The sequence below is a fragment of the Cellulomonas sp. S1-8 genome, assembly GCF_026184235.1.
In the GTDB taxonomy this organism is placed as follows: Bacteria; Actinomycetota; Actinomycetes; order Actinomycetales; family Cellulomonadaceae; genus Cellulomonas.
Map to the genome: position 1 here is coordinate 1,947,123 of NZ_CP110806.1, position 57,671 is coordinate 2,004,793.

The 57,671-nt window shown below is 73.7% G+C and carries 48 protein-coding genes, 3 rRNA genes and 1 riboswitch (2 of these 52 cut by a window edge); of the genes, 40 read left to right on the forward strand and 11 right to left on the reverse strand.

The features are described 5' to 3' along the window. A protein-coding gene (locus tag OKX07_RS08675) for a DEAD/DEAH box helicase (protein ID WP_265631422.1) crosses the window boundary here: on the reverse strand, positions 1-1,789 show its 5' portion. Its footprint begins 428 nt before the window's first position; 1,789 of the gene's 2,217 nt are visible here — the first part of the coding sequence; its start codon is at positions 1,787-1,789; the stop codon falls past the left edge of the window. An 88-nt stretch (positions 1,790-1,877) separates the two neighbouring features. On the opposite strand from OKX07_RS08675, the gene OKX07_RS08680 reads away from it, so the two are divergent. From OKX07_RS08680 to OKX07_RS08705, 6 genes are all read left to right on the forward strand, one after another. Beyond that, complete coding sequence (locus OKX07_RS08680; RefSeq protein WP_265631423.1) at positions 1,878-2,999, forward strand: histidinol-phosphate transaminase; 1,122 nt, start codon at positions 1,878-1,880, stop codon at positions 2,997-2,999. Beyond that, positions 2,996-3,619, forward strand: coding sequence for an imidazoleglycerol-phosphate dehydratase HisB (gene hisB, locus OKX07_RS08685; RefSeq protein ID WP_265631424.1), 624 nt, complete (start codon positions 2,996-2,998; stop codon positions 3,617-3,619). Before OKX07_RS08680 ends, hisB begins: the two co-directional genes overlap by 4 nt. Next, entirely contained in the window at positions 3,616-4,092 is a 477-nt protein-coding gene (locus OKX07_RS08690) for a hypothetical protein (protein ID WP_265631425.1), read from the forward strand. The genes hisB and OKX07_RS08690 overlap by 4 nt, the downstream gene beginning before the upstream one ends. Before the next feature lie 73 nt (positions 4,093-4,165). Next, entirely contained in the window at positions 4,166-4,813 is a 648-nt protein-coding gene (gene hisH, locus OKX07_RS08695) for an imidazole glycerol phosphate synthase subunit HisH (protein WP_265631426.1), read from the forward strand. A 53-nt stretch (positions 4,814-4,866) separates the two neighbouring features. Next, positions 4,867-5,619 carry a bifunctional 1-(5-phosphoribosyl)-5-((5-phosphoribosylamino)methylideneamino)imidazole-4-carboxamide isomerase/phosphoribosylanthranilate isomerase PriA gene (gene priA / locus OKX07_RS08700; RefSeq protein ID WP_265631428.1) on the forward strand — a complete coding sequence of 251 codons (753 nt, stop codon included), beginning with the start codon at positions 4,867-4,869 and terminating at the stop codon, positions 5,617-5,619. Next, positions 5,616-6,344, forward strand: a complete 729-nt coding sequence (locus OKX07_RS08705) for an SseB family protein (protein ID WP_265631429.1) — start codon at positions 5,616-5,618, stop codon at positions 6,342-6,344. The genes priA and OKX07_RS08705 overlap by 4 nt, the downstream gene beginning before the upstream one ends. A gap of 8 nt (positions 6,345-6,352) precedes the next feature. Here the strand turns inward: OKX07_RS08705 and OKX07_RS08710 are convergent, their stop codons facing one another. The 7 genes from OKX07_RS08710 to OKX07_RS08740 all read right to left on the reverse strand — a co-directional run bounded on the left by OKX07_RS08710 (position 6,353) and on the right by OKX07_RS08740 (position 11,016). Beyond that, a complete protein-coding gene (locus tag OKX07_RS08710; RefSeq protein ID WP_265631430.1) occupies positions 6,353-6,775 on the reverse strand; it encodes a spore germination protein GerW family protein in 423 nt (140 codons plus the stop codon). Between the two features lie 39 nt (positions 6,776-6,814). Next, entirely contained in the window at positions 6,815-7,549 is a 735-nt protein-coding gene (locus OKX07_RS08715) for a S1C family serine protease (protein ID WP_265631431.1), read from the reverse strand. After that, on the reverse strand, positions 7,546-8,220 hold the full coding sequence (locus OKX07_RS08720) for a hypothetical protein (protein WP_265631432.1): 675 nt from the start codon (positions 8,218-8,220) through the stop codon (positions 7,546-7,548). Before OKX07_RS08720 ends, OKX07_RS08715 begins: the two co-directional genes overlap by 4 nt. A 51-nt stretch (positions 8,221-8,271) precedes the next feature. Beyond that, on the reverse strand, positions 8,272-8,517 hold the full coding sequence (locus OKX07_RS08725; RefSeq protein ID WP_265631865.1) for an FBP domain-containing protein: 246 nt from the start codon (positions 8,515-8,517) through the stop codon (positions 8,272-8,274). Next, positions 8,514-8,888, reverse strand: a complete 375-nt coding sequence (locus OKX07_RS08730) for a DUF1844 domain-containing protein (RefSeq protein ID WP_265631433.1) — start codon at positions 8,886-8,888, stop codon at positions 8,514-8,516. Before OKX07_RS08730 ends, OKX07_RS08725 begins: the two co-directional genes overlap by 4 nt. A 139-nt stretch (positions 8,889-9,027) precedes the next feature. Then, entirely contained in the window at positions 9,028-10,467 is a 1,440-nt protein-coding gene (locus OKX07_RS08735; protein ID WP_265631866.1) for a catalase, read from the reverse strand. Positions 10,468-10,602: 135 nt separating this feature from the next. Next, positions 10,603-11,016, reverse strand: a complete 414-nt coding sequence (locus OKX07_RS08740; protein ID WP_265631434.1) for a Fur family transcriptional regulator — start codon at positions 11,014-11,016, stop codon at positions 10,603-10,605. Between the two features lie 373 nt (positions 11,017-11,389). On the opposite strand from OKX07_RS08740, the gene infC reads away from it, so the two are divergent. The 8 genes from infC to OKX07_RS08780 all read left to right on the forward strand — a co-directional run bounded on the left by infC (position 11,390) and on the right by OKX07_RS08780 (position 24,277). Next, positions 11,390-12,580, forward strand: coding sequence for a translation initiation factor IF-3 (infC, locus tag OKX07_RS08745; protein WP_416220851.1), 1,191 nt, complete (start codon positions 11,390-11,392; stop codon positions 12,578-12,580). Positions 12,581-12,667: 87 nt separating this feature from the next. Continuing rightward, positions 12,668-12,862 carry a 50S ribosomal protein L35 gene (gene rpmI / locus OKX07_RS08750; RefSeq protein WP_046528208.1) on the forward strand — a complete coding sequence of 65 codons (195 nt, stop codon included), beginning with the start codon at positions 12,668-12,670 and terminating at the stop codon, positions 12,860-12,862. A 66-nt stretch (positions 12,863-12,928) separates the two neighbouring features. Beyond that, positions 12,929-13,312 carry a 50S ribosomal protein L20 gene (rplT, locus tag OKX07_RS08755; RefSeq protein WP_265631435.1) on the forward strand — a complete coding sequence of 128 codons (384 nt, stop codon included), beginning with the start codon at positions 12,929-12,931 and terminating at the stop codon, positions 13,310-13,312. 299 nt (positions 13,313-13,611) lie between these two features. After that, positions 13,612-14,442: a TrmH family RNA methyltransferase gene (locus OKX07_RS08760; RefSeq protein WP_265631436.1), complete on the forward strand. Its 831-nt coding sequence runs from the start codon at positions 13,612-13,614 to the stop codon at positions 14,440-14,442. Positions 14,443-14,469: 27 nt separating this feature from the next. Continuing rightward, on the forward strand, positions 14,470-15,132 hold the full coding sequence (thpR, locus tag OKX07_RS08765; RefSeq protein ID WP_265631437.1) for an RNA 2',3'-cyclic phosphodiesterase: 663 nt from the start codon (positions 14,470-14,472) through the stop codon (positions 15,130-15,132). Between the two features lie 259 nt (positions 15,133-15,391). After that, positions 15,392-16,462, forward strand: coding sequence for a phenylalanine--tRNA ligase subunit alpha (gene pheS, locus OKX07_RS08770; protein WP_265631438.1), 1,071 nt, complete (start codon positions 15,392-15,394; stop codon positions 16,460-16,462). A gap of 1 nt (position 16,463) precedes the next feature. Then, positions 16,464-19,040, forward strand: a complete 2,577-nt coding sequence (gene pheT / locus OKX07_RS08775; protein ID WP_265631439.1) for a phenylalanine--tRNA ligase subunit beta — start codon at positions 16,464-16,466, stop codon at positions 19,038-19,040. Between the two features lie 257 nt (positions 19,041-19,297). Continuing rightward, complete coding sequence (locus OKX07_RS08780; protein WP_265631441.1) at positions 19,298-24,277, forward strand: ExeM/NucH family extracellular endonuclease; 4,980 nt, start codon at positions 19,298-19,300, stop codon at positions 24,275-24,277. A 182-nt stretch (positions 24,278-24,459) separates the two neighbouring features. On the opposite strand, the gene OKX07_RS08785 is transcribed toward OKX07_RS08780, so the two are convergent. Further along, a complete protein-coding gene (locus OKX07_RS08785; protein ID WP_265631442.1) occupies positions 24,460-25,770 on the reverse strand; it encodes a TrpB-like pyridoxal phosphate-dependent enzyme in 1,311 nt (436 codons plus the stop codon). 227 nt (positions 25,771-25,997) lie between these two features. Between OKX07_RS08785 and OKX07_RS08790 the strand changes: the two genes are divergently transcribed. From OKX07_RS08790 to OKX07_RS08815, 6 genes are all read left to right on the forward strand, one after another. Next, the gene (locus OKX07_RS08790; RefSeq protein ID WP_265631444.1) at positions 25,998-27,035 is read left to right on the forward strand and encodes a DUF6544 family protein; all 1,038 of its coding nucleotides are present in this window, start codon (positions 25,998-26,000) and stop codon (positions 27,033-27,035) included. After that, positions 26,998-27,096: riboswitch (TPP riboswitch) on the forward strand. Its footprint overlaps the gene before it by 38 nt. Further along, positions 27,088-27,924 carry a hydroxyethylthiazole kinase gene (gene thiM / locus OKX07_RS08795; protein WP_265631446.1) on the forward strand — a complete coding sequence of 279 codons (837 nt, stop codon included), beginning with the start codon at positions 27,088-27,090 and terminating at the stop codon, positions 27,922-27,924. Its footprint overlaps the riboswitch before it by 9 nt. Further along, positions 27,921-28,592, forward strand: coding sequence for a thiamine phosphate synthase (gene thiE / locus OKX07_RS08800; protein WP_265631447.1), 672 nt, complete (start codon positions 27,921-27,923; stop codon positions 28,590-28,592). Before thiM ends, thiE begins: the two co-directional genes overlap by 4 nt. Before the next feature lie 59 nt (positions 28,593-28,651). Then, entirely contained in the window at positions 28,652-30,097 is a 1,446-nt protein-coding gene (thiD, locus tag OKX07_RS08805) for a bifunctional hydroxymethylpyrimidine kinase/phosphomethylpyrimidine kinase (RefSeq protein WP_265631449.1), read from the forward strand. Between the two features lie 65 nt (positions 30,098-30,162). Continuing rightward, the gene (locus OKX07_RS08810; protein ID WP_265631450.1) at positions 30,163-30,798 is read left to right on the forward strand and encodes an HAD family hydrolase; all 636 of its coding nucleotides are present in this window, start codon (positions 30,163-30,165) and stop codon (positions 30,796-30,798) included. 148 nt (positions 30,799-30,946) lie between these two features. Beyond that, positions 30,947-31,591: an HAD family hydrolase gene (locus OKX07_RS08815; protein ID WP_265631451.1), complete on the forward strand. Its 645-nt coding sequence runs from the start codon at positions 30,947-30,949 to the stop codon at positions 31,589-31,591. 64 nt (positions 31,592-31,655) lie between these two features. On the opposite strand, the gene OKX07_RS08820 is transcribed toward OKX07_RS08815, so the two are convergent. Both OKX07_RS08820 and OKX07_RS08825 read right to left on the reverse strand, forming a co-directional pair. After that, positions 31,656-32,408 carry a DsbA family oxidoreductase gene (locus tag OKX07_RS08820; RefSeq protein WP_265631452.1) on the reverse strand — a complete coding sequence of 251 codons (753 nt, stop codon included), beginning with the start codon at positions 32,406-32,408 and terminating at the stop codon, positions 31,656-31,658. Beyond that, entirely contained in the window at positions 32,405-33,388 is a 984-nt protein-coding gene (locus OKX07_RS08825) for a quinone oxidoreductase family protein (RefSeq protein WP_265631454.1), read from the reverse strand. The genes OKX07_RS08820 and OKX07_RS08825 overlap by 4 nt, the downstream gene beginning before the upstream one ends. 76 nt (positions 33,389-33,464) lie before the next feature. On the opposite strand from OKX07_RS08825, the gene argC reads away from it, so the two are divergent. The 20 genes from argC to recN form a co-directional block, all read left to right on the forward strand. Beyond that, positions 33,465-34,535, forward strand: a complete 1,071-nt coding sequence (gene argC / locus OKX07_RS08830; RefSeq protein ID WP_265631868.1) for an N-acetyl-gamma-glutamyl-phosphate reductase — start codon at positions 33,465-33,467, stop codon at positions 34,533-34,535. Further along, positions 34,532-35,758, forward strand: a complete 1,227-nt coding sequence (argJ, locus tag OKX07_RS08835; RefSeq protein WP_265631455.1) for a bifunctional glutamate N-acetyltransferase/amino-acid acetyltransferase ArgJ — start codon at positions 34,532-34,534, stop codon at positions 35,756-35,758. The genes argC and argJ overlap by 4 nt, the downstream gene beginning before the upstream one ends. Further along, on the forward strand, positions 35,755-36,774 hold the full coding sequence (gene argB / locus OKX07_RS08840) for an acetylglutamate kinase (RefSeq protein ID WP_265631457.1): 1,020 nt from the start codon (positions 35,755-35,757) through the stop codon (positions 36,772-36,774). The genes argJ and argB overlap by 4 nt, the downstream gene beginning before the upstream one ends. After that, the gene (locus tag OKX07_RS08845; RefSeq protein ID WP_265631459.1) at positions 36,771-38,117 is read left to right on the forward strand and encodes an acetylornithine transaminase; all 1,347 of its coding nucleotides are present in this window, start codon (positions 36,771-36,773) and stop codon (positions 38,115-38,117) included. Before argB ends, OKX07_RS08845 begins: the two co-directional genes overlap by 4 nt. After that, positions 38,114-39,046 (forward strand): ornithine carbamoyltransferase, encoded by a 933-nt coding sequence (gene argF, locus OKX07_RS08850; RefSeq protein WP_265631460.1) that lies wholly within the window; start codon positions 38,114-38,116, stop codon positions 39,044-39,046. Before OKX07_RS08845 ends, argF begins: the two co-directional genes overlap by 4 nt. After that, positions 39,043-39,564, forward strand: a complete 522-nt coding sequence (locus OKX07_RS08855) for an arginine repressor (RefSeq protein ID WP_265631461.1) — start codon at positions 39,043-39,045, stop codon at positions 39,562-39,564. The genes argF and OKX07_RS08855 overlap by 4 nt, the downstream gene beginning before the upstream one ends. Before the next feature lie 54 nt (positions 39,565-39,618). After that, entirely contained in the window at positions 39,619-40,857 is a 1,239-nt protein-coding gene (locus tag OKX07_RS08860) for an argininosuccinate synthase (protein WP_265631462.1), read from the forward strand. Next, on the forward strand, positions 40,854-42,269 hold the full coding sequence (gene argH / locus OKX07_RS08865; RefSeq protein WP_265631463.1) for an argininosuccinate lyase: 1,416 nt from the start codon (positions 40,854-40,856) through the stop codon (positions 42,267-42,269). Before OKX07_RS08860 ends, argH begins: the two co-directional genes overlap by 4 nt. A 28-nt stretch (positions 42,270-42,297) precedes the next feature. Next, the gene (locus OKX07_RS08870) at positions 42,298-42,957 is read left to right on the forward strand and encodes a uridine kinase family protein (RefSeq protein ID WP_265631464.1); all 660 of its coding nucleotides are present in this window, start codon (positions 42,298-42,300) and stop codon (positions 42,955-42,957) included. Between the two features lie 7 nt (positions 42,958-42,964). Next, positions 42,965-43,693, forward strand: coding sequence for a DNA-3-methyladenine glycosylase (locus OKX07_RS08875; protein ID WP_265631465.1), 729 nt, complete (start codon positions 42,965-42,967; stop codon positions 43,691-43,693). 110 nt (positions 43,694-43,803) lie between these two features. Then, positions 43,804-45,081: a tyrosine--tRNA ligase gene (tyrS, locus tag OKX07_RS08880; protein WP_265631466.1), complete on the forward strand. Its 1,278-nt coding sequence runs from the start codon at positions 43,804-43,806 to the stop codon at positions 45,079-45,081. Between the two features lie 486 nt (positions 45,082-45,567). Further along, positions 45,568-47,087: ribosomal RNA gene (locus tag OKX07_RS08885) — 16S ribosomal RNA — on the forward strand. A 423-nt stretch (positions 47,088-47,510) separates the two neighbouring features. Further along, a 23S ribosomal RNA gene (locus OKX07_RS08890) occupies positions 47,511-50,620 on the forward strand. 78 nt (positions 50,621-50,698) lie between these two features. Next, positions 50,699-50,815, forward strand: a 5S ribosomal RNA gene (rrf, locus tag OKX07_RS08895). Together the 16S, 23S and 5S rRNA genes form the textbook arrangement of a ribosomal RNA operon. 2,099 nt (positions 50,816-52,914) lie before the next feature. Beyond that, a complete protein-coding gene (locus OKX07_RS08900) occupies positions 52,915-53,889 on the forward strand; it encodes a hypothetical protein (RefSeq protein WP_265631467.1) in 975 nt (324 codons plus the stop codon). Beyond that, on the forward strand, positions 53,886-54,899 hold the full coding sequence (locus OKX07_RS08905; protein ID WP_265631469.1) for an HAD-IIA family hydrolase: 1,014 nt from the start codon (positions 53,886-53,888) through the stop codon (positions 54,897-54,899). The genes OKX07_RS08900 and OKX07_RS08905 overlap by 4 nt, the downstream gene beginning before the upstream one ends. A gap of 142 nt (positions 54,900-55,041) precedes the next feature. Then, positions 55,042-55,242, forward strand: coding sequence for a hypothetical protein (locus OKX07_RS08910; protein WP_265631470.1), 201 nt, complete (start codon positions 55,042-55,044; stop codon positions 55,240-55,242). Between the two features lie 8 nt (positions 55,243-55,250). Beyond that, positions 55,251-56,084 (forward strand): TlyA family RNA methyltransferase, encoded by an 834-nt coding sequence (locus OKX07_RS08915; RefSeq protein ID WP_265631471.1) that lies wholly within the window; start codon positions 55,251-55,253, stop codon positions 56,082-56,084. Further along, on the forward strand, positions 56,081-56,953 hold the full coding sequence (locus OKX07_RS08920; protein ID WP_265631472.1) for an NAD kinase: 873 nt from the start codon (positions 56,081-56,083) through the stop codon (positions 56,951-56,953). Before OKX07_RS08915 ends, OKX07_RS08920 begins: the two co-directional genes overlap by 4 nt. After that, positions 56,950-57,671, forward strand: the beginning of a protein-coding gene (gene recN / locus OKX07_RS08925; RefSeq protein WP_265631474.1) for a DNA repair protein RecN. 1,015 nt of this gene lie beyond the right edge of the window; the window shows 722 of its 1,737 coding nt (coding positions 1-722); its start codon is at positions 56,950-56,952; the stop codon falls past the right edge of the window. The genes OKX07_RS08920 and recN overlap by 4 nt, the downstream gene beginning before the upstream one ends.

Sequence of the window (57,671 nt, forward strand, 5' to 3'; positions counted from 1 at the left end):
GCCCACCCCAGCCGAGGGCGTCGAGGCGCCCCACGGCACGCCCCTCGCCGGTCTGCTCGTCGGCAGCGATCTTCCCCTTGAGGTCCAGGCCGAGGGCCGACAGGCCGCTGGGCCACTGCCGCCGCGCCGTGACGGGCTCACCGGGCACGGCGAGCAGGTCGCGCGCGTGGTCCACCGCCGTCGCGTCCGGCACTGCGCCGACCGCGGTGCCGGTGCACCGGTCGCACCGGTCGCACCGCCACCCGTCGGGCAGGTCCGGGTCGTCGAGCGCGGCGCGCAGGAAGGCCATGCGGCACCCCTCGGTCGCCTGGTAGTCGAGCATCGTGCGCTGCTCGGCACGGCGGGCGGCCGTCACGCGGGCGTACCGCTCACCGTCGTACGCCCACGGCTGCCCGGTGGACTCCCACCCGCCGCGCACGCGCCGCACCGCGCCGTCGACGTCGAGCACCTTGAGCATGCCCTCGAGCCGGCTGCGGCGCAGGCTCACGAACGTCTCGAGCCCGGCCGTCGAGAGGGTGCCGTGCGCGTCGAGCGCGGCGAGCGTGGCCCGGACCTGGTCCTCCGGTGGGAACGCCGTGGAGGCGAACCACTCCCAGATCGCCTGGTCGTCGTGACCCGGCAGCAGCACGACGTCGGCGCGCGCCGTCGCACGCCCGGCGCGGCCGACCTGCTGGTAGTACGCGATGGGGGAGGACGGCGCGCCGACGTGCACGACGAACCCGAGGTCGGGCTTGTCGTAACCCATGCCGAGCGCCGACGTCGCGACCAGCGCCTTGACGCGGTTGGCGAGCAGGTCGGCCTCGGCGTGCTCGCGCTCGGTCGGGTCGGTCTGCCCGGTGTACGCCCGCACGTCGAGGCCCGCGGCCCGCAGGTGCGCGGTGACCTGCTCGACCGCGGCGACCGTCAGGCAGTACACGATGCCCGAGCCCTCGAACGTCCGGAGCGTCGCGGCGAGCCACGCGAGCCGGGTCGCGACGTCCGGCAGCGTCGTGACCTGCAGCCGCAGGCTGGGGCGGTCGAGCGTGCCGCGCAGCACGAGCGTGCCGTCCGCGCTCGTGCCGTCGGTCCTCGTCCCGTCCGTGCTCGTCCCGTCCGTCGACGGATCGCCGTCGTGCGCCGGGTCGTGGGTGACGGCGAGCTGCTCGGCGACGTCCGCGGTCACGCGCGCGTTCGCCGTCGCGGTCGTCGCCAGCACGGGGACGCCGGGCGGCAGGTCCGCGAGCAGCGTGCCGATGCGCCGGTAGTCGGGCCGGAAGTCGTGCCCCCAGTCCGACACGCAGTGCGCCTCGTCGACCACGACGAGTCCGGCGTCGCTCGCGAGCCGCGGCAGCACCTCGTCGCGGAACCCCGGGTTGTTGAGGCGCTCGGGGGAGACCAGCAGGACGTCGACCTCGCCGGCGGCGATGCGCGCGTGCACGCCGTCCCAGTCCTGCTGGTTGGCGGAGTTCAGCGTCTCGGCCGCGATGCCGGCCCGGCGCGCGGCGTCGACCTGGTTGCGCATGAGCGCGAGCAGGGGCGAGACGATGATGGTCGCGCCGCGCGGGGGACCGGCCGCCCCGCGGCGCAGCAGCGCGGTGGCGACGAAGTACACGGCCGACTTGCCCCAGCCCGTGCGCTGCACGACGAGCACCCGGCGCCGGTCGGCGACCAGCGCCTCCACGGCCTGCCACTGGTCGTCGTGCAGGCGCGCGTCGTCGCGGCCGACGAGGGCGCGCAGCACCTCCTCGGCCTGCTCGCGCAGCGCGGTGCGATCGACGACGGTCGCGGGAGCGGCGGTGTCCGGGGGCATGTCCGGCAGCGTACGTCGGCACGCCGACACGGACCGGCGGGCGGGAGGCGCGGCCGGCTGCGGCGTCGCTGAACCTAGACTCAGGGGCGTGACCGCCGCCCCTGACCTGTCGTCCGGCACGCTGCCGCTGCGTCCCGAGCTCGTCGGCCTCGAGCCGTACGGTGCGCCGCAGCTCGACGTCCCGGTGCTGCTCAACGTCAACGAGAACCCGTACGCGCCGTCCGAGGAGGTCGTCGCGGACGTCGCGGCCTCGGTCGCCCAGGCCGCCCGCGGGCTCAACCGGTACCCGGACCGCGACTTCGCGGACCTGCGCGCGGACCTCGCGGCGTACCTCGAGGTCGAGTCCGGCGTGCACCGCGAGCCCGAGCAGATGTGGGCCGCGAACGGCTCGAACGAGATCATGCTGCACGTGCTCCAGGCGTTCGGCGGGCCGGGTCGCACGGCCCTGTCGTTCGCCCCGACGTACTCGATGTACCCGGAGTACGCACGTGACACGTCGACCGGCTGGGTCGTCGGGCAGCGTGCCGAGGACTTCTCGCTCGACCCCGACGTCGCCCGCGCCGCCATCGCGACGCACGCGCCGAGCGTCGTCCTGCTCGCCAGCCCCAACAACCCGACGGGCACGGCGCTGCCGCCCGCGACCGTGCGTGCCGTGCTCGACGCGGCCGCTCGCGTTCCCGGCGGGTGCGTCGTCGTCGTCGACGAGGCGTACGGCGAGTTCCGGCGCGCCGGCACCCCCTCGGCGCTCGAGCTGCTCGACGCGCACCCGCACCTGGCCGTCAGCCGCACGATGTCGAAGGCCTTCGGGCTCGCGGGCGCCCGTGTGGGCTACCTGTCGGCCTCGCGCGAGCTCGTGGACGCGCTGCGCGTCGTCCGCCTGCCGTACCACCTGTCGGCCGTCACGCAGGCCGTCGCGCGCGCCGCGCTGCGCCACGCGCCGGAGCTGATGGCGCAGGTCGGCGCGCTGCGCGCCGAGCGTGACGCCCTCGTCTCCTGGCTCCGGGGCCGGGGGTTCGAGGCCGCGGACTCGGACGCGAACTTCGTGCTGTTCGGCCGGTTCGACGATCGCGACGCGGTCTGGCAGGGTCTGCTCGACCGCGGCGTCCTCGTGCGCGTCACGGGTCCCGAGGGATGGCTCCGGGTGTCGATCGGCACCCCGGGGGAGACGGCGGCGTTCACGGACGCCCTGGTGGAGGTGACGGGACGATGAGCCCACAGGACGACGGGCCCGCCCGCCGCACGGCGCGCATCGAGCGCAGCACGAGCGAGTCGAGCGTCATGGTCGAGCTCGACCTCGACGGCAGCGGGCGCACGCAGATCGACACCAGCGTGCCGTTCTTCGACCACATGCTCACCGCGCTCGGCAAGCACTCGCTGATCGACCTGACCGTCCGGGCCACCGGCGACACCCACATCGACGTGCACCACACGGTCGAGGACACGGCGATCGTCCTGGGGCAGGCCCTGCGCCAGGCCCTGGGCGACAAGCGCGGCATCGCGCGCTACGGCGACGCGACGGTGCCGCTCGACGAGGCGCTCGCCCAGGCCGTCGTCGACGTGTCCGGGCGCCCGTACCTGGTGCACACCGGCGAGCCGGCGGGGCAGGAGTACCACCTCATCGGCGGGCACTTCACGGGCTCGCTCACGTCGCACGTGCTCGAGTCCATCGCGCACCACGCGGCGTTCACCGTGCACGTCCGCGTGCTCGCGGGCCGCGACCCGCACCACATCGTCGAGGCGCAGTTCAAGGCCCTGGCGCGCGCGCTGCGCGCGGCCGTGGCCCTCGACCCGCGCGTCGACGGCGTCCCCTCGACCAAGGGCGCCCTGTGAGCGAGGACGACCTCGGCGGCGTCGACGTCCCCGACGACCTGTCGGGCCTGGAGGCCGCCCGGCCGCCCAGCGTGGCCGTCGTCGTCACGCAGGTGGCCGTGGCCGACGCGCTCGCGGCCGCGTGCTCGCTCGCCAAGGTCGACGTCGACGTGGTGCCGTCGCCGGTCGGCGCGCTCGCGGTGCTGCGCGACGCGGCCGCCGGCACGGCCGCCGCGGGCGCGGTGTCGCGGCTGCTGCGCCAGGTGCCCGTGGTGCTGCTCGAGCGGCGCGAGGGGACGATCTCGGCGTCCCAGTGGATCGGCGGCGAGCACCAGAAGGACCTGCCCGCGGGGCTCGTGCTGTCCGGCGCGCCGCCCGTGCTGGAGGACCTGCTGCTCGGCGAGCTGCCGGCGGGCGAGGTCGAGGGCGTCGTGTCGTCGGTGGGGCTCTCGCGCTGGAAGGCCATGCGGCTGCTGGCGTCGCACCGCCGCTGAGCGGCCGGGTCCGCGCGGTCCGGACCTCGGACGGCCGTCCGGGTGCACCCGCGCCCGTGGTTACCCTGGGGTCGTGTCTCCCCGTGTCGTCGTTCTCGACTACGGCTTCGGCAACGTGCGGTCCGCGGTCCGCGCGCTCGCCCGGGTCGGTGCCGACGTCGAGCTGACCGCCGACAAGAAGGCGGCCCTCGACGCCGACGGTCTCGTCGTCCCCGGCGTCGGCGCGTTCGCCGCGTGCATGGCCGGGCTCCGCGCCGTCGGTGGCGACCAGATCGTCGACCGCCGCCTCGCGGGGGGACGTCCCGTGCTCGGCATCTGCGTGGGCATGCAGGTGATGTTCGCCCAGGGTGTCGAGCACGGCGTCGAGACCGACGGCCTGGGCGAGTGGCCCGGCGTGGTCGACCGCCTCGAGGCGGACGTCGTGCCGCACATGGGCTGGGCGCAGGTGGAGCCGCCGGCCGGCTCCGTCCTGTTCGACGGCCTCGCGGACGAGCGGTTCTACTTCGTCCACTCCTACGCCGCGCGGACCTTCCCGCTGCACGACGTGCCCACCGTTGGGGAGCACCCGCTGCCCGCCCCGCTGGTCACGTGGGCGGACCACGGAGGGCGCTTCGTCGCCGCGGTCGAGAACGGCCCGCTGACGGCTACCCAGTTCCACCCCGAGAAGTCCGGCGACGCCGGCGCGCAGCTGCTGTCCCACTGGGTCGGCTCGCTGCGCTGAGCACCGCCCCGCACCGGCCCCGGGCCGGTGCGGACCCCACCCGGAGAGGACCCATGACTTCCACGCGTGAGCCCAGGCTCGAGCTGCTGCCCGCCGTCGACGTCGCAGGCGGCCAGGCCGTGCGTCTCGTGCAGGGCGAGGCCGGCACCGAGACAGCCTACGGGGACCCGCTGGCCGCCGCGCTCGACTGGTACGCCGGGGGCGCGGAGTGGATCCACCTCGTCGACCTCGACGCGGCCTTCGGGCGTGGCACGAACGCGGTCCTGCTCGGCAAGGTCGCCGCGGACCTGGCGGCCAAGGGCGTCAAGGTCGAGCTGTCAGGCGGCATCCGTGACGACGAGTCGCTCGCGCGCGCCCTGGCGACCGGGGCGACGCGCGTCAACCTCGGCACGGCGGCCCTCGAGGACCCCGAGTGGACGGCCCGCGTCATCGCGTCGCACGGCGAGCAGGTCGCGGTGGGGCTCGACGTGCGCGGGACGACGCTCGCGGCGCGCGGCTGGACGCAGGAGGGCGGGGACCTGTGGGAGGTCCTCGCGCGCCTCGACGACGCGGGCTGCTCGCGCTACGTCGTCACCGACGTCACCAAGGACGGCACGCTGCGCGGACCCAACCTGGACCTGCTGCGCGAGGTGTGTGCGCGCACGTCGGCGCCCGTCGTCGCGTCCGGGGGCGTGTCCAGCCTGGACGACGTGCGCGCGCTGCGCACGCTCGTGGCCGTCGGCGTCGAGGGTGCGATCGTCGGCAAGGCCCTGTACGCGGGGGCGTTCACGCTGCCGCAGGCCCTGGACGTCGCCGGCCGCCCGTGACGGGCCGCGAGCTCCCGCCGTCGTCCCCGTTCGCCGGGGACGACGGCTCGGCCGACCCGGACCTTGCCGGCGTCCTCGCACGCTACGGGCAGGGTGCGGCCACGCTCGCCGACGTCGTCGTCGCGATCGCGCCCACGCGCGTCCTCGTCCCCGTCCTGGCCGAGCTCGAGGCCGCCGACGTCGTCGAGCACGACGGCCACGCGCACACCGTCGACAAGGAGGCGTCGGCGGGCATCGTCGCGCTGCGCACCCCCGACGGCCGGACGGCGCTGCCGGTGTTCACGGGCGTCGAGACCATGACGCGGTGGCGCGCCGACGCGCGACCCGTCCCGACGGCGGTGCCGCGCGCCGCGCTGTCGGCCGTCGCCGAGGGCTGGGAGGTCCTGGTCGTCGACGCCGCAGGCCCCACGACCGTCGTCCTGCCGCGGACGGCCGTCTACGCGCTCGCGCAGGGGCTCGCCTGGCGGCCGGCCGTGCAGGACGGTCACGTCGCCGACGACGTCCGGGCGGCGGTGCGCGCGGCGGTCGCCGACGTGCGCCTGGTCGCCCACGCGGACGCGGTGCCCGGTGCGCGTGCCGAGGTCGCCGTCGAGCTCGGGCTGCTCCCCGGCCTCGATCGCCCGACCCTGGACCGCGTCCTTCGGCAGGTGAACGAGGCGCTCGCGCACGACCCGGTCGTCGCCGCGCGCGTCGACTCCCTCGAGCTGCGGGTCCGGCCCGCCTGACCCGGGCGTCAGCGCCGGCGCACCGCCCAGGCCAGCGCACCCACGCAGCCGACCAGCGTCGCGACGACCTGCCAGCCGAGGACCACGCGGTTCACGTCCACCGCCGGCCGCCAGTGCGCACCGTCGTCGTCGACGACGAACACGCCGACGGGTGTGACGTGCGCGGCGAACCCACCACCGCCGCCGTCGCCCGTGCCGTGCGCCGCGCGCCCGCCGGGGCCACCCTCCCGCTGCTCGGTGCCGTGGTCGGCGCCGGGTGTCACGTCGCCGCCGCCGCTGCCCGCACCGGCACCCGTCAGGCCGGTCACACGCGCCACGGGCACGACGAGCTGCCCGTCACGCTCGTACGCCTCGCCGAACACGCGGCGGACGGTGAACGTGTCCTGTGCGACGCGGGTCAGGCCGGCCGGGTCGAAGCTGCGCTCGGTCATCTGACGGATCCCCTCGGTGGCGTGGGCGCGCTCGCGGGCTCAGCCGCAGGTCGGTGCCGGGGCGAACGCCTGGTCGTCACCCAGCATGGCCCGCAGCGTGCTCACGGGCACCAGGTAGCTCATGCCGTCCACGTTCTTGGCGTAGACGACCCCGATGACGCGGCCCTCGGCGTCGAGGGCGGCCGACCCCGAGCTGCCCGGTTCGACCGCCGCGTCGGTGATGAGCACCTCGCCGAGGTTCGCGTTCAACGGGTCGGTGACCGCGGCGTAGACGCGGCCGTCGGTGATGGTCAGCTGGCGGCCCAACGGGTAGCCGACGACGGTGACCGGGTCGCCGACCTGCGGGTCCGCGTCGGCGAGCAAGGGTGCCGCGGGCAGCGCGTCGACCGTGCGGACGACCGCGAGGTCCGCCAGGGCGGCGGTGCTGGCGGCCTCGGCGGCCACGTCGCGCCCGTCGTACGTGCTGAGCTGGAGCTCGGCCGAGTCCGCGACGACGTGCCGGTTGGTGATGAGCGTGTGCTCGTCGAGCGCGAAGCCCGACCCCGTCGACAGGCCGCCACAGCCGATGTTGCGGATCCGGACCGCCATGCGCTGCGCGGCGTCGAAGCCGTCGGGGGAGAGCTGCGAGCCCTCCGCCGCCGCGGTCGGCACCGGTGCCGCGCTCGGCACCACGCTGGACGGCACGGGCGCCGGCGGGTCGGGCAGGTACGCGCACCCTGCGAGGAGCGCGACGAGCGCGACGAGCGCGAGCGCGCCGACCCGGGTGGTCCTCATCGGGACAGCTCGTCCTGCAGCGCCGCGTTGGCGTCGCTCGCGGCGCCGCACACCCGCTCGACGTCGGCGCGGAAGCGTGCGAGGTCGGCCGCGTCGTAGTCGGCCACGTCCTGGAGGTACCCGATGAGGCGCTCCTGCCCGTCCACGCAGTTGGCCAGCGCGGTCGCGACCTGGCCGGCCGCCTGGGAGACGCGCTGCTGGTAGTCGGCGAGCTGTTGCTGCGCGGCCGTCGAGTCCCCGAGCTGCGCCTTCTCGTCGGCGAGCTCGGTGATGCGCGTCTGCGCGGTGGCGAGCTGGGCGCGGGTCGCCCCGAGCTCGCCCGTCGTCGCCTCGAGCTCGGCCTGCACCTGCGCGAGCTGCTCGCCGTGCGTCCGCGCCAGCTCCTCCCAGCCGGCGGCGGACCGCTGCCACGCGCTCGTCGTCGTCCACAGCCGCCAGCCGAGCACGCCGGCCGTCGCGAGCACGACGACCAGGACGAGCGCGAGCACCGTCGTCGCGCGCCCCCGGCGCCGCGGTGCGGGCTCGACGTACGGCCACGGCCCCGGCTGGTCGGACGCGTGAGTCGGGGCAGGGCCCGCCCAGCCCGGCGGCAGCGGTGCGGTCGGTGACGAGGTCGGCGGCGCGTCGCGCGGGTGCCCGGGGTCGGGGGTGGGGCCGCTCGGTCCGGTCATGGCCCCAGGATAGGTGGGCCCACCCCGCCTCGACGTGGCGCGGTGGTGGGCTCACGGCACGTGTCGCCGGGTCCTGAGCACCTCGCGGACGAACCGTTCCGACCGTGCGCGCAGCCCGGTGACGCGGCGCGCGAGGATCTGCTCGCGCACCGCGTCGGACGCCCGCAGGCGCACGCAGGTGGGCACGTCCTCGAGCTCGAGGACGACGTAGGCGGACAGGGGTGCGCGCCGGTCGCGCCACCCGAGCAGGTCGTCCTCGGCCGCGGCGGGTGAGCGGCCCGCGGTCCGTGCCGTCAGGACACGGGGCCGGTGAACTTCTCGCCCGGCCCCTCGCCGAGTGCGTCCGGGAAGGGCGAGGCCTCGCGGAACGCGAGCTGCAGCGAGCGCAGGCCGTCGCGCAGCGAGCGGGCGTGCTGGTTGCCGATGTCGGGCGCGGACGTCGTGACGAGCGCGGCGAGCGCCGTGATCAGCTTGCGGGCCTCGTCGAGGTCGCGGTGCCGGTCGCCCGGTCCGCCCGCGTCGTCCTCCGCGAGACCGCACTTGACCGCCGCCGCGCTCATGAGGTGCACGGCCGCCGCGGTGATGACCTCGACGGCGGCGACGTCGGCGATGTCGCGGGTGGCCTGCACGGCCGCGTCCGCTGCGGCGTCGTCGGTGGTGTGGCTCATGCCTCGATCCTCTCATCGCGCGGGCGTGGGACGGCGGACCCCGCGGGCGGCGGACGTCATCCGGCCGCACGCGCGAGCGGCCCCGCACCCTCGGGTGCGGGGCCGCCCTGGCCGGTGTGCGGCCCGTGCGGTGCCGGGGTCAGGCCACCGGCAGGCTCGCGGTCCCGGGCTCACCGGTCTCGACCGGGGCGTCGATCGCCGTGAGGCGCTCCCGCAGCGCGACGCCGAGCCCGGCGTCGACGGCCGTCCAGTACCCGATCGCGCGCTCACGGATGTCCGCGCTCATGACGCCGCCCACATGACCCGTGATCGTGTCGAGGAACCGTGCGCGTGCCGCGTCGTCGAAGACCTCGCGGTAGAGCGTGCCCGCCTGGCCGAAGTCGTCGTCCTGCGGGTGCAGCGTCGCCGCCGTGCGGACGAGCGCGCCGTCGGACTCCCACCCGCCGTCGCTGGTGCGCGACGGGTCCGCGGCAGGGCCGCCGACCGAGTTCGGTGCGTAGACAGGCGTCGCGGCCGACTCGAAGTGGTACCGCGCCGCGCCGTCCTTCGAGTAGGAGTGCACCGGTGCCACCGGCGCGTTCACCGGGAGCTGCGCGTGGTTCGTCCCGACGCGGTACCGGTGCGCGTCGGCGTAGGAGAAGATCCGCGCGAGCAGCATCCTGTCCGGGCTGGCCGCGATGCCGGGCACGAAGTTGCTCGGCGCGAACGTCGCCTGCTCGATCTGCGCGAAGTAGTTCTCCGGGTTGCGGTTGAGCTCCATCACGCCGACCTCGACGAGCGGGTAGTCCGCGTGCGGCCACACCTTCGTCAGGTCGAACGGGTTGAACCGGTACTCGGTGGCGTCCGAGTACGGCATGACCTGGACGCTGAGCGTCCAGCGCGGGAAGTCCCCGCCCTCGATGTGGTCGTGCAGGTCGCGGATGTGGTGGTCGGCGTCGGACCCGGCGAGCTGCGCGGCGTCCTGCGGGGACATGTTCTCGATGCCCTGCTGCGTCCGGAAGTGGTACTTGACCCAGAACCGCTCGCCGGCCGCGTTGATCCACTGGTAGGTGTGCGAGCCGAACCCGTCCATGTGGCGCCACGTGGCAGGGATGCCGCGGTCGCCCATGAGCCACGTCACCTGGTGCGCCGACTCCGGCGACAGCGTCCAGAAGTCCCACTGCATGTCGTTGTCACGCAGGTGCGAGCCCGGCAGGCGCTTCTGGGAGTGGATGAAGTCGGGGAACTTGATGCCGTCCCGGATGAAGAACACGGGGGTGTTGTTGCCCACGAGGTCGTAGTTGCCCTCGGACGTGTAGAACTTCAGCGCGAAGCCGCGCGGGTCGCGCCACGTGTCGGGGGAGCCCTGCTCACCGGCCACCGTGGAGAAGCGCGCGAGCAACTCGGTGGTGGCGCCCGGCTGGAAGAGCGCCGCACGGGTGTACGCCGACACGTCGTGCGTCACGGTGAACGTGCCGAACGCACCTCCGCCCTTGGCGTGCACGACGCGCTCCGGGACGCGCTCGCGGTTGAACTGCGCGAGCTTCTCGACGAGGTAGTGGTCGTGCAGGGCGATCGGGCCGTCGGCGCCGACGGTCATCGCGTGCGCGTCGGACGCGACCGGGGCGCCGGAGTTGGTGGTGGTGGCGGGGACGTGGGGCAAGGGGGTTCCTCTCGTCGTCCGGGCGGACGGGCCCGGGGGGTCGTGGTGCGGGTGCCGGCGACGCGGGGGGCGTCAGCCGGCGGTCCGGCAGGTGGGGCACAGGCCCCAGAACGTGACCTCGGCCGTCTCGACCGCGAAGCCGGAGGTCGAGCTCGGTGTGAGGCACGGCGCGTGCCCGACGGCGCAGTCCACGTCGTCGACGGCGCCGCAGCCCCGGCAGACGACGTGGTGATGGTTGTCGCCGGTGCGTCGCTCGTAGCGCGCCGGGTGGCCGGCCGGTTCGATCCGGCGCACCAGCCCGGCGTCCGACAGGGCGTGCAGCACGTCGTAGACGGCCTGCACGGACACCGTCGGCAGCGTGGTCCGTGCCTGCCGGAAGACCTCGTCGGCGTCGAGGTGGGCCCGCTCGTCGAGCGCGCCGAGGACGGCCAGCCGGGGAGCCGTGACGCGAAGCCCGTGCCGTCGCAGCAGGTCGGTGTCGGTCACAGGGCCGACCCCACCATGTTTTCTGGAATCATTCAAGTATCGACGCGCGAGGTGCGCGCAACCGACATGCGCCGTTCACGCAGAGGTGGGCTCGCGGAGCGGGGTCTGGTACCCTCAGGTTCGACTGATCCGCGCTGTCGCGCGCCCTCGTCCTGTCGCACGGCCTCTGGTGGTTCTCGAGTGAGCTTCGAGAGCTGCGGGTGACCGTGCCGGAGTCGGGGACACGCGGCGGTGTGGATGCACAAGTGGAGCTCCTCCCACCTGGCCCCGACCGATCGGCTCGTCCGACGACAGGGAACCAGGTCACAGTCCGCAGGTCGCCGGGTTCTCCCGTCGACCGGTCGAGGGTCGCCCTGCGCCCGTCGACGTGGACGTGGACGAGGCCTCCCCCTGTGCTCAGGGCGGGGGCCATCCTCGTTCCTGGGGTCGATCACGACGAACCCGAGGAGCACACATCAGCGAGCCCCGCATCAACGATCGGATCCGCGTCGCCGAGGTCCGACTCGTCGGACCCAACGGTGAGCAGGTCGGCATCGTGCGCCTGGAGGACGCTCTGCGTCTGGCCCAGGACGCGGACCTCGACCTGGTCGAGGTGGCCCCGACCGCACGTCCGCCCGTGTGCAAGATCATGGACTTCGGCAAGTTCAAGTACGAGGCCGACATGAAGGCGCGTGAGGCCCGGCGCAACCAGGCCAACACGATCCTCAAGGAGATCCGTTTCCGGCTGAAGATCGACCCGCACGACTACGGCACCAAGAAGGGCCATGTCGAGCGGTTCCTCAAGGCCGGCGACAAGGTCAAGGTCATGATCATGTTCCGCGGTCGCGAGCAGTCGCGCCCGGAGATGGGCGTGCGCCTGCTGCAGCGCCTGGCTGCCGACGTGGCCGAGCTCGGCTTCATCGAGAGCATGCCGAAGCAGGACGGCCGCAACATGATCATGGTGCTCGGGCCGACCAAGAAGAAGGCGGAGCAGCGCAACGAGCAGCGCCGCGCCGCCGCCGAGGCCAACGACGGCGAGCCGACGGGCAAGGAGTCTGCCGAGCAGGCGCCGCACATCCCGTGGCCGCCGGTCGCGAGCCAGATGCCCACCGTGATCGAGGAGCCGACGGCGGACGCCGAGGCGCCCGCCGCGCAGGCACCGGCGGCACAGGCGCCCGCAGCGCCGGCGTCCGCACCGCAGGCACCGGCAGCACAGGCACCGGCAGCACAGGCACCCGTCCGCTCGGGCGCGCCCACCGCACCGCGGCGTCCGTCGTCCCCGCGTCCGCCGTCGGGCCCGTCCGCACCTCGGACGTCGGCCCCGTCGTCGCGCCCGGCTCCCGCATCCCGGCCCGCGGCTCCGTCGTCGGCACCGTCGTCGGCACCGGCCTCCCGTCCGGCGCCCGCTGCCGGAGCGCCGCGTCCGCCGGCACCGCGTCCCGCGGCGGCACCCGCCGCCCCGCCCCGACCCTCGTCCCCGCCGAACCCCGCAGCCCGCCCGGGCCCGCGGACCGGCGCCGCCCCCAAGCCCGCCGCCCCGCGGCCGGCCCCGAGCGGACCGGCGGACGGCGAGAAGTCCGACTGACAGCCTCACGGGCGCGCCCACCGGCGTCCGGACGAACCCACGAGTCGCACGTCCGTGCGATGCGAACGACAAGGAGACACGGCAGCCATGCCGAAGAACAAGACGCACTCCGGTGCCAAGAAGCGGTTCCGGGTCACCGGTACCGGCAAGGTCATGCGCGAGCAGGCGGGCGGACGTCACCTCCTCGAGCACAAGTCGAGCCGCCGGACCCGCCGTATCGCCGGTGACGTCGTCGTCTCGCCCGCAGACACCCCCAAGATCAAGAAGCTGCTCGGTCGCTGACCCGCCCGGCGCGCACAGCGCCGTCGGCGGAGGCACGAGCCCCGGACACGAGGCAAGGAGCATCACGTGGCACGCGTGAAGCGGGCGGTCAACGCCCAGAAGAAGCGCCGGACGACCCTGGAGCGGGCGAGCGGCTACCGCGGGCAGCGCTCGCGGCTGTACCGCAAGGCCAAGGAGCAGGTCACCCACTCCATGGTCTACGCCTACCGCGACCGCAAGGCGCGCAAGGGCGACTTCCGTCGGCTGTGGATCCAGCGGATCAACGCGGCCGCGCGCGAGAACGGCCTGACCTACAACCGACTCATCCAGGGCCTCAAGGCCGCGGGTGTCGAGGTGGACCGTCGCGTCCTGGCTGACATGGCCGTGAACGACGCCGCCGCGTTCGCCACGCTGGTGAAGCTCGCCAAGACGGCCCTCCCCGAGGACGTCAACGCGCCTCGCGCCGCCTGACACGACGCGTCCCACCGCCGCCCCCACGGCGGCGGTGCACGCCTCCGATCGCCCCCGTCGTCCACGTGACGACGGGGGCGTCGTCGTCCCCGCCGCCGGCGGCACGACCCGACGTCCATCGGAACCGACGCCCACCGGAACCCGGCTCCCCGTTCGAGGCCCCATTCGGTGAGTGGTGGTGCGGTCGGCGGGGCCTGGGTGCGCCGACCGGAACCTGGCTCCCCGTCCCGACGACCCGTTCGGTGAGTGGTGCTCCGGTGGGTGGCTCGGGGTGCGTGGGGGGCAGGGATGATGGGGGTGTGCCTGACGAGCTCCTCACCAATCCCCGCGCCGACCGCGTGAAGGCGGTGCGTGCGCTTGCCGCCCGCACCGCGCGGCGTCGGGCGGGGACGTTCCTCGTCGAGGGCCCGCAGGCCGTGCGCGAGGCCGTGGCCCACGGGGGCCCGCGGGTCCACGACGTGTACACGACCGCCGAGGCGGCGCAGCGGTACCCCGAGATCGTCGACGCGGCCCGGGCGGTGGGCGCCCGCGTGCGCACCGGGACCACCGAGGTGCTCGACGCGATGAGCCCGGACGCGCAAGGACTCGTCGCCGTCGCGGACCAGGTCCACGCCGTGCTCGCGGACGTCCTGACGGCGGGGCCGCGGCTCGTCGCCGTCCTTGCGCACGTGCGTGACCCCGGCAACGCGGGCACCGTGCTGCGGGCTGCGGACGCCGCGGGCGCCGACGCCGTCGTCCTGACGGCCAGCAGCGTCGACGTGCACAACCCCAAGGCCGTGCGGTCGACCGCGGGCTCGCTGTTCCACCTGCCCGTCGTCAGCGGCCCCGAGCTCCCCGAGGTGGTCGCGGCCCTGCGCCGCGCGGGCCTGCAGGTCCTCGCCGCGGACGGGGGCGGCGCGCACGACCTCGACGACCTGCTCGACGCCGCGGGTGGCGCACCTGCCGGCGTGCCCGACCTCGCGGCGCCCACCGCCTGGGTGTTCGGCAACGAGGCGTGGGGCCTGCGGGACGAGGACCTGGCGCTCGCCGACGCCGCGGTCCGGGTCCCCCTGCGCGGACGTGCCGAGTCGCTCAACCTGGCGACGGCCGCCGCCGTGTGCCTGTACGCGTCGGGTCGCGCGCAGCGCTGAGGCGCCACGACTGGCAGGCTGGGCGCCATGCGACTGTTCGCGGCGGTGTGGCCGCCCGACGACGTCCTCGACCACCTCGACCTCGCGCTCGCCGTCGTGCGGCGCGGTTCACCGTCCCAGGACGACGGCGTGCGCTGGGCAGCGCGCGAGACCTGGCACCTGACCGCGGCCTTCTACGGCACCGTGCCCGACGCCGTGACCGACGCGCTGGGCGCCGACCTGGGACGTGCGGCGGCGGGTTTCGACCCGTTCGACCTGCAGCTCCGTGGCGCCGGCGTGTTCGCCCACCGCACGCTGTGGGTGGGCGCGGGCGGCGACGTCACGACCATGGTCGACCTCGCGGCGGCCGCGCGGGCGGTGGGCGAGGAGCACGACGCCCCGCCGGACCCGCGGGTGCGGCACCGGCCGCACCTCACGGTGGGGCGCGCACGGCCGGGCGCCCGGCCGCCGCGCCGCGGGTCCCGGGCGACGGCGTCCGGCGGTCGCGGTGGCGGCAACGGGCCGGGGCGGACCGCCGGCGCCGATCGCCGTGACCTCGACGCCGCGGAGGTCTTCGAGCAGGCGCTCGCCGTGTACGAGGGTCCGCGGTGGCAGGTGGACTCCCTCACGCTCGTCGCGTCGAGACCGGGGGAGGGGCGGGGCGGCGGACCGCTGTACTCGACGGTCGCGTCGTATCCCCTCGGTCGCTGAGTCGCGCGTGTGGCAGCATGACCGCATGCGCGTCCTGCTCCCGCTCCCGGCGGGTGGTCACCGATTTCGCCGGCCCGTCCCGGGCCGCGCGGACCGCGCACGCGCACGCTGAGCAGCGTGCCCCCACGTCGCCGTCCTCGCGGACGCCCCGACGGCCCCGGGACGGGCGCCACTAGACTGCCCAGCCGGCCGACGTGCACCACGTGAGCTGTCCGTGGGGTGCGGCCCGGCCGACGCCGAACCGCCCTGGAAGGTCCTGATGACCAGCGCCACACCGCTGTCCCCGCTCGACGCCGACGGCGTCGCCGCGGCCGTCGACGCCGCGCTCGCGGCGGTCGCCGCCGCCGGCGACCTCGACGCACTGAAGTCCGCGCGCCTCGCGCACACCGGTGACGCCAGCGCGCTCGCGCTGGCGAACCGCGCGATCGGCGCACTGCCCGGTCCCGACAAGGCGGTGGCCGGCAAGCTCCTCGGCCAGGCCCGCGGGCGGGTGAACGCGGCGGTCGCGGCGCGCACGGCGCAGCTCGAGGCCGAGCGTGACGCGCGCGTGCTCGTCGAGGAGTCCGTCGACGTCACGCTGCCCGCCGACGGGCTGCCGCTCGGTGCCCGTCACCCCCTGTCGACCCTCTCGGAGCGCATCGCGGACGTGTTCGTCGCGATGGGCTGGGAGATCGCCGAGGGCCCCGAGCTCGAGGCCGAGTGGTTCAACTTCGACGCGCTGAACTTCGGCGTCGACCACCCGGCGCGGCAGATGCAGGACACGTTCTTCGTCGCACCGCAGGACGCCGACGTGCCGGACGACGCGTCGGGCCTCGTGCTGCGCACGCACACGTCGCCCGTGCAGGCCCGCACGCTGCTCGAGCGGGGCGTTCCGGTGTACATCGCGTGCCCCGGCAAGGTGTTCCGCACCGACGCGCTGGACGCGACGCACACCCCGGTGTTCCACCAGGTCGAGGGCCTCGCGATCGACCAGGGCCTGACGATGGCGCACCTCAAGGGCACGCTCGACCACTTCGCTCGTGCGATGTTCGGTCCCGAGGCCCGCACGCGGCTGCGCCCGTCGTTCTTCCCCTTCACCGAGCCCTCGGCGGAGATGGACCTGTGGTTCCCGCAGAAGAAGGGCGGGCCCGGCTGGATCGAGTGGGGTGGGTGCGGCATGGTCAACCCGCACGTCCTGCGGGCGTGCGGGGTCGACCCCGACGTGTACTCCGGGTACGCGTTCGGCATGGGCATCGAGCGGACGCTCATGCTCCGGCACGGCATCGCCGACATGCGCGACATGGTCGAGGGCGACGTGCGCTTCTCCGAGCAGTTCCGGACGGTGATCTGACATGCCTCGTGTCCCGCTGACCTGGCTCGCCGAGCACGTCGAGCTCCCCGCCGGCCTCACGGCCGAGCAGCTGGCCGCCGACCTGGTGCGCGTCGGCCTCGAGGAGGAGGCGATCCACACCTCGGGCGTGACCGGCCCGCTCGTCGTCGGGCAGGTCGTCGAGCTGACGCCCGAGCCGCAGAAGAACGGCAAGACCATCAACTGGTGCCGCGTCGACGTGGGCGCGCACAACGACGTCGACGACGCCGGCGACCCGACCGTGCCGCGCGGCATCGTGTGCGGCGCGCACAACTTCGGTGTGGGCGACCGCGTCGTCGTCGCGCTGCCCGGAGCCGTGCTGCCCGGGCCGTTCCCGATCGCTGCGCGCAAGACCTACGGGCACGTGTCCGACGGCATGATCTGCTCGGCGCGCGAGCTGGGCCTCGGCGACGACCACGCGGGCATCATCGTGCTGTCGCGCCTGGGCTACGGCGAGGACGTCACCGCGCCCGGCACGGACGCGCTGCGCCTGCTCGGCCTGGCCGACGAGGTCCTCGAGATCAACGTCACGCCCGACCGCGGGTACTGCTTCTCGATGCGCGGCGTCGCCCGCGAGTACGGGCACGCGACCGGGGCGCGGTTCACCGACCCCGGGCTCGTGCCCGAGGTGGACCGCGACCGCCCCGGCGGGTTCGCCGTCGAGATCGACGGCGACGCGGGCATCCACGGCGTGCCGGGCTGCGACCGGTTCGTCGCGCAGGTCGTGCGCGGCGTGCGTGCGTCCGGCCCGTCGCCCGCGTGGCTGCAGCGCCGGCTCACGCAGGCCGGCATGCGGCCCATCTCGCTGGCGGTCGACGTGACGAACTACGTCATGCTCGACCTCGGTCAGCCCCTGCACGCCTACGACCTGGGCACGCTCACGGCGCCCGTCGTCGTGCGGCGTGCGCGGACGGGGGAGCGCGCCACGACGCTCGACGACGTCGAGCGCGCGCTGGACCCGCAGGACCTGCTCATCACCGACTCCACGGGCGGCCGCGCCGCGCGCGTCCTGGGCGTCGCGGGCGTCATGGGCGGCGCGGACTCCGAGGTCGCCGAGGCCACGACGGACCTGCTGCTGGAGGCCGCGCACTTCGACCCGGTGACGATCGCGCGCTCGTCGCGGCGGCACCGCCTGACGTCCGAGGCCTCCAAGCGGTTCGAGCGGGGCGTCGACCCGCGGCTGCCGCGCGTCGCGATCGCCCGGGCGGCAGCGCTGCTGGTCGAGCACGGCGGCGGCACGGTCGACGACGCCCTCACGGACGTCGACCGCACGTCGGCGTCCGCGCCCGTCGCGTTCGACCCGGCGCAGGCCGGCCGGCTCGTGGGCGTGCCGTACACGGACGAGGAGGTGCGCGCGACGCTCGTCGAGATCGGCTGCGAGGTCGACGACACCGACGCCGGCTGGCGGGTACACGCGCCGACCTGGCGGCCGGACCTCGTGGCAGGCGTCGACCTGGTCGAGGAGGTCGCGCGCCTGCGGGGGTACGACGCGATCCCGTCGATCGTGCCGCGTGCGCCCGCAGGCCGGGGGCTGACCCGCGGCCAGCGGGTGCGCCGGGCCGTCGCGGACACGCTCGCCGCCGGCGGGCTCGTCGAGGTGCTGAGCTACCCCTTCGTCGGCGCCGACCAGGTCGACGTGCTCGGGCTGCCCGCGGACGACGAGCGTCGTCGCGCGGTGCGCCTGGTCAACCCGCTCACCGACGGCCAGCCGCTGATGCGGACCGACCTGCTCGTGACGCTGCTCGACACCGCGCGACGCAACGTCGCGCGCGGGACGACCGACGTCGGGCTGTACGAGCTGGGACTGGTCACGCTGCCGGACGCGGGTGCGGCCCCGGCGCCGCGGTTGCCCGGCGGGGTGCGGCCGAGCGACGAGCAGCTGGCGGCGCTGGAGAAGGCCGTCCCGGCGCAGCCGCTGCACGTCGCGGGTGTGCTCGCCGGGCTCGTCGAGCCCGCCGGGCGGGGACGGGCGGGCCGACGGGCCGGCCTGGAGGACGCGCTCGCGCACGTGCGGCGCGTCCTGCAGGTCGTCGGCGTCGAGGCGTCGGTGGCCGCCGACCGGGAGCGGGCCCCGTTCCACCCGGGTCGGTGCGCGCGGCTGACGGCGCCCTCGGGTGCGCTGCTCGGGCACGCGGGCGAGCTGCACCCGCAGGTCGTCGCGGCGCTCGACCTGCCGGCGCGCACGGTCGCGTTCGAGCTCGACCTCACGGCCCTGCTGGCCGCCGCGCCGCTCGACCCGGTGGCCGCGGTCGCGGTCTCGACGTTCCCGGTCGCGAAGGAGGACGTCGCGCTCGTCGTCGCCGAGGACGTGCCGGCCGCTGACGTGCTCGCGGCCGTCCGCGCCGGCGCGTGCGCGGGTCCGGCCGGGGACGTCCTGGAGGACGTCCACCTGTTCGACGTCTACACCGGCGACCAGGTCGGCCCTGGGCGCAAGTCGCTGGCGTTCGCGCTGCGGCTGCGCGCCCCCGACCGGACGCTCACGGCCGCCGACACGGCCGCCGTGCGTGACGCGGTCGTCGCCGAGGCGCACGCCCGGGTGGGCGCCACGCTGCGCGCCTGACGCACGGTGACGCGGGCCCGGGGAGTCGTCCCCGCGGCCCGCGTCGTGCTGCGCCCCCTGCGGCACCGCCCGGACCCGGACGAACCGGGACGAACCGGCGCGCCGGGCGGACGAGTTCACCAGATAGTTACTGTCGGGTAGTTGCGGCGAATCGGGTGAACCGCGCAAGGTGAGGACGGTCGTCCAGGTGACGGCCCACTTGCTGCGCGCCGGAGCCTGACGTACCACTCCCGCCGCGCCCGACGGAGGGGACCCCCGTGCACGCACGACGACGAACGGCCACCGGAGCGCTCACCGCGCTCGCGCTGCTGCTCACCGGTGGCATCGCCACCGCGGGCGCGGCCCAGGGGGCCGTGTCCACCGACGCACCGCTGCTCCTCAACGAGGTGTACGGCGGTGGCGGCAACTCCGGGGCCCCGTTCGACCGGGACTTCGTCGAGCTGCACAACCCCGGTGACGCGCCCGTGGACCTCGCGGGGTACTCGCTGCAGTACGCCTCGGTCGCGGGTACCTCGTGGCAGGTCACGCCGCTGTCGGGCAGCGTGCCGGCGGGGTCCACGTTCGTCGTCGGGCAGGCGTTCGGCAGCAACACCGCGGCCCCGGACGTCCCGGTCGACCTCGAGGGCACGGGTGTGCCGATGAGCGGGACGAACGGGAAGGTCGCGCTCGTCGCGGGCGTCACCGCGCTGACCTGCGGCACCGGCTGCGCGGACGTCGACGTCGTCGTCGACCTCGTCGGGTGGGGACCGAACGCGTCGTCGTACGCGGGCACGGGCCCGGCGCCGGCCACGACCAACGCGACGTCCGTCGCGCGGGACGCCGCGCACACGCACACGGCCGACAACGCGGCCGACTTCACCGCGGGCGCGCCCTCGCCGGCCCCGGCGGGGACCGACCCGCAGGAGCCGGGTGACCCGCAGGCGGCGACGATCGCCGAGGTCCAGGGCACGGGTGCGGCGTCCCCGCTGGTCGGGGTCGTCGTGACGACGTCCGGCGTCGTCACGGCGGCGTACCCGACGGGCGGCCTCAGCGGCTACGTCCTGCAGACCGCCGGCTCGGGTGGCGGCGACGTCGCGTCGCGGACGTCGTCCGACGCGGTCTTCGTCTACTCGCCCGCGACTGCCGGGCAGGTCGAGGTGGGTCAGCACCTGCGCGTGACCGGTGAGGTCTCGGAGTTCAACGGCCTGACGGAGATCACGGTCTCCGCGGCCGACGCCGTCGAGGTGCTGCCCGCCGCGGACGCGCCGACGCCGGTGAGCGCGGCGTGGCCCGCCGACGCGGCGGCCCGCGAGGTGCTCGAGTCGATGCTGTTCCTGCCGACCGGTGACCTGACGGTCTCGAACACGTTCAGCACCAACCAGTACGGCGAGGTGGGCCTGGCATCGGGCACGACGCCGCTGCTGCAGCCGACCGAGGTCGGACGGCCGGGCTCGGCCGAGGCGGCGGCCGCCGTCGCGGACAACGCGGCCCGTGGGGTCGTCCTGGACGACGGCGCGTCGACCAACTTCCTCGGCGCGGGCAACGGCGGGCTGACCCCGCCGTACGTCTCGCTCGAGAACCCGGTGCGCGTGGGGGCCGCCGTGCAGGTCACCGAGCCCCTGGTGGTCGACTACCGCAACAACGCCTGGAAGCTCAACCCGACGACCCCGGTCGTCGCGGGCGGTCCGGCACCGGTGACGTTCGAGGACGACCGCACCGCGGCGCCCGAGGCGGTCGGCGGCGACCTGTCCGTCGCCTCGTTCAACGTCCTCAACTACTTCACGACGCTCGGCGACGCGACGCCGTCGTGCGTCGCGTACGCGGACCCCACGGGCGAGCCCGTCACGGTCCGCGAGGGCTGCGACCAGCGCGGGGCCTGGGACGCGGCGGACCTGGAGCGGCAGCAGACCAAGATCGTCGCCGCCATCGCCGCGCTCGACGCGGACGTCGTCGGCCTCATGGAGATCGAGAACTCGGCACGCGTCGACGGCGTCGCGGACGAGGCGCTCGCGACCCTGGTCGACGCGCTCAACGCCGCCGCCGGTTCCGAGGAGTGGGCGTTCGTGCCGTCGTCCGACGAGCTGCCGCCCGCGACGGAGCAGGACGTCATCACCAACGCGATCATCTACCGGACCGCGGCCGTGACCCCCACCGGGGCGTCGCGTGCGCTGGGCGACCAGAGCGAGGACGACCAGGCCTTCGGCAACGCGCGCGAGCCCATCGGCCAGGTCTTCACGCCGACCGGTGGCGGGGAGCCGTTCCTCGTCGTCGTCAACCACTTCAAGTCCAAGGGATCGCCCGGCCCGTGGCCCGGCGACGCCGACGCGGGCGACGGTCAGGGCGCGTCCAACGAGTCGCGCGTGCGGCAGGCGACAGCGCTGCGCGACTGGGTGCCGAGCGTCCAGGGTGACGCGGAGGCGGTCGCGCTCGTCGGCGACTTCAACTCCTACACGCTCGAGGACCCGCTGCAGGTGCTGTACGACGTCGGCTACGTCGACGCGGTCGCGGCGCTCGCACCCGGGCAGTACAGCTACTCGTTCGGTGGCCTGTCCGGCTCGCTGGACCACGTGCTGCTCAACGAGGCCGCTGCGGCCCGCGCCACCGGCGCGGACGTGTGGGAGATCAACGCCCCGGAGTCGATCGCGCTGGAGTACAGCCGGTACGCCTACCACGGCACGACGTTCTGGGCGCCCGACGCGTACCGGTCGTCGGACCACGACCCGGTGGTCGTGGGGCTGAGCGCGGGCGACGCGAACGAGGGTCCGGTCGACCTCACGTTCCTCAACATCAACGACTTCCACGGGCGCATCGACGCCAACACCGTGAAGTTCGCGGGTACGGTCGAGCAGCAGCGCGCAGCGGCCGACGGTCCGGTCGCGTTCCTGTCGGCCGGCGACAACATCGGCGCGTCCGTGTTCGCGTCTGCCGTCCAGCAGGACCAGCCGACGATCGACGTGCTCAACGCACTGGACCTCGCGGCCACGGCCGTCGGCAACCACGAGTTCGACCAGGGGTACGACGACCTGGTCGACCGCGTGGTCGCCGGCGGGGAGAACGCGCAGTTCCCGCACCTCGGCGCCAACGTGTACCTCGCGGGGACGACGACCCCGGCGCTCGACGAGTACGCGCTGATCGACATGGACGGTGTGACGGTCGGCGTCATCGGTGCGGTCACGGAGGAGACCCCGTCGTTGGTCACGCCCGGCGGCATCGCGGCCCTCGACTTCGGGGACCCGGTCGAGGCCGTGAACCGCGTCGCCGCGGAGCTCACCGACGGTGACGAGGCCAACGGCGAGGCCGACGTGCTCGTGGCCGAGTACCACGAGGGTGCGGGCGCCGGGACGCCCGACGGGGCGACCCTGGAGGAGGAGATCGCCGGCGGCGGCGCCTTCGCCGCGATCGTCACGGAGACCGACGCGGTCGTGGACGCGATCTTCACGGGCCACACGCACAAGCAGTACGCGTGGTTCGGGCCCGTGGGCGACGGCGACGCGACGCGTCCCGTCGTGCAGACCGGCTCGTACGGCGAGCTCATCGGCAAGGTCGTCCTGACCTACGACCCGGCGACCGACGAGGTCACCGCGGCCACGGCCGAGAACGTCGCCCGCACGACCACGCCGGACGCGGAGCTGGTCGCGGCGTACCCGCGGGTGGCCGAGGTCAGCGCGATCGTGGCCGCCGCGCTCGCGTACGCGAACGAGGTCGGCTCGCAGCCGGTCGGGTCCGTGACGGCGGACGTCACCACCGCGTTCAGCGGCGGCTCGTACGTCGACGGCGTGTACGTCGGCTCGGCGCCCGGCACGACGACGGGCCGCGACGACCGCAGCCGCGAGTCGACCCTCGGGTCGCTCGTGGCCGACGCCCTGGTCGACACCCTGTCGGCGCCGGAGCGCGGCGGTGCGCAGATCGGCGTCGTCAACCCCGGCGGCATGCGTGCCGAGCTGATCTACGCGCCCGACGGCACCATCACCTACGCCGAGGCGAACGGCGTCCTGCCGTTCGTCAACAACCTCTGGACGACCACGCTCACCGGCGCCCAGGTGGTCACGATGCTCGAGCAGCAGTGGCAGACCAACGCGGACGGCACGATCCCGAGCCGCCCGTACCTGCAGCTCGGCCTCTCGGACAACGTGGCGTACACGTACGACGTGTCGCGCGCGCTGGGCGACCGGATCACGTCGGTCACGGTCGACGGCGAGCCCATCGACCCCGACGCCCCGTACCGCATCGGCACGTTCTCGTTCCTCGCGCAGGGCGGGGACAACTTCCGGGTCTTCACGGAGGGCACGCAGACGGCCGACTCGGGTCTCATCGACCGTGACGCGTGGATCGCCTACCTGGAGACGAACCCGGGGATCGCCCCGGACTTCGCCGAGCGGGCGGTCGCCGTCCCCGCGCTCACTGATCCCGTCGCAGCGGGCGGGGAGCTGACGTTCACGGTCGGGGGGATCAACCTCACGAGCCTGGGCGCGCCGCTCAACACACAGGTCGAGGTGCGCCTCGGAGACGACGTGCTCGGCACGTTCCCGCTGGTCCAGGGCAACGGTCCGGACGCCTCGGCGCAGGTCACGGTCACCGTGCCGGCGGGCCTGGCGCCCGGTGCGCACACCCTGACGGTCGTCGCGGCGCCGAGCGGGACCACCGCGAGCGTGCCGTTCACGGTCGAGGAGTCCGCGACCGCGTCCACCACGACGCTGACGGCCTCACCGACCACGCAGGTGTTCGGGACGCGCGGCACGCGGGTCCGCCTGTCCGCGACGGTCACGTCGCAGGCGCCCGTCACGGGCTCGGTGCAGTTCGTCGCCGGCCAGGACGTGCTCGGCACGGCGACGCTGCGCGGCGGCCGGGCGGTCCTCACGCTGCCCGCCGACACCCCGGCCGGCACCTACCAGGTCGTCGCGCGCTACGCCGGGACCGACGGGGTCGCGGGGTCGGAGTCGGCGCCGGTCACGGTGACGGTCGCCAAGGCGACCAGCGGGACGACGCTGAGCGTCGTGCAGTCGCCGTTCCCGCGCCTCATCCCGTCGGTGTGGGTCGCGACGGTCGGGCTCGACACGTCACGCCTGCCCCAGGGGCGGGTCGAGCTGCGCGAGGGCAGCCGGGTGGTCGCGCGGGCGAACGTCGTCCTGGGGGTCGCGATCGGCACGGTGCCGCGTGACCTCGGCTCCGGGACGCACCGACTGACGGCGGTGTTCGTGCCCGACGCCCCAGCGGATGTCGCGGGCAGCACGAGCCGGACGGTCACCGTCCGCGGCTGACGCACCACGACGAGGGGCCCGGCCGGAGCGATCCGGCCGGGCCCTACGGCGTTCTGGGCGCGGTGCGGTCGGGCAGCGGCAGTTCCTCACCGCGGTGCTTGTCGGCAAGGCGCAGCCAGTCGGTGACGAAGGTCCCGTCGTCGTCCGTGTCATCTTTCCGGTCGGCCGTGTCCGTGCCTCCGTCAGACGTAGTCGTGGTACGCGGGCAGGTCCAGCACCCCGTTGCCCGACAGCCCGATGACGATCGTCTCGTCGGTCGTGGCCGCACGCGCGTGAGCGATCGCCCCGGCCACCGCGTGCGTCGACTCCGGCGCCGGGATGATGCCCTCGGCGCGCGCGAACGCGATGCCCGCCGCGAACGCCGCGTCCTGGTCCACCGCGATGGCGTCCATGAGCCCCAGCGCGTAGGCGTGCGACACCATCGGCGCCATGCCGTGGTACCGCAGCCCGCCCGCGTGGATCGGCGGCGGGACGAAGTCCTTGCCGAGGGTGTGCATCTTGAGCAGCGGCGTCAGCCCGGCCACGTCGCCGAAGTCGTACCGGTACTCGCCCTGGGTCAGCGACGGGCACGCGGCCGGCTCGCACGCGACGACGCGCGTCGTCGTCCCGTCACGCAGGTTGCGACCCAGGAACGGGAAGCTCAGGCCGGCCAGGTTGGACCCGCCACCCGCGCACCCGAACACCACGTCCGCGGTCTCGCCGATCTCGTCGAGCTGGACGAGCGCCTCCTGCCCGATGACGCTCTGGTGCAGCAGGACGTGGTTGAGCACCGAGCCGAGCGCGTAGTGCGCGTGCGGGTCCTTCGCCGCGGCCTCGACCGCCTCGCTGATGGCCATGCCGAGGGACCCCGTGGTCGTCGGGTCCGCCGCGAGCATGGCGCGGCCGGCGTCCGTGAGGTCCGACGGCGACGGGTGGCACGTCGCCCCGTACGTCTCCATCTGCATGCGCCGGTACGGCTTGGCGTCGTACGACGCGCGCACCTGCCACACCTCGCACCCCAGGCCCAGCAGCGAGCACGCCATCGACAGCGACGCGCCCCACTGCCCGGCCCCGGTCTCCGTCGTCAGGCGCGTGGTGCCCTCGATCGCGTTGTAGTACGCCTGCGCGACCGCCGTGTTCGGCTTGTGCGAGCCCGCGGGGGAGCCGCCCTCGTACTTGTAGTAGATCTTCGCGGGCGTGCCCAGCGCCCGCTCGAGACGTCGGGCCCGCAGCAGCGGCGACGGCCGCCACAGCGCGTAGATCTCCCGGACCGTCTGCGGGATCTCGACCCACCGCTCGGTCGAGACCTCCTGCGCGATGAGGGCCATCGGGAACAGCGGGGCCAGGTCGTCCGGCGTCAGCGGCTCCCGCGTGCCCGGGTGCAGCGCCGGCGGGCACGGCTCGGGCAGGTCGGCCGCGAGGTTGTACCAGTGGGTCGGCACGGCGGACGGCACCAGGGTGCCGACCGGGTCGGTCAGCGGTGCAGGTCGGGTCGTGTCGGGAGGGGTGGTCATCTCGCCTCGCAGGTTCGGGCGCGTGGGCGCGCGGCATCGGTGCCGGACCGCCCGCGAAGGTCCCGCCGTCGGCGACCCGCACCCGGGAGCCTAGCTGTCGTCGCCCGCGGGATCGGGACGCCGTTGGTCCCAGGGCGAGGGCGGGTCGCGGTCGTAGGGTCGCGAGAGCACCGCACCCCTTCGACGTCACGCGACACGCGCCACCCGCAGCTCGTCCAGGAGCACCCATGCCCGCAGGATCGTCCGGCTCCATGCGGACCGCGGTCGTCGGCGGCGCCGTGCTCGCCGTGCTCGCCGTGCTCGCCGGATACGCGTTCGCCTCCGCCGGTCCGACCAGCCTCCACGCCCGGTGGCGGCGTCAGGCCACCCGGGCGCTGCTCGAGGTCGACCCGGCACCGTCGCCCCTCACCGAGAAGGACCTCGTCGGCCTGCCGGGGCCGCTGGCCGCCTACGTGCGCCGATCCGGGGCGATCGGCCGGCCGCGGGTGGTGAGCGTCGACGTGACGTTCCACGGCCGCATCCGCGGCGCACCCGATCAGCCATGGATGTCCTTCACCGGCAGGCAGGTGAACACCTACGGTCCGCGACCCCAGCGCGCCTTCCTCCTGGACGCCACCCGGTCGGGTCTGCCGGTCACCGTCCTGCACCAGTACGCCGACGCGACGGCGACGATGCGCGCGAAGGTCCTCTCACTGGTCCCCGTCCTCGACGCGGCAGGCCCCGAGATGGACCAGGGGGAGACGGTCACGGTGCTCAACGACCTCGTGGTCCTCGCCCCGGGTGCCATCGCCGACGCACCCGTCCGGTGGACGGCCCTCGACGACACCCACGTGCGCGCCGAGTACACCGACGGGGACCGGTGCGTGTGCGCCGTGCTGACGTTCGACGCCGCGCACGACCTCGTCGACTTCACCTCGGAGGACCGGTTCCGCGCGTCCCCGGACGGCAGGTCCTTCACCCGCCAGCGGTGGTCCACCCCGCTGCGCGCGCACCGTGACACGGACGGTCGCCGCGTCCTCGCCTCCGGCGCCGGGCGGTGGCACCCGCCGCACCCCGGGCCGGCCTTCACCTACGTCGAGATCCACGTGGACGACGTCAGGGACAACCCGCGCGGGCTCGCCCCCCGGGCGCGCCCGGACGGCGCGGGCGCGCCCGGACGGCGCGGACGCGCGCGTCCGACGGTCGAGACCGGGTCGCGAGGGTCCCGTCGCCACGGACTAGGGTCGGAGTCGAGACACGGGGTGCCCTGTACCGAGCAGGGCTGAGATCACACCCGTCGAACCTGATCTCGTTCGTACGAGCGAAGGGATGTCCGTCATGACGTCTGCCCTGCCCACCCCGCACGACCTCGCCGCCGCGTGCGGCGCGGCCCTCGACGACCTGCGGGCCCGCACACCGCTGGTGCAGTGCCTGACCAACGAGGTGACCACCAACCTCGTCGCCAACGCCCTGCTCGCCGTGGGCGCCTCGCCCGCGATGGCGAGCGTCCCGGGCGAGGCCGAGGAGCTGGCGGGCGTCGCCGGCGCCGTGCTCGTCAACCTCGGCACCCCGGGCCCCGACCAGCGCGCGTGCGTCGGCTCGACCGTGGCCGCCGCGGCCGGCGCGGGCGTGCCGTGGGTGCTCGACCCCGTCGCCGTGGGCGTGCTGTCGGTCCGCACGCGTCTGGCGGCCCACCTGCTGACCGAGCGGCCCGCAGTGGTGCGGGGCAACGCGAGCGAGGTCCGCGCGCTCGCGGGCTTCGTGTCGGCCGGGCGCGGGGTCGACGCCCGCGACGGCGTCGAGGCGGCTGTCGACGCCGCGGACGCGCTCGCCCGCCTGACGGGCGGCGCGGTGGCGGTGTCCGGACCGGTGGACCTCGTCACCGACGGTGCGACGCGGGTGCGGCTGGCGGTGGGCGACCCGCTGCTCACCGCGATCACGGGCGCCGGGTGCGCGCTCGGCGGGCTGGTCGCGGCGTTCGCGGCGGTCGCCCCGCCGCTGACGGCCGCCGTGGCCGCGTCGACCGCCCTGGGCCGGGCCGCCGAGCGTGCCGCGGTCGGTGCGCGCGGTCCGGCGTCGTTCCAGGTCGGGCTCCTCGACGAGCTGTACCGGCTCACCCCCGACGACCTGGCGGCCCGCGTGGCGTCCGCGCAGCGGGTCGGGGTGCCGGCATGACCGCGCTCCCCGGCGGCGTCTACCTGGTGCTCGACGCCGACGTGTGTGCCACGGCGGGCCACCACCCCGCGCAGGTGGCCGGTGCCGCGGTCCGTGCCGGCGTCGGCACGGTGCAGGTCCGGGCCAAGCGCGCGACGGCCCGTGAGCTCGTCGCCCTCACGGTGACGGTGGCCGACGCCCTGCAGATCGCCGGGCCCGCGGTGCTCGTCGTGGACGACCGTGTGGACGTCGCGCTCGCGGCCCGGGCACGCGGCGCGCGGGTCGACGGGGTGCACGTCGGGCGCCGCGACCTCGAGGTCGAGGACGCCCGTGCCCTGCTCGGCCCGGACGCGGTGGTCGGCTCGTCGGCCGCCGACCCCGCGCACGTGCGCGCCGCCGCCGGCGCCGACTACCTCGGCAGCGGGCCCGTGCGGCTGACCCCGACCAAGCCCGAGGCGGGCCCTGCGATCGGGTTCGACGGCCTGCGTGCCGCCGTCGCGGCGGCCGACGGGCGACCCGTGGTCGCGATCGGCGGCCTGGGGGTCGCCGACGTCGCCGCGCTGCGCGCCGCCGGGGTGCACGCGATGGCGGTCGTGAGCGCGATCTGCGCCGCACCCGATCCGGCTGCGGCAGCAGCGGGCCTCGTCGCCGCGTGGGACCACGCCGACGTCGCGGGCGCGGCCCGGTGAGCGCCGCACCGACCGACCGCGGTGCTCCGCGGACGCACCCGGCAGGCAGCCGGGTCCGGGTGCTGTCGATCGCGGGCACGGACCCCACGGGCGGCGCCGGCATCCACGCCGACCTCAAGTCGTTCGCCGCGCACGGCGCGTACGGCATGGCCGTGGTCACCGCGCTGGTCGCGCAGAACACCCACGGCGTCCGGGCGGTGCACGTGCCGGACGTCGCCTTCCTGCGCGCGCAGCTCGACGCCGTGAGCGACGACGTCGCCGTGGACGCGGTGAAGATCGGGATGCTCGGCACGCGGGCCGTGGCCGACGAGGTCTCGGCGTGGCTGACCCGCGCGCGACCCCCTGTCGTCGTGCTCGACCCCGTCATGGTGGCGACCAGCGGCGACCGGCTGCTGGACGCCGACGCGGAGGACGCCGTGCGCCGGCTGGTCGCGCACGCCGACCTCGTGACGCCCAACCTGCCCGAGCTCGGCGTGCTGCTCGGCGAGCCCACCGCGACCACCTGGGCGGACGCGGTCGGCCAGGCCCGCCGCCTCGCGGTGGCGTCGCAGGTGACGGTGCTGCTCAAGGGTGGGCACCTGGGCGGCGACGCGAGCCCGGACGCGGTCGTGGACGCCGCGACGGTCGTCGAGGTCGACGCCGCACGGGTGAGCACGACGAGCACGCACGGCACCGGTTGCTCGTTGTCCGCGGCCGTCGCCGCGCTGCGCCCCCGCCGGGCCGACTGGGTGTCGGCGGTGCGGGAGGCGAAGGAGTGGCTCACGGGTGCCATCGCCGCCGGGGAGGCGCTCGCCGTCGGGTCGGGACGCGGGCCCGTCGATCACCTGCACCACGCGCCGACGCTCGGGATGCGACCGTTCAGCGCCGAGGCGTGGGACCGCGTCGCCGACCTGCGGGCCGCGTGCGACGACCTGCCGTTCGTGCGCGCCCTGGCGGACGGGACGCTGCCCGTCGCGGAGTTCGAGCAGTACCTGCACCAGGACGCGCTGTACCTGGAGCGGTACTCGCGTGTGCTGGCCCGGGCCGGCCAGCTCGCCCCCGACGCTGCCGCGCAGGCGTTCTTCACGCAGGGCGCGGCCCGCTGCCTCGAGGTCGAAAGGCGCCTGCACGACGACCGGCTGGCGCGCGCCGGCACCAGCCGAACGGTGGAGGCGAGCCCGGCGACCACCGGCTACACCGACCACCTGCTGGCCGTCGCCGCGACCGGCTCGTACGCCGAGGTCGTCGCCGCCGTCCTGCCCTGCTACACGCTCTACGCCGACATCGGCGCACGGGTCCTCGCGCGCGCCGGCGACCTCGCCGCGCACCCGTACGGCGACTGGGTCGGCACGTACGGCGACCCGGACTTCGCCGCGGCGGCGGCCCGGGCGTGCGACCTCGCCGACGCGGCGGCGCGTGACGTCGGCGCCGTGACCCGCGCGCGCATGCTCGCCGCGTTCGTCACGTCCTGCGCGCACGAGGTCGCGTTCTTCGACCAGGTCCGCACCCTCGCGGCGGCCCGGTGACGTCGCGAGAAGCGTTCGCGACGTCAGGTGACCCGAACGCTGCACGGCGCGGCAGAGTAGCGGGCGTGGAGACCACCGATGCACTCGTCGACATCCGCGCCGTCGTGCTCGACGTGGGGGAGACGCTCGTCGACGAGACGCGGGCGTGGACCCGGGTCGCCCAGGGCGTCGGGGTCACGCCGCTCGCGCTCATGGGGGTGCTGGGTGCGCTCGCCGAGCGCGGGGAGCCGCACACCCGCGTCTGGGAGGTGCTGGGGGTCGAGCCGCCCGCGAGGCCGCCGACGATCGATGCCGTCGACCTCTACCCTGACGCGCTGCCGACGCTCCGGGCCCTGCGCGCTGCCGGGTACGTCGTCGCGATCGCCGGCAACCAGCCGGCGGGTGCCGAGGATCAGCTGCGCGCCGCGGGCGTCGATCTGGACGTCGTCGCGTCGTCGGCGCGGTGGGGCGTCGCCAAGCCGTCGCCCGCGTTCTTCGCGCGTGTGCTCACGGAGGTCCGCCTGCCGCCGGACCAGGTGCTGTACGTCGGGGACCGGCTCGACAACGACGTCCTGCCGGCGCGGGCCGCGGGCATGCGCACGGCCTTCCTTCGTCGCGGGCCGTGGGGCCACGTGCACGCGCTCCGCCCGGATGTCGCGCTCGCGGACGTGCGCGTCGACTCGCTGACCGAGCTCGTCGACCTCCTCACCGCCGCACGCTGACACCCGCGGCGACGCCCTGCTCGACATGGGGCGGAGACAGCGTCTCCTCGGTCGCCTCGACGAGGGCGGTTCCGTCGGTGCGGGATTCAGGACGTCAAGACCGGGAACCCCGCACGCCGCGGCAGGTCGCCGTGGGAGGGTGGGCGCCGTGGACAGCCCGACTCCCCGGCCGCGGTGGGCGGACGTGCGCGCCGTCGTCTTCGACGTCGGCGAGACGCTCGTGGACGAGACGCGTCTGTGGGTCGAGGCCGCTCACGAGGTCGGCGTCACGCCACTCGCGCTCATGGCCGTGATCGGCGCGCTGACCGAGCGCGACGAGCCGCACCACCGCGTGTGGCAGGTCGTCGGCGTCGAGCCGCCCACGACACCCTCCGAGATCCGCGCCGAGGACCTGTACCCCGACGCCCTGCCCACGCTGGGCGCGCTGCGGGCGGCGGGCTACCTCGTCGCGGTGGCGGGGAACCAGCCGGCGCGGGCCGAGCACCAGCTGCGTGCCGCCGGCGTGGAGGCCGACCTCGTGGCGACGTCGGCCCGCTGGGGCGTCGCCAAGCCGTCCCGCGAGTTCTTCGCGCGCGTGGTGACGGACCTCGGCCTGCCGGCCGCCGATGTGCTGTACGTCGGGGACCGGCTCGACAACGACGTCCTGCCGGCGCGCGCCGCGGGCCTGCGCACCGCGTTCGTGCGTCGCGGACCGTGGGGCTACGTGCACGCCCGCCGGCCGGAGGCGGAGCTCGCGGACGTGCGCGTCGACTCGCTGCGCGAGCTCACCGCCCTCATGCTCGGCGTGCGATGACGCGCCCGGTCCCGCACGGGTGTCCTGCCCGCGGCGCGCGGGCCGACCGCGGGGGCCGACGGGTCTAGCAGGTCCCGTCGGTGCACACCTCACCCGTCGGCGCGGGGACCAGCGGGTTCGCCTCGCGCCACCCGGCGTCGAGCAGCTGCGTGAACACCTCGGCAGGCTGCGCGCCGGACACCGCGTACTTCCGGTCGACGACGAAGAACGGCACACCGGTCACCCCGATCGCCCGCGCCGTCGCGAGGTCCTCGCGCACCGCGGTCGCGCCGTCGTCACCGTCCAGGGCCGCGACGACGCGCGCGTCGTCCCACCCGTGCGCGGCGAACCCCGCCTGCGCCGCGACGCGCACGAGCGCACCGTCGGCGCCGAGGTCGACACCCTGCTCGAAGTGGGAGGAGAACAGCGTCTCCATCGTCGCCTCGACGAGCGCCGCGCCGCCGGCCTCGCGCGCCAGGTGCAGCAGCCGGTGGGCGTCGAACGTGTTGAACGCGAGCGTCCGCGCGAAGTCGTACCGCAGGCCGTCGCCGGCGGCCACGTCGGTGACGTGGGCGAACATCTGCTCGACGCGGTCGCGCGGCAGGCCCTTCATCTCGACGAGCGCGTCGACCTCGGGGCGGCCAGGGCCCGTGGGGGTGTCGGGGGAGAGCTGGTAGGAGCGCCACACGACGTCCACGTGGTCGCGGTGCTCGAACTCGCGGAGCGCGGCGGCGAACCGCCGCTTGCCGATGAAGCACCAGGGGCAGGCGACGTCGGACCAGACCTCGACGGTCAGGGTGCGCGGCGGGGCGGCGAACGTGGGCGTGTCGAGGGTCACGGGAGCAGCAGGACCTTTCCGGTGGTGGCGCGCGACTCGAGCGCGCGGTGGGCGTCGGCCGCGTCGGCCAGGGGGTAGGTCGCGCCGACGCGCACGTCGAGGGCGCCGGCGGCGACGGCGGTGAACAGCTCGGTCGCGCGCCACAGCAGCTCGTCGCGCGTCGCGGTGTGGTGGCCCAGGGTCGGGCGGGTGACGAAGAGCGAGCCGCCGGAGTTCAGCCGCTGCAGGTCCAGGGGCGGCACCTGACCGGACGAGCCGCCGAACAGCACGAGCATGCCCCGCGCGGCGAGGGAGCCGAGCGACGCGTCGAACGTGTCCTTGCCGACGCCGTCGTACGCGACGTGCACGCCGCGACCGCCGGTGAGGTCGCGCACGAGCGCGGGCAGCTCGGCCGTCAGGTCGGACAGCTCGCGGTAGCGCACGACGTGGGCGGCGCCCGCCGCGCGCGCGAGCCGCTCCTTGTCCGTGGACCCGACGGTCGAGATCACGCGTGCGCCGCGCGCGGCGGCGAGCTGCGTGAGCAGCAGCCCGACGCCCCCGGCGCCGGCGTGCAGCAGCACGTCGTGCCCGGGGGCGAGCGGGAACGTCGACGTCACCAGGTAGTGCGCCGTCAGACCCTGCAGCGGGAGCGCCGCGGCGGTCGCGTCGTCGACCCCCGGCGGCACGGGCAGCGCGTCGGCCTCGCGCACGGCCACGAGCTCGGCGTACGAGCCGGCCGCCGACGCCCACGCGACGCGGTCGCCGGGGGCGAGCGTCGTGACGTCGGCGCCGACCGCGACGACCTCGCCCGCGCCCTCGGACCCCACGACGTGCGGGAACGGCATACGGTAGACACCGCTGCGCCGGTAGGTGTCGATGAAGTTCAGGCCCGCGGCCGCGACGCGCACGAGCACCTCGTCGGGTGCCGGGGTCGGGTCGGGCACGTCGGTGACCTGGAGGACCTCGGGGCCACCGGCGCGGGTGGCGATGACGGCGCGCATGCCTGAGGCAACCACGTGCGACCCGCGGCGTGTTCCCCGAGATCGTTGGTATTTGTGTGCACTCGACTGTATGTTCATGCACATGACGTTCACGGTGGCGGTGGCCGGGGCCAGCGGGTACGCGGGCGGCGAGATGCTGCGACTGCTGCTCGACCACCCGCAGGCGCGCATCGGCACGCTCACGGCACACTCCAACGCCGGCACCCCGCTGGGGGCCCACCACCCGCACCTGCGCGACCTCGCCGACCGGGTGCTCGAGCCCACGACCCCGCAGGCGCTCGCAGGCCACGACGTCGTCGTGCTGGCCCTGCCCCACGGCGCGAGCGGCCAGGTCGCCGCCGAGCTCGAGGCGCTGGGGGAGGACCTGGTCGTCATCGACCTCGGTGCGGACCACCGCCTCGTCGACGCAGGCGACTGGGAGGCCTACTACGGCAGCCCGCACGCCGGGACATGGACCTACGGGCTGCCCGAGCTGGTCGTGGCCGACACGCTGACGTACCAGCGCGAGCGACTGGCCGGCGCCCGACGCATCGCCGTCCCGGGCTGCAACGTCACCGCCGTCACGCTCGGCCTGCAGCCGGGCGTCGCCGCGGGCCTGCTCGACACGACCGACCTCGTCGCCGTGCTCGCCGTCGGCTACTCCGGCGCCGGCAAGGCGCTCAAGCCGCACCTTCTGGCGTCCGAGGGGCTCGGCGCCGCCGCGCCCTACGCCGTCGGCGGCAGCCACCGGCACGTCCCGGAGATCGCGCAGAACCTGCGCAGCGCCGGCGCGACGGACGTGCGCACGTCCTTCACCCCCGTCCTGGTGCCGATGGCCCGCGGCATCCTCGCCACGGCCACCGCCCGCCTCGCGCCCGACGTCACTGTCGACGACGACGCGCTGCGCGAGGTCTGGCGCGCCGCGTACGCCGACGAGCCGTTCGTGCACGTCCTGCCCGCCGGGCAGTGGCCGACGACCGCCGCGACCACGGGCGCGAACACCGCGCTCGTGCAGGTCGCGTACGACGCCCGTGCCGGACGGGTCGTGACCGTCACGGCCATCGACAACCTCGTCAAGGGCACCGCCGGCGGCGCCGTCCAGTCCCTCAACCTCGCGCTCGGTCTGCCGGAGACCCTCGGCCTGCCGCGGAACGGAGTCGCCCCGTGACCGACCACCTCGGCCCTGCTCTCGAAGGCACGTCGCCCGGCACGTCCCCGGGGGTGACCGCCGCCGCGGGCTTCCGGGCGTCGGGCGTCACCGCCGGCCTGAAGACCTCCGGCACGCCCGACATGGCGCTCGTCGTCAACGACGGCCCCCGGCAGGCCGTCGCCGCGGTCTTCACGACCAACCGTGTCGTGGGCGCGCCCGTGATCTGGTCGCGCCAGGTGGTCGCCGACGGCGTCGCGTCCGCCGTCGTCCTCAACTCCGGCGGCGCGAACGTCAGCACCGGCCCGGAGGGCTTCCTCGACTCCCACATGACGGCCGAGCGCGTCGCGACCGCGCTGGGCGTCTCGGCGGGCGACATCGTCGTGTGCTCGACGGGCCTCATCGGTGAGCGCCTGCCGCGCGAGATCCTGCTCGGTGGTGTCGACCTGGCCGCCGCGGCGCTCACGGCGGACGCCGGGCTGGACGCGGCGCGCGCGATCATGACGACCGACTCCGTGCCCAAGACCGCGCACGTCACGGTCGAGACCGCGCAGGGGCCGTTCACCGTCGGCGGCATGGCCAAGGGTGCGGGCATGCTCGCACCGGCGATGGCGACCATGCTCTGCGTGATCACGACCGACGCCGACGTCGAGGCACCGATCCTGGACGGCGCGCTGCGCGCCGCGACCGCCGTGACGTTCGACCGCGTCGACTCCGACGGCTGCATGTCGACCTCGGACACGGTCGCGCTCCTGGCGTCGGGCGCGTCGGGCGTGACGCCGGCGGCGGACGTCCTCGCGGACGCCGTGCTGCGGGTGTGCGCGTCCCTGTCGCGCCAGCTCGTCGCCGACGCCGAGGGCGCGTCGCACGACATCGCCGTGCACGTGGTGCGCTCCGCCACCGAGGCCGGCGCCCTCGCGGTGGCCCGCGCGGTGACGCGGTCCAACCTGTTCAAGGCCGCGATGTTCGGCAACGACCCCAACTGGGGCCGCGTCCTGGCGCAGGCCGGGACGGTCCCCGAGGACGTCGCACCCTTCGACCCCGAGGCGATCGACGTCACGATGAACGGCGTCATGGTCTGCAAGGCCGCCCGCCCGCACGCCGACCGCACCGAGGTCGACCTCGCGGCCGCGCGCGAGGTGCACGTGGTGGTCGACCTGCACGCGGGCGACGCCTCCGCCACGGTCTGGTCCAACGACCTCACGCACGACTACGTCCACGAGAACAGCGCGTACTCCACATGAGCGGCACCGACGTGAACCAGCCACGCCCCGTCCGCGAGGACTTCGTCTTCGACACCCGCACGGACCTGCGTGCCGACCAGAAGGCCGAGGTCCTCGTCGAGGCGCTGCCGTGGCTGCAGCAGTTCGCGGGCGCGCTCGTCGTCGTCAAGTACGGCGGCAACGCGATGATCGACGACACGCTCAAGCGGGCCTTCGCGGAGGACATGGTCTTCCTGCGGCAGGTCGGGCTGCGGCCCGTCGTCGTGCACGGCGGTGGTCCGCAGATCAACGCGATGCTCGACCGGCTGAACATCGCCAGCGAGTTCCGCGGCGGGCTGCGCGTCACGACGCCCGAGGCGATGGACGTCGTGCGGATGGTGCTCACCGGGCAGGTGTCGCGCGAGCTCGTCGGCCTGATCAACGCGCACGCCCCGCACGCCGTCGGGCTGTCGGGGGAGGACGCGGGCCTGTTCCAGGCGCGCCGCCGCACGGTGGTGCTCGACGGGGAGGAGGTCGACGTCGGTCTCGTCGGCGACGTCGTCCAGGTGAACCCCGGTGCCGTCCTCGACCTGCTCGACGCCGGCCGCATCCCCGTCGTCTCGACCGTCGCCCCCGACATCGACGACCCGACGCAGGTGCTCAACGTCAACGCCGACACCGCGGCGGCCGCGCTCGCGGTCGCGCTGGGGGCGCGCAAGCTCATCGTCCTCACCGACGTCGAAGGGCTGTACACCGACTGGCCGGACCGCACGAGCCTCGTGCGGCGCATCCGCGCCTCGGCGCTGGCCGAGCTGCTGCCGGGCCTCGACGCCGGCATGCGGCCCAAGATGGAGGCGTGCTGGCGTGCCGTGGAGGGCGGGGTGCCGCGCGCCCACGTCATCGACGGGCGGGCCACCCACTCGATCCTCGTGGAGGTCTTCACGTCCGACGGCGTCGGCACGATGGTCCTGCCCGACGCCGACCCCGACGGTCACCCGTCGACCGTGCCGGTGCGCGCCGTGCGCCTGGCGAGCGAGGACCAGGAGGGGACGCCGTGAGCACCACACCGGACGCGCCTGCGACCGCGGGTACCACCAGCACGGCCCCCACCACCGGCGCGGGGCGGCACCGCGCCGCGGGGGCCGAGGCCGCGCTGCCGCTGCCGCCGGCCGCGGGCTCGGTGGCCGAGTGGACCGACCGCTACACGCACGCCGTCATGGACACGTTCGGCCCGCCGCAGCGGGTGCTCGTGCGCGGTGAGGGCCCGTACGTGTGGGACGCCGACGGCACGCGCTACCTCGACCTGCTCGGCGGCATCGCGGTGAACTCCCTGGGGCACGCGCACCCGACGCTGACGGCGGCGATCAGCGCGCAGCTCGGCACCCTGGGGCACGTCTCGAACTTCTTCACGAGCCCCGCGCAGGTGGCGCTCAGCGAGCGGTTGCTGCGCCTTGCCGACGCCCCCGCGGGGTCCCGCGTCTTCCTCACGAGCTCCGGCACCGAGGCCAACGAGGCCGCGCTCAAGCTCACGCGCCGCCACTCCGACGGCGCCCGCCCCCGCGTGCTGGCGCTCGAGGGCGCCTTCCACGGGCGGTCGATGGGCGCCCTGTCGCTCACGCACAAGCAGGCGTACCGGGAGCCGTTCGAGCCGCTGCCGCCGGGCGTGGAGTTCCTCCCGTTCGGGGACGTCGACGCGCTGCGGGCGGCGTTCGCGGACGGCGGCGACCTGGTCTCCGCGCTGTTCGTCGAGCCCGTCCAGGGCGAGGCCGGCGTGCGACCGCTGCCCCCGGGGTACCTCGCGCTGGCGCGTGAGCTGACCACCGCGCACGGTGCCCTGCTCGTGCTCGACGAGGTGCAGTCCGGCATGGGCCGCACGGGCCGGTGGTTCGCCCACCAGCACCCGCACATCGGCGGCGGCGTGCGACCCGACGTGGTCACCGTCGCCAAGGGGCTGGGCGGCGGGTTCCCCGTCGGCGGTCTGATCGCGTTCGGCCCCGACGTCGCGACGCTGCTCGGCCGCGGTCAGCACGGGACGACGTTCGGGGGCAACCCCGTGGCGTCGGTGGCCGGCCTGGCGACGATCGGGGTCATCGAGCGCGACGGCCTGCTCGCGCACGTCACAGCCCTGGGGGAGCGGCTGCGCGAGCGGCTGCGCTCCACGGGCAACCCGCTGGTCCGCGAGGTGCGCGGCGAGGGCCTGCTCATCGCCGTCGAGCTCGCGCGACCCGTCGCGGCCCAGGTGGCGGCCCGCGCGCTCGGCGCGGGCATCGTCGTCAACCCCTGCACGCCCACGACACTGCGCCTGGCACCGCCGTTCGTCCTGACCGACGAGCAGGTGCAGCCGTTCGTCGACCTGGTGGCCGCGCTGCCGGCCGACCTCGCCCCCGAGGAGACCGCGTGACCCGCCACTTCCTGCGTGACGACGACCTGAGCCCTCGCGAGCAGGCCGAGGTCGTCGAGCTCGCGCTCGCGTTCCGCGACGACCGCTTCATCCGCACCCCCCTGTCCGGTCCGCGCGCGGTCGCCGTGATCTTCGACAAGCCGACGCTGCGCACCCAGGTGAGCTTCCTGACGGGCATCGCCGAGCTCGGCGGGTTCCCGCTGCTGCTCGACGGGTCACTGGCCCGCATCGGGGTCCGCGAGTCGATCGCCGACACCGCGCGCGTCCTGGGCCGTCAGGTCTCCGGGATCGTGTGGCGCACGCACGCGCAGACCCGCATCGAGGAGATGGCCGCGATGGCGGGCGTGCCCGTCGTCAACGCCCTGACCGACGAGTTCCACCCGTGCCAGGTGCTGGCCGACCTGACGACGATCGCGCAGCACCGCGGCGGGGTCTCCGCGCTGCCCGGCATGACGCTCGCGTACGTCGGGGACGGCGCCAACAACATGGCGCACTCGTACCTGCTCGGCGGCGCGACCGCCGGCCTGCACGTGCGCGTGGGGACGCCCGGCGACGCACTGCCCGACGCCGCTGTCCTGGCGCGCGCGGAGGAGATCGCCGCGGTCACGGGCGGGTCGGTCGCGGTCGTCCACGACCTCGCGGCCGCGGTCGACGGCGCGGACGTCGTGGCGACCGACACGTGGACGTCGATGGGGCAGGAGTCCGAGGCGGACGACCGTGCGCAGCGGTTCGCGGCGTTCCGCGTCGACGGCGCCGCGCTCGCGCTCGCCGCGCCGGACGCGCTGGTGCTGCACTGCCTGCCCGCGTACCGCGGCAAGGAGATCACCGCCGAGGTCCTCGACGGTCCGCAGTCGGTCGTGTGGGACGAGGCCGAGAACCGGCTGCACGCCCAGAAGGCGCTGCTGGCGTTCCTCCTGGAGCGGTCATGAGCACGCCCACGGTCGCGGCCACGAAGGCCGCGCGCCACGCGCTCGTCGTGGCGCTCCTGCAGCGCGGCACGGTGCACTCGCAGGCCGAGCTCGCCGAGCTCCTCGCCGACGAGGGCGTGCACGTCACGCAGGCCACCCTCAGCCGCGACCTGGTGGAGCTCCGGGCCGTCAAGATCCGGACGGCGACCGGGTCGCTCGCGTACGCGGTGCCGGGGGAGGGGGGCGACCGCACCCCGACGATGACGGGCACCGAGCAGCTCGCGGCGCGGCTCGCGCGGCTGTGCACGGAGCTGCTGGTGACGGCGGAGGCGTCGGGCAACCTCGTCGTGCTGCGGACACCGCCCGGGGGCGCGCAGCTGCTGGCCTCGGCGATCGACCACTCGGTGCTGCCGACCGTGCTGGGCACGATCGCGGGCGACGACACGGTGCTCGTGATCTCGCGGGAGCCCGCGGGCGGCGAGGTGCTGGCGGCGCGGTTCCTCGCGCTCGCGGGCGAGGACCGCGCCGGTTATGCATAGGTCCGCGTGGGGATGTATGTTCATGCACGCGAACCTCGAGAAGGAGAAACTGACATGACCGAACGCGTCGTCCTCGCGTACTCCGGTGGCCTGGACACCTCCGTGGGCATCGGCTGGATCGCGGAGGCCACCGGTGCCGAGGTGATCGCCGTGGCCGTCGACGTCGGCCAGGGCGGCGAGGACCTCGAGGTCATCCGCCGCCGCGCGCTCGACTGCGGCGCGGTCGAGGCGTACGTCGCCGACGCGCGCGACGAGTTCGCCGAGGAGTACTGCATGCCGGCGCTCAAGGCCAACGGCCTGTACCTCGACCGGTACCCGCTGGTCTCGGCGCTGTCGCGCCCCGTCATCGTCAAGCACCTCGTGCGCGCTGCCCGCCAGTTCGGTGCCACGACGGTCGCGCACGGCTGCACCGGCAAGGGCAACGACCAGGTCCGCTTCGAGGTCGGCATCACGTCCCTCGCCCCCGACCTCAAGTGCCTCGCCCCCGTCCGTGACCTCGCGCTGACGCGCGACAAGGCGATCGAGTACGCGGAGAAGCACAAGCTCCCGATCGCGACCACCAAGCACAACCCGTTCTCCATCGACCAGAACGTGTGGGGTCGCGCGGTCGAGACCGGCTTCCTCGAGGACATCTGGAACGGCCCCACCAAGGACGTCTACACCTACACCGACGACCCGACGTTCCCGCCGGTCGCCGACGAGGTCGTCATCCGGTTCGAGCAGGGCGTGCCCGTCGCGCTCGACGAGGTCCCGGTGACGCCGCTGCAGGCGATCCAGGAGCTCAACCGCCGGGCCGGTGCGCAGGGCGTCGGCCGGATCGACATCGTCGAGGACCGCCTTGTCGGCATCAAGTCGCGCGAGGTCTACGAGGCGCCGGGCGCGATCGCGCTCATCGCCGCGCACCAGGAGCTCGAGAACGTCACGGTCGAGCGCGAGCAGGCCCGCTTCAAGCGGGGCGTCGAGCAGCGCTGGACCGAGCTGGTGTACGACGGCCAGTGGTTCTCGCCGCTGAAGAAGTCGCTCGACGTGTTCATCGAGGACACGCAGCGCTACGTCACCGGTGACGTCCGCGTCGTCCTGCACGGCGGCCGCGCCACCGTCACCGGCCGGCGCTCGGACTCGAGCCTGTACGACTTCAACCTGGCGACCTACGACTCGGGCGACACGTTCGACCAGTCGGCGGCCCGCGGGTTCATCGAGATCTACGGCCTGAGCTCCAAGCTCGCCGCGGCGCGTGACGTCAAGTTCGGCAACGCCCCCGACCTGGGGACGCAGGGAGGCATCGACGCGTGACCGAGCAGCCCGGCCCGCTCGCGCTGTGGGGCGGACGCTTCGCGTCCGGCCCCGCGGCGGCCCTCGCCGACCTGTCGCGCTCGACGCACTTCGACTGGCGACTCGCCGACGACGACATCACCGGATCCGTCGCGCACGCCCACGTGCTCCACGGCGCCGGTCTGCTGTCGGACATCGAGGTCGCCGGCATGGTCGACGCGCTCGAGCGGCTGCGGGCCGACGTCGCGTCGGGGGCGTTCGCACCCCTGCCGGACGACGAGGACGTGCACACCGCGCTGGAGCGTGGACTGATCGAGCGGGCCGGGACGGACCTGGGCGGCAAGCTGCGGGCCGGGCGCTCCCGCAACGACCAGATCGCCACGCTCGTGCGCATGTACCTGCGCCGGCAGTCGCGCGTGCTGTCGGGCCTCGTGCTCGACGTCGTCGACGCGCTCGTCGCGCAGGCGGAGGTGGCGGGCGACGCGCCCATGCCGGGCCGGACCCACCTGCAGCACGCCCAGCCCGTGCTGCTCGCCCACCACCTCCTGGCGCACGCGTGGCCGCTGCTGCGCGACGTCGAGCGGTGGGCCGACTGGGACGCGCGCGCCGCGCGCTCGCCGTACGGCTCCGGGGCGCTGGCGGGGTCGTCGCTGGGACTGGACCCGGCCGCCGTCGCGGCCGAGCTCGGGTTCGCCGGGCCGGTCGAGAACTCCATCGACGGCACCGCGTCGCGCGACGTCGTCGCGGAGTTCGCGTTCGTCGCGGCGATGACGGGGGTGGACCTCTCGCGCATCGCCGAGGACGTGATCCTCTGGGCCACCAAGGAGTTCGGGTTCGTGCGCCTCCACGACGCGTACTCCACGGGGTCGAGCATCATGCCCCAGAAGAAGAACCCCGACGTCGCCGAGCTCGCCCGCGGCAAGGCCGGACGCCTCGTCGGCGACCTCACGGGCCTGCTGACGACGCTCAAGGGCCTGCCGCTGGCGTACAACCGCGACCTGCAGGAGGACAAGGAGCCGGTCTTCGACCAGGTCGACCAGCTCACGGTGCTGCTGCCCGCGTTCGCCGGGATGATCGCCACGCTCACGTTCGACACCGCGCGCATGGCGGCGCTCGCCCCGCAGGGGTTCTCGCTGGCGACCGACATCGCCGAGTGGCTGGTCCGCGAGGGCGTGCCGTTCCGCGTCGCCCACGAGGTCGCCGGCACGTGCGTCCGGACGTGCGAGGAGCGCGGCATCGAGCTGTGGGACCTGTCGGACGACGACCTCGCCGCGATCAGCCCGCACCTGACGCCGGACGTGCGCGCGGTGCTGTCCGTCGAGGGCTCGCTGGCCTCCCGCGACGCGGTGGGCGGCACGGCCCCGGTGCGCGTGGCCGAGCAGCGCGCGGCCGCCCGTGACCGCGCCGCCCGGCTGCGCGCCGACCGCACCTGACGGACTCGCGGCCGGGCCGGAGGGCACGATGAGCGCCACCGACCGGGGGCCCCGGCCGAGCGACGTGACCCCCGGCGCCCGCGCCGTCGTCGAGCTCGCGCTCCGCTCCCCACGTCGGCTGGGGCGGGTCCGGCTCGTGTGCATCGACGGCCCGGCAGGTGCGGGCAAGACGACGACGGCGGAGCAGGTCGTCGCGCTGCTCACGCAGCAGGGTCGGACGGTCGCCGTCGTGCACCTCGACGACCTGTACGACGGCTGGCAGGGGCTCGAGGGGACCCTCTGGCCGCGGTTGTCGGCCCAGGTGCTGGAGCCGCTGCGCCGTGGCCTGCCGGGTCGGTTCCAGCGCTACGACTGGGCGGCCGGCACGTTCGCGGACTGGGTCGACGTGCCGCAGGCCGACCTGCTCGTGGTCGAGGGCTGCGGGTCGGCGCGGCGTGCGGCCGACGCCGTCGCCTCCGTGCGGGTGTGGGTGGGCGCCCCCGACGACCTGCGGCTGGCACGCGGGCTGGCGCGCGACGGCGCCGCGGCACGCGAGCACTGGACCGCGTGGATGGCCGACGAGCGCGAGCACTTCGCGCGCGAGCGCACCTGCGGACGGGCCGACGTGCGGCTCGACGAGGAGGGCCGGGTCGTCGTCGCGGGCCCGTCGCCGGACACGCCCGCGCCCGGGCGGTCCGGTTTGGCATGATGGCCGGGTGCCACCCTCCGAGCGCCCCGTGGACCGGTCGGACGACGACGTCGTCCCCGGTGCCGGCTCCGTGCTCGCACGCACCTGGTACGCCCGCGAGCCGCTCGCCGTGGCACGCGACCTGCTGGGTGCGTTCGTGACGTCGTGCAGCGACGAGGGCACCGTGACGGTCCGCCTCACCGAGGTCGAGGCCTACGGCGGCGACGACGACCCGGGGTCGCACGCGTTCCGCGGCCGCACCGCCCGCAACGCGGCGATGTTCGCCGAACCCGGCCGGTTGTACGTCTACCGGCACCTGGGGCTGCACCACTGCGTGAACGTCGTCACCGAGCCCGCGGGCCGCCCGTCCGCCGTGCTGCTGCGCGCGGGTGAGGTCGTCGAGGGCGTCGAGCTGGCGTGGGCGCGGCGTGCGCGTGCCGGCTCCGTCGACGACGAGCGGCAGCTCGCGCGCGGGCCCGCACGGATGGCCGTGTGCCTGGGGCTCGACCTCGAGGCCAACGGCGCGGACCTGACGGAGCGCAGCGGGCGCGTGCTCGTCCGCCGGCGCGACCTGTCGGCGACCCAGCCGGTCGCGGCCTCCGGTCCCCGCGTCGGGGTGAGCGGCGCCGGCGGCGACGCCACGCTGCACCCGTGGCGGTTGTGGCTGACGAACGAGCCGACCGTGTCGGCGTACCGGCGCGCGTATCGGTCGCCGACGTCGGACGACGCCCCGCCAGGGGCGGCGACGTCGGCCTGACCCCGACCTGTGCCTGCCCTGGTCGTGCCGTGCAGCCGCGCGGCGTCGACCCCGAAGTCCCGGCCGCCGCGCTCCGCGGACGCAGCGGCACCCGATCGACGGAGACGTCAGTGACCGACATCCTCGACGAGCTCGCCTGGCGCGGGCTCCTCTCCCAGCACACCGACCTCGACGCCCTGCGTCTCGAGCTGTCTGCCGGCCCCGTCGCGCTGTACTGCGGCTTCGACCCGACGGCGCCCAGCCTGCACATCGGCAACCTCGTCCAGATCCTCACCGTGCGCCGTCTGCAGGACGCGGGCCACCGCCCGTACGCGCTCGTCGGCGGCGCCACCGGCCTCATCGGCGACCCGAAGATGGCGGGGGAGCGCACGCTGAACGCGCCCGACGTCGTCGCGGCGTGGGTCGAGCGGATCCACGCGCAGATCGCACCGTTGCTGCGGTTCGACGGACCCAACGCCGCGACGATGGTGAACAACCTCGACTGGACCGCGGACCTGTCGGCGATCGACCTGCTGCGGGACATCGGGAAGCACTTCCGGCTCGGCACCATGCTCGCCAAGGACACCGTGGCGCGACGGCTGCACAGCGAGCAGGGCATCAGCTTCACCGAGTTCAGCTACCAGCTCCTGCAGGGCATGGACTACCTGGAGCTGTTCCGGCGGCACGACGTGCGCCTGCAGACCGGCGGCAACGACCAGTGGGGCAACCTGCTGTCGGGCGTCGAGCTGGTCCGCAAGGTCGAGGGGACGGGCGTGCACGCGCTCACCACGCCGCTGGTCACCAAGGCCGACGGCACCAAGTTCGGCAAGACGGAGTCCGGGGCCGTGTGGCTGGACCCGACCATGACGACGCCCTACGCCTTCTACCAGTTCTGGCTCAACGCGGACGACGCGGACGTGGCGGGCTACCTCAAGGTGTTCACCTTCCGCACGCGGGAGGAGATCGCCGCGCTCGAGGCGGCGGTCGCCGAGCGGCCGGCCGCCCGGGAGGCGCAGCGGGCGCTCGCGCACGACGTCACGTCGCTCGTCCACGGCGCGGCTGCTGCGGACGCGGTGGTCGCGGCGAGCCAGGCGCTCTTCGGCCGGGGCGCGTTGGACGCCCTCGACGAGGGGACGCTGGCCGCCGCGGTGGCCGAGCTGCCGACCGCGCCCGGGCAGCCGGGCGACCCGCTGGTCGACCTCTTCGCGGCCACCGGGATCGTCGCCAGCAAGGCGGCCGCCCGACGCGCGATCGCCGAGGGCGGCGCCTCCGTCAACAACGTCCGGGTCGCGGGCGAGGACGCCGCGCTGGCGCCCGGGGACCTGCTGCACGGTCGGTGGGCCGTGCTGCGGCGCGGCAAGCGGACCCTGGCAGTCGTCGACGCGCAGGCGGCGGCGACCTCCTCCTGAGGCGCACCCGGGGCGGGTGACCGGCGTCACCTGCCCCGGGATTTGCCCTCGGCGCAACACTCGCGTAACGTTCTCGAAGCCCGCCCAGCAGGGAGCAACGGACACCGAGCAACAGCTCGATGGTCGGTCCCGCGGAGCAGGGCACCACCCGGATGATCGAGATCGGCGCCCAGCGCGTCGTGTACGGTCGTGCGGCGGCGTTCGGAAGGTCCGGTCCACCACGGTGGTCAGGGACACGAAGAAAGCCTGCTAGATTACAGAACAACAAGCCTCCTGCCGAAGCGGAAACGCTGAAGAGGATGCGCGTCTGTTCCTTGAGAACTCAACAGTGTGCCAAGTAGTCGATGCCATATTTTTGGTGTCGAGCTCAGGTCAGGTCCACCCCGTGGGTCTGGTCTGGGATGATGCCAGATTGATGCCCCAATCTTGGGGTTCTTTGTTGTGTCTGTTGCTTACCGGCTTTGGTCGGTGGGTGGCTGTTTGACATTTACGGAGAGTTTGATTCTGGCTCAGGACGAACGCTGGCGGCGTGCTTAACACATGCAAGTCGAACGGTGACGACCAGCTTGCTGGTCTGATCAGTGGCGAACGGGTGAGTAACACGTGAGCAACCTACCCTTCACTCTGGGATAAGCCTTGGAAACGAGGTCTAATACCGGATATGAGACGCACGGGCATCTGTAGCGTCTGGAAAGATTTATCGGTGGAGGATGGGCTCGCGGCCTATCAGCTTGTTGGTGGGGTAAAGGCCCACCAAGGCGACGACGGGTAGCCGGCCTGAGAGGGCGACCGGCCACACTGGGACTGAGACACGGCCCAGACTCCTACGGGAGGCAGCAGTGGGGAATATTGCACAATGGGCGCAAGCCTGATGCAGCGACGCCGCGTGCGGGATGACGGCCTTCGGGTTGTAAACCGCTTTCAGCAGGGAAGAAGCGAAAGTGACGGTACCTGCAGAAGAAGCGCCGGCTAACTACGTGCCAGCAGCCGCGGTAATACGTAGGGCGCAAGCGTTGTCCGGAATTATTGGGCGTAAAGAGCTCGTAGGCGGTTTGTCACGTCTGCTGTGAAAACCTCAGGCTCAACCTGGGGCTTGCAGTGGGTACGGGCAGACTAGAGTGCGGTAGGGGTGACTGGAATTCCTGGTGTAGCGGTGGAATGCGCAGATATCAGGAGGAACACCGATGGCGAAGGCAGGTCACTGGGCCGCAACTGACGCTGAGGAGCGAAAGCATGGGGAGCGAACAGGATTAGATACCCTGGTAGTCCATGCCGTAAACGTTGGGCACTAGGTGTGGGGTCCATTCCACGGATTCCGTGCCGCAGCAAACGCATTAAGTGCCCCGCCTGGGGAGTACGGCCGCAAGGCTAAAACTCAAAGAAATTGACGGGGGCCCGCACAAGCGGCGGAGCATGCGGATTAATTCGATGCAACGCGAAGAACCTTACCAAGGCTTGACATACACCGGAAAAGTGCAGAGATGTGCTCCCCGCAAGGTCGGTGTACAGGTGGTGCATGGTTGTCGTCAGCTCGTGTCGTGAGATGTTGGGTTAAGTCCCGCAACGAGCGCAACCCTCGTCCCATGTTGCCAGCGGGTTATGCCGGGGACTCATGGGAGACTGCCGGGGTCAACTCGGAGGAAGGTGGGGATGACGTCAAATCATCATGCCCCTTATGTCTTGGGCTTCACGCATGCTACAATGGCCGGTACAAAGGGCTGCGATACCGCGAGGTGGAGCGAATCCCAAAAAGCCGGTCTCAGTTCGGATTGGGGTCTGCAACTCGACCCCATGAAGTCGGAGTCGCTAGTAATCGCAGATCAGCAACGCTGCGGTGAATACGTTCCCGGGCCTTGTACACACCGCCCGTCAAGTCATGAAAGTCGGTAACACCCGAAGCCGATGGCCCAACCTTTTGGGGGGAGTCGTCGAAGGTGGGACTGGCGATTAGGACTAAGTCGTAACAAGGTAGCCGTACCGGAAGGTGCGGCTGGATCACCTCCTTTCTAAGGAGCATCTGGCACCGGGTCGTCCTGTCATGGGGTGGCTTGCGGTGTCCAGGCCCACGCCCCCGCCGCATGTGTGGGGGGTGGTGCTCACGGGTGGAACATCGACTACTGGTCGGCTCGTCGAGTCGGTGGCTCCTAGTACGCCTGCAGCTTGCTGTGGGGAGGGAACGGAAGGTCATCGGTGAGGTTCGGGTCGGCTTGGCACGCTGTTGGGTCCTGAGGGAACAGCCCTGTTGGGGTGTTGCCTTGGTCGGGATCGTCTGGTCCGGTCGAACCGCCGGCTCATGGCCGGGTGTCCGTCTTCCTTCGGGGGGGTGGGCACCTTGCACTGTGAGCTGGTAGGCGCTGGGACATCAGGTGGTGACCGGTGGTTGCTTGAGAACTGCACAGTGGACGCGAGCATCTTTGAATGATCTATGTGGTCAAGTTTATAAGTGCACAGGGTGGATGCCTTGGCACCAGGAGCCGAAGAAGGACGTAGTAGCCTGCGATAAGCCTCGGGGAGTTGGCAAACGAACCGTGATCCGAGGATTTCCGAATGGGGAAACCCCGCACGAGTCATGTCGTGTGACCCGCACCTGAATATATAGGGTGCGTGGAGGGAACGCCGGGAAGTGAAACATCTCAGTACCGGCAGGAAGAGATATTCCGTGAGTAGTGGCGAGCGAAAGCGGATCAGGCCAAACCGAGCGCGTGTGATAGCCGGCAGGCGTTGCGCGTTCGGGGTTGTGGGACCTTTCAGTGAGGGCTGCCGCCTTCGCAGGGAGTCAGAAAGCCGCGTTATAGTCGAAGGGTCTTGAAAGGCCCGGCACAGAGGGTGTTACCCCCGTAGACGAAATGACGCGGCCTCCCGAAGGGGATCCCAAGTAGCTCCGGGCCCGAGAAACCCGGAGTGAATCCGCACAGACCACTGTGTAAGCCTAAATACTACCTGGTGACCGATAGCGGACAAGTACCGTGAGGGAAAGGTGAAAAGTACCCCGGGAGGGGAGTGAAATAGTACCTGAAACCGTGTGCATACAATCCGTCGGAGCCTCCCTAGCAGGGGTGACGGCGTGCCTTTTGAAGAATGAGCCTGCGAGTTAGTGGTACGTGGCGAGGTTAACCCGTGTGGGGAAGCCGTAGCGAAAGCGAGTCCGAATAGGGCGACCGTAGTCGCGTGCTCTAGACCCGAAGCGAAGTGATCTAGCCATGGGCAGGGTGAAGCGTGGGTAAGACCGCGTGGAGGCCCGAACCCACCAGGGTTGAAAACCTGGGGGATGACCTGTGGTTAGGGGTGAAAGGCCAATCAAACTTCGTGATAGCTGGTTCTCCCCGAAATGCATTTAGGTGCAGCGTCACGCGTTTCTTGCCGGAGGTAGAGCTACTGGATAGCCGATGGGCCCCACCAGGTTACTGACGTTAGCCAAACTCCGAATGCCGGTAAGCCAGAGCGTGGCAGTGAGACTGCGGGGGATAAGCTCCGTAGTCGAGAGGGAAACAGCCCAGACCACCAGCTAAGGCCCCTAAGCGTGTGCTAAGTGGGAAAGGATGTGGAGTTGCACAGACAACCAGGAGGTTGGCTTAGAAGCAGCCACCCTTAAAAGAGTGCGTAATAGCTCACTGGTCAAGTGATTCCGCGCCGACAATGTAGCGGGGCTCAAGCACACCGCCGAAGCTGTGGCATTCACACTCGTGACAAGCCTTCGTGGTTCAGTCGTGTGGATGGGTAGGGGAGCGTCGTGCCGGCAGTGAAGCCGCGGGGTGACCCAGCGGTGGAGCCGGCACGAGTGAGAATGCAGGCATGAGTAGCGAATGACGGGTGAGAAACCCGTCCGCCGAATGACCAAGGGTTCCAGGGCCAGGCTAATCCGCCCTGGGTAAGTCGGGACCTAAGGCGAGGCCGACAGGCGTAGTCGATGGACAACGGGTTGATATTCCCGTACCGGCGAAGGACCGCCCATACCGAGCCCGGTGATGCTAACCGTCCGAGCCTGTCTCATCGTCCTTCGGGACACCGAGGCAGGGGAGCACGGGACCCGAACCGGTAGTAGGTAAGCGTATTAACAGGGGTGACGCAGGAAGGTAGCCCAGCGTGGCGATGGTAGTCCACGTCTAAGGTCGTAGGGTGAGGTGTAGGCAAATCCGCACCTCGTGAAGCCTGAGAGCCGACAGGTACCGTGTATGCGGGAAATGGGTGATCCTATGCTGCCAAGAAAAGCCTCGACGCGAGGTTCTAGCCGCCCGTACCCCAAACCGACTCAGGTGGTCAGGTAGAGAATACCAAGGCGATCGAGAGAATCGTGGTTAAGGAACTCGGCAAAATGCCCCCGTAACTTCGGGAGAAGGGGGGCCTCAAGCGTGAACCGGCATGCCCGGGGAAGCGTGGAGGGCCGCAGAGACCAGGGAGAAGCGACTGTTTACTAAAAACACAGGTCCGTGCGAAGTCGCAAGACGATGTATACGGACTGACGCCTGCCCGGTGCTGGAAGGTTAAGAGGACGGGTCAGCACGCAAGTGCGAAGCTCAGAATTTAAGCCCCAGTAAACGGCGGTGGTAACTATAACCATCCTAAGGTAGCGAAATTCCTTGTCGGGTAAGTTCCGACCTGCACGAATGGCGTAACGACTTCTCCGCTGTCTCAACCGCGAACTCGGCGAAATTGCACTACGAGTAAAGATGCTCGTTACGCGCAGCAGGACGGAAAGACCCCGGGACCTTTACTATAGCTTGGTATTGGTGTTCGGTGCGGCTTGTGTAGGATAGGTGGGAGACTGTGAAGCCGGCACGCCAGTGTCGGTGGAGTCAACGTTGAAATACCACTCTGGTCGCTCTGGATATCTAACCTCGGTCCGTAATCCGGATCAGGGACAGTGCCTGGTGGGTAGTTTAACTGGGGCGGTTGCCTCCTAAAATGTAACGGAGGCGCTCAAAGGTTCCCTCAGCCTGGTTGGCAATCAGGTGGCGAGTGCAAGTGCACAAGGGAGCTTGACTGTGAGACTGACAGGTCGAGCAGGGACGAAAGTCGGAACTAGTGATCCGGCGGTGGCTTGTGGAAGCGCCGTCGCTCAACGGATAAAAGGTACCCCGGGGATAACAGGCTGATCTTGCCCAAGAGTCCATATCGACGGCATGGTTTGGCACCTCGATGTCGGCTCGTCGCATCCTGGGGCTGGAGTAGGTCCCAAGGGTTGGGCTGTTCGCCCATTAAAGCGGTACGCGAGCTGGGTTTAGAACGTCGTGAGACAGTTCGGTCCCTATCCGCTGCGCGCGCAGGAAACTTGAGAAGGGCTGTCCCTAGTACGAGAGGACCGGGACGGACGAACCTCTGGTGTGCCAGTTGTTCCGCCAGGAGCACGGCTGGTTGGCTACGTTCGGAAGGGATAACCGCTGAAAGCATCTAAGCGGGAAGCCTGCTTCAAGATGAGGTTTCCACGCCCTTCGGGGTGAGAGGCTCCCAGCTAGACCACTGGGTAGATAGGCCGGACGTGGAAGGCAGGACGAAAGACTGCCGCAGCTGACCGGTACTAATAAGCCGACAACTTGACTAACATCATTCATTGCTACGCGTCCACTGTGCGGTTCCCGAGAAACCAACGGCTCATACCCGTTTGGCAACTCGACAGCGTTACGGCGGTCATAGCGAAGGGGAAACGCCCGGTCCCATTCCGAACCCGGAAGCTAAGCCCTTCAGCGCCGATGGTACTGCACCCGCCAGGGTGTGGGAGAGTAGGACGCCGCCGGACAATCATTCACGAAAGGCCCACCCCTCACGGGGTGGGCCTTTCGTGTTTTTCCCTTGCCTCGTGCGCGTGGGACGACTTTTGGTGCCGCTCCCGCCGGGCCCGGTCGCCCGCGGCACGGCCGCGTGTGTCCCGATGGCCCCGGGGGTGGGACCATAGGGCAGACGATCGATCGAGGAGTACAGATGAACAGCGACGCGCCCACCAGCTCGGGTGACCACGACCGACCCCGCAAGAGCGGGCCCCCGCGCGCCGGTGGTCCCACGGGCGGCACCGGCCGCGGCCGTGACGACCGCGGTGCGCGCCCGTCCACGGGAGGCGCCGGTGCGGCGCGGAGCGGCGGCGGGCGTTCGTACGGCACGGGTGCTCGCGACGGCACCTCCTCGCGACCTGTGTCGGCGCAGCGGGGCCGGTTCGGTGGCCCCGGGGCCTCGCGACCGACATCGGGCGGCGGCGGCGTCCGCGGTCCGCGCCAGGACCGGCCCGCGGGATCGTGGACGCCCGAGCGTCGGGAGCCGTGGAGCCCGACGGGCGGGCGCGGCGCGAGCGACACGGGTCGCCCGTCGCGTGGCGGGCCCGCGGGATCGGGACGCGGTGCTCCGGCCCGCGGCGCGGCCTCGTTCGGTCGGCCGTCCCGCGGTGACGCGGGCGGTGACCGTCGGGAGTCGCGGCCCCGTGACGGCGCCCCGTCGGGCGGCGGCTACGGCGGCAGCGCGGGAGATCGTGGGCGCGGTGCGTCCTGGTCCGACGATCGACGGCCTGCCTCGAGCGGTGGGTGGCGCGGACAGTCCGGTGCACCTGGCGGTGGCCCGGGAGCGGGCCCGGGAGCAGGGGCTTCGCGTCCGGCGGCCGGTCGTCCGACGGGCGGACCGGCGCGATCGGGTGCGTGGCGCAGCGACCGGCCCGTCGGCCGGCCCTTCGGGGACGGCGGCCGCGCGGACCGCGAGGGCGGACGCCCCACCGGCGGTGGCGCGCGTCCGTACGGCGACGGCAGCCGGCCCGAGCGTGGCGGTGCGGGTCGTCCCGACCGTGACGGCGGCCGGTCCTTCGGTGACGGTGGCCGACCTGCTGCCCGCCAAGCCCGGCCGTACGGCTCGGACGCCCGCGGTGCAGCGGGTCGTCAGGACCGTGAGGGCGGGCGCCCGTCCGCTGCCGGTGGGCGTCCCGGCGGAGCGGCGCGTCCCTACGGCGCCGGACCGCGCCCTGACCGCGAGGGTGGTCGACCGTCGGGTGGACGCCCCCCGTTCGAGTCACGCCCGTACGGTGACCGCGGTCGCCCCGAGCGCGGCGGTGCGGGTCGCCCCGAGGGTGGCGGTGCCCGTCCGTACCGCGAGAGCGGGTCGTCCGCCGGCGGCGGAGCGCGCCCCTGGGGTACCGACACCCGCGGTGCTGGTGGTCGACCGGACCGCGACGGCGGACGCCCGTCCCGCGACGGCGGTCGCCCGTCGGCAGGAGGTGGCGCGCGTTCCTCTGGCGACGGCCCCCGCCCCGACCGCGGCGAGGCGCGCCCGTACGGCACCGCGGCTCGTCCCGAGCGCAGTGGCGCGAACCGTCCCGACGGTGACCGTGGGCGTCCCTCCCGTGAGGGTGGACGTCCGCCCGGTGGTGCTGCGCGCCCCTACGGCTCCGACTCGCGCCCCGAGCGGGGCGGTGCGCGGCCCTACGGGTCCGACGCGCCCGGCGCGGGTGGGCGTCCCGACCGTGACGCCCGGCCCCTCCGCGACGGTGGTCGCACCTCCGCAGGCGGTGGTGCACGGCCGTACGGCGACGCTCGTCCCGAGCGCGGAGGTACGGGCCGTCCCGACGGTGACCGTGGGCGTCCCTCCCGTGAGGGTGGACGTCCGCCGGGTGGTGCGGCACGCCCCTACGGTTCCGACGCCGGCGCCGCGCGCGGTGCGGGCCGTCCCCCCGGCGCCGACGCCCGGACGGACCGTGGAGCCGCGGGCCGTCCCGATCGCGACCGCCCGCAGCGGGACAGCAGCCGCCCGGAGACCGGCGACTACCGCGCTCCCGGTTCCGGTGCCGGTGGCGAGCGTGGCGCCGCTGGGCGACACGTCGCCGGGCGCCCGTACGGCGACAGCGGGGCCGCTGCGGGGCGACCCGTGCGTGACGCGCAGGCAGGACCGCCGGAGCGCGACGACCGCGGCGACCGCGTCCCGGACCCCGAGCTGCCGGACGACGTCACCTTCTCGCTGCTGGACCGTGACGTCCGCGGTCGGCTGCGCACGCTGAGCAAGGAGAACGCGGACCGCGTGGGTCGTCACCTCGTCATGGTGGGCCGTCTGCTCGACGACGACGCCGAGGCGGCGTACGAGCACGCGCAGGCGGCCGTGCGGCGCGCGGGTCGCGTCGACGTCGTGCGGGAGGCAGCCGGGCTGGCCGCCTACCGCACGGGCCGTTACGCGGAGGCCCTGCGCGAGCTCCGTACCGTGCGGCGGCTGAACGGGTCGTCGGAGCACCTGGCGGTGATGGCAGACGCCGAGCGCGGCCTCGGTCGCCCGGAGCGGGCGATCACGCTGTCGCAGGAGCCGGAGGCGGCGACCCTGACACCCGACACCCAGATCGAGCTCGCGATCGTCGTGAGCGGCGCACGGCTCGACCTCGGGCAGCACGAGGCCGCCGTCGCGGCGCTGTCGAGCCCGGCCGTCCGCGAGGCGAAGGGGCTGGTCGCCGCTCGTGTCGCCCAGGCGCGCGCGGCTGCCCTCGAGGCGGCAGGACGCACCGACGAGGCCGCCGCCGAGCTGGCGGCGTACCCGCAGGACGTCCTCGACGAAGCAGCGGGCCGGCTGCCGGACGTGGAGGACGAGGTCGTGGTGTACGACCTCGCGGAGGACGCGGAGGACGCGGAGGACGCGGAGGACGCGAAGGACGCGAGCAGCGACCTGGCCGAGGGCGCCGCCAGCGACGACGAGCCCGCTGCCGTCACCGACACCGACGAGAACGGCTCCGACGAGGTCGGGTCCGACGTCGACGTCGACGTCGACGACGCCGAAGCCGACGAGGTCGCGGTCGGGCCCGTCGCTGACGCCCGCACCGACGAGGTCGACGAGCCGGCGACGGACGAGGCGGCGCGGTGAGCGCACGGGGACTGCTGGGCTGCGACGTCCCGCTCGCCACCCGCTACGACCTGGCGCTCGTCGACCTCGACGGCGTCGCCTATCGGGGGCACGACCCGATCGACGGTGCGGCGGAGGGGCTGGCGGGGGCGCGGGCCGCGGGCATGCGCCTGGTCTTCGTGACGAACAACGCCTCACGCGAGCCGGAGGCCGTCGCCGAGCAGCTCAGCGCCCTCGACATCCCGACGCGGGCCGACGAGGTCATGACAGCGGCCCAGGCCGCTGCCGAGCTGCTCGCGACCCGCGTGCCGACCGGTGAACCCGTGCTCGTCGTCGGGGGAGCGGGCCTGCACACCGCGGTCGCCGCCAAGGGCTACCGGATCGTGGCGAGCGCGGACGACGCGCCCGTCGCGGTGGTCCAGGGGTACGCGGCCGAGATCGGCTGGGCACAGCTGGCGGAGGCCGCGTACGCCGTGCAGCGTGGCGCGTGGCACGTCGCGTCGAACCTCGACCTCAGCCTGCCGACGGCGCGCGGCTTCGCACCGGGCAACGGCGCGCTCGTGGGTGCCGTGCGCGCGGCGACCGGGGTCGAGCCGGCGAGCGCCGGCAAGCCCTCGCCGACGATGTACCGGCTCGCGGTCGAGCGCGCGGGGGCGACGCGGCCGCTGGTCGTCGGCGACCGGCTCGACACCGACCTCGCGGGAGCGCGGGCGGGCGACATCCCGGGGCTGCACGTGCTGACCGGGGTGAGCACGGCGCGCGACGCGGTCCTCGCCGAGCCGGGGCTGCGGCCCCACTTCCTCGCCCGCGACCTGCGCGCGCTGCTCGTGCCCCATCCCGAGCCGGTCGCCGAGTCCGGGTGGTGGGCATGCCGGGGGGCGGCCGCCCGCGTCGTCGACGGTGCTCTCGAGCTGAGCGGCGAGCCCGCCGACGACGTGGACCTGGTGCGCGTCGCGTGCGCCGCGGCGTGGGACGCCGTGGACGGCGGCGCAGTCCTCGACCCCGCGACGGTGCCCGACCTGCTGCGATGACGACCCGGCAGCTTCGCCTGTGGGTGGCGCGCGGCCGTCGTCGGCGGTGACGGGTAGCGTGGACGCGCGCCGTCGGGCGACGCCCCGCGGCGATCACGCGGGCGTCGCCGACCGACGACGCTCCAGGTGAGGGAGGACTGACGTGAGCGAGCCCGTGCTGGGCACCGCGGCGCGCGGTGCGGTGCCGACACCCACGGACGTGCCGGTCACGGGCGACGACGCCGTCGACGAGGCGCTGCGTCGGCTCGTCGACGTCGAGGGCCACGACCTGCGCAGCCAGGTCTCGACGTTCGAGGACGTGCACGGCGCGCTGCAGGACCGCCTGGCGGACGCCGAGGGATGACGGCGACGATGACGACTGCTCGGCTCGACGCCGAGCTCGTGCGGCGAGGCCTGGCGCGGTCGCGCGGGCACGCGGCGCAGCTCGTCGCCGCAGGGCGCGTGCGGGTGGACGGCGCTGCGGCCCGGCGCCCGGCGACGCAGGTGGACGAGGCGCAGGACGTGCGTGTCGACCCCGACCCGGACGACCCCGGGTACGCCTCGCGCGCGGCGCGCAAGCTCGCCGACGCCCTGGACGCGTACGGCACCGACGGCCCGCTGGTCGCGGGCGGGACCTGCCTCGACGCGGGCGCCAGCACGGGCGGCTTCACGGACGTCCTGCTGCGCCGCGGTGCGTCCCGCGTCGTCGCCGTCGACGTGGGGCACGGGCAGCTGGTCACCCGGCTGCGCGACGACCCGCGCGTCGAGGTGCGGGAGCACGTGAACGTCCGCGACCTGCGGGCGGGCGACGTGCTGCCGGCCCCCGGCGTCGTCGTCGCGGACCTGTCGTTCATCTCGCTGACCCTGGTGCTCGAGCCGCTGCTCGCGGTCGCCGCTCCCGGTGCGGACCTCGTCCTGCTGGTCAAGCCGCAGTTCGAGGTGGGGCGCGAGCGCCTCGGTCACGACGGCGTGGTGCGCGACCCCGCGCGGTGGCACGACGCCCTGTCAACGGTGTGCGGTCGTGCCGCGGCGCTGGGTGCGGTCGTGGGCGACGTGCGGCCCAGCACCGTGCCCGGCACCCACGGCAACGTGGAGTTCGTCCTGCGGGCGGTCGCGCCGGGCGGGGACGCCGCGCCGCCCGCGATCGACGTGCCGACCGCGGTGGCGGCGGCCGTGGACGCAGCGAGCAGCGAGGGCCGACGATGACGCGGCGGGCGCTGGTCGTCCGGCACAGCGGACGTCCCGAGGCGCTGGACGCCACCGAGGCGGTGCTGCGTGCGCTGCGCGACGCGGACGTGGAGCCCGTGACCGCGTCCTTCGACACGACGGCCGACGAGCTGCCGCCCTTCGAGCTCGCGGTCGTGCTCGGCGGCGACGGCACGATCCTGCGTGCCGCGGAGCTCACGCGCGGCACCGACGTCCCCCTGCTCGGCGTCAACCTGGGGCACGTCGGGTTCCTCGCCGAGATCGAGCCCGCGGACGTCACGACGGCCGTGCACCGCCTCACGAGCGGTGACTACGACGTCGAGGAGCGGGCGACGCTCGACGTGCGGGTGGTCGCGGCCGACGGCACCGTGGAGGACTGCTGGGCGCTCAACGAGGCGGCGCTGGAGAAGACCGACCCCGCCCGCATGATCGAGGTCGTCATCGAGGTCGACGGGCGACCCCTGTCGTCCTTCGGCTGCGACGGGCTCGTCGCGGCGTCGGCGACCGGGTCCACGGCGCACGCGTTCTCCGCCGGTGGCCCCGTGGTGTGGCCGGACGTGCGGGGGATGGTCCTCGTGCCGCTGGCCGCCCACTCGCTGTTCGCCCGGCCGCTGGTCATGGGCCCGAGCAGCGTGCTGGCCGTCGAGATCATCGAGCGTTCGCCGTCGACCGCGGTGGTGACGTGCGACGGGCGGCGCCAGCTGGCGCTCGCGCGGGGGACCCGCCTCGAGGTGCGCGTCAGCGACGTGCCGGTGCGGTTCGCCCGCCTCAACCCCGCCCCCTTCACGACGCGCCTGGTGCAGAAGTTCGACCTGCCCGTGGTCGGCTGGCGCGGGGCCCACCACGACGACGAGGACGAGGCGCGGTGATCGACGAGATCCGGATCGACGACCTCGGGGTCATCGGGCGCGCGCACGTGCGCCTCGGCCCCGGCCTGACCGTGCTCACCGGTGAGACCGGCGCCGGCAAGACGATGGTGCTCACGGCACTGGGCCTGCTGCTGGGCGGGCGGGCCGACCCCGCGACCGTCCGGACCGGGGCGACGGGGGCGGCCGTGGAGGGCAGGGTGCTGCTGCCGGCGGGCTCGCCGGCGCTCGAGCGGGCGCGCGACGCCGGCGCGGACGTCGACGACGACGGCACCCTGGTGGTCCTGCGGACGGTCGGCGCGGGCACCGCGGAGGCCACCGGGCGGTCGCGCGCGTACCTCGGCGGGCGCTCGGTGCCGCAGGGCGTGCTCGCCGAGATCGCCGAGGAGCTCGTCACCGTGCACGGTCAGGCCGACCAGATGCGGCTGCGGTCCGCCGCGCGGCAGCGCGCCGCGCTCGACGCGTTCGCCGGACCGGCGCACGCCGCGGTGCTCGCCGAGCACGCCGCGACCTGGGCGGAGCGGGGCCGGGTGCAGTCCGAGCTCGAGGACCGCGTCACCCGCGCGCGGGAGCTGGCGCGCGAGGCCGAGCTGCTGCGCCTGGGCCTGGCCGAGGTGGAGCGGGTCGACCCGCAGCCGGGGGAGGACCTCGCGCTCGCGGCCGAGGCCGAGCGCCTCGGCAACGCCGAGGACCTGCGTGCGGCCGCGGCCGGTGCGCACGT

What these genes read in the sequence shown, in the direction of transcription:
- OKX07_RS08870 (WP_265631464.1), top strand. Translation starts at nt 42,298, where the DNA reads ATGAGCGCCACCGACCGGGGGCCCCGGCCGAGCGACGTGACCCCCGGC.
- OKX07_RS08920 (WP_265631472.1), top strand. Translation starts at nt 56,081, where the DNA reads ATGACGCGGCGGGCGCTGGTCGTCCGGCACAGCGGACGTCCCGAGGCG.
- OKX07_RS08860 (WP_265631462.1), top strand. Translation starts at nt 39,619, where the DNA reads ATGACCGAACGCGTCGTCCTCGCGTACTCCGGTGGCCTGGACACCTCC.
- OKX07_RS08915 (WP_265631471.1), top strand. Translation starts at nt 55,251, where the DNA reads ATGACGACTGCTCGGCTCGACGCCGAGCTCGTGCGGCGAGGCCTGGCG.
- priA (WP_265631428.1), top strand. Translation starts at nt 4,867, where the DNA reads ATGACTTCCACGCGTGAGCCCAGGCTCGAGCTGCTGCCCGCCGTCGAC.
- OKX07_RS08710 (WP_265631430.1), bottom strand. Translation starts at nt 6,775, where the DNA reads ATGACCGAGCGCAGCTTCGACCCGGCCGGCCTGACCCGCGTCGCACAG.
- OKX07_RS08730 (WP_265631433.1), bottom strand. Translation starts at nt 8,888, where the DNA reads ATGAGCCACACCACCGACGACGCCGCAGCGGACGCGGCCGTGCAGGCC.
- hisB (WP_265631424.1), top strand. Translation starts at nt 2,996, where the DNA reads ATGAGCCCACAGGACGACGGGCCCGCCCGCCGCACGGCGCGCATCGAG.
- OKX07_RS08855 (WP_265631461.1), top strand. Translation starts at nt 39,043, where the DNA reads ATGAGCACGCCCACGGTCGCGGCCACGAAGGCCGCGCGCCACGCGCTC.
- OKX07_RS08720 (WP_265631432.1), bottom strand. Translation starts at nt 8,220, where the DNA reads ATGACCGGACCGAGCGGCCCCACCCCCGACCCCGGGCACCCGCGCGAC.
- argC (WP_265631868.1), top strand. Translation starts at nt 33,465, where the DNA reads ATGCACATGACGTTCACGGTGGCGGTGGCCGGGGCCAGCGGGTACGCG.
- OKX07_RS08790 (WP_265631444.1), top strand. Translation starts at nt 25,998, where the DNA reads ATGCCCGCAGGATCGTCCGGCTCCATGCGGACCGCGGTCGTCGGCGGC.
- OKX07_RS08735 (WP_265631866.1), bottom strand. Translation starts at nt 10,467, where the DNA reads ATGACCGTCGGCGCCGACGGCCCGATCGCCCTGCACGACCACTACCTC.
- rpmI (WP_046528208.1), top strand. Translation starts at nt 12,668, where the DNA reads ATGCCGAAGAACAAGACGCACTCCGGTGCCAAGAAGCGGTTCCGGGTC.
- OKX07_RS08825 (WP_265631454.1), bottom strand. Translation starts at nt 33,388, where the DNA reads ATGCGCGCCGTCATCGCCACCCGCGCCGGTGGCCCCGAGGTCCTCCAG.
- OKX07_RS08785 (WP_265631442.1), bottom strand. Translation starts at nt 25,770, where the DNA reads ATGACCACCCCTCCCGACACGACCCGACCTGCACCGCTGACCGACCCG.
- argB (WP_265631457.1), top strand. Translation starts at nt 35,755, where the DNA reads ATGAGCGGCACCGACGTGAACCAGCCACGCCCCGTCCGCGAGGACTTC.
- OKX07_RS08715 (WP_265631431.1), bottom strand. Translation starts at nt 7,549, where the DNA reads ATGAGGACCACCCGGGTCGGCGCGCTCGCGCTCGTCGCGCTCGTCGCG.
- pheS (WP_265631438.1), top strand. Translation starts at nt 15,392, where the DNA reads ATGACCAGCGCCACACCGCTGTCCCCGCTCGACGCCGACGGCGTCGCC.
- thiM (WP_265631446.1), top strand. Translation starts at nt 27,088, where the DNA reads ATGACGTCTGCCCTGCCCACCCCGCACGACCTCGCCGCCGCGTGCGGC.
- thiE (WP_265631447.1), top strand. Translation starts at nt 27,921, where the DNA reads ATGACCGCGCTCCCCGGCGGCGTCTACCTGGTGCTCGACGCCGACGTG.
- pheT (WP_265631439.1), top strand. Translation starts at nt 16,464, where the DNA reads ATGCCTCGTGTCCCGCTGACCTGGCTCGCCGAGCACGTCGAGCTCCCC.
- thpR (WP_265631437.1), top strand. Translation starts at nt 14,470, where the DNA reads ATGCGACTGTTCGCGGCGGTGTGGCCGCCCGACGACGTCCTCGACCAC.